65 protein-coding genes and 1 other annotated feature (1 of these 66 cut by a window edge) are annotated in these 56,333 nt (G+C 37.1%); of the genes, 53 read left to right on the forward strand and 12 right to left on the reverse strand.

Going from position 1 to position 56,333, the window contains the following annotated elements; genetic code table 11:
- Both ACQ5H4_RS13285 and ACQ5H4_RS13290 read left to right on the forward strand, forming a co-directional pair.
- Window positions 1–459 carry the 3' portion of a pyridoxamine 5'-phosphate oxidase family protein gene (locus tag ACQ5H4_RS13285; protein WP_430775411.1) on the forward strand. The gene continues 177 nt to the left of window position 1, outside the view, so 459 of the gene's 636 nt are visible here — the last part of the coding sequence; its start codon lies off the left edge, out of view; it ends in the stop codon at window positions 457–459.
- A gap of 108 nt (window positions 460–567) precedes the next feature.
- Window positions 568–1,314, forward strand: coding sequence for a GTP pyrophosphokinase (locus ACQ5H4_RS13290; protein WP_430775412.1), 747 nt, complete (start codon window positions 568–570; stop codon window positions 1,312–1,314).
- 53 nt (window positions 1,315–1,367) lie between these two features.
- On the opposite strand, the gene ACQ5H4_RS13295 is transcribed toward ACQ5H4_RS13290, so the two are convergent.
- The gene (locus tag ACQ5H4_RS13295; protein ID WP_430775413.1) at window positions 1,368–1,958 is read right to left on the reverse strand and encodes a guanylate kinase; all 591 of its coding nucleotides are present in this window, start codon (window positions 1,956–1,958) and stop codon (window positions 1,368–1,370) included.
- A 361-nt stretch (window positions 1,959–2,319) separates the two neighbouring features.
- On the opposite strand from ACQ5H4_RS13295, the gene ACQ5H4_RS13300 reads away from it, so the two are divergent.
- The 8 genes from ACQ5H4_RS13300 to ACQ5H4_RS13335 all read left to right on the forward strand — a co-directional run bounded on the left by ACQ5H4_RS13300 (window position 2,320) and on the right by ACQ5H4_RS13335 (window position 9,523).
- Window positions 2,320–2,883, forward strand: a complete 564-nt coding sequence (locus tag ACQ5H4_RS13300) for an FAD-dependent oxidoreductase (RefSeq protein WP_430775414.1) — start codon at window positions 2,320–2,322, stop codon at window positions 2,881–2,883.
- A 140-nt stretch (window positions 2,884–3,023) separates the two neighbouring features.
- Window positions 3,024–4,073 carry an NAD(P)/FAD-dependent oxidoreductase gene (locus ACQ5H4_RS13305; protein ID WP_430775415.1) on the forward strand — a complete coding sequence of 350 codons (1,050 nt, stop codon included), beginning with the start codon at window positions 3,024–3,026 and terminating at the stop codon, window positions 4,071–4,073.
- 260 nt (window positions 4,074–4,333) lie between these two features.
- Window positions 4,334–5,824, forward strand: coding sequence for a glycoside hydrolase family 32 protein (locus tag ACQ5H4_RS13310; RefSeq protein WP_430775416.1), 1,491 nt, complete (start codon window positions 4,334–4,336; stop codon window positions 5,822–5,824).
- Window positions 5,825–6,003: 179 nt separating this feature from the next.
- Window positions 6,004–6,351 (forward strand): PadR family transcriptional regulator, encoded by a 348-nt coding sequence (locus tag ACQ5H4_RS13315; RefSeq protein WP_430775417.1) that lies wholly within the window; start codon window positions 6,004–6,006, stop codon window positions 6,349–6,351.
- Window positions 6,332–6,967 (forward strand): HAAS signaling domain-containing protein, encoded by a 636-nt coding sequence (locus ACQ5H4_RS13320; protein WP_430775418.1) that lies wholly within the window; start codon window positions 6,332–6,334, stop codon window positions 6,965–6,967. Before ACQ5H4_RS13315 ends, ACQ5H4_RS13320 begins: the two co-directional genes overlap by 20 nt.
- 68 nt (window positions 6,968–7,035) lie before the next feature.
- Entirely contained in the window at window positions 7,036–8,505 is a 1,470-nt protein-coding gene (locus ACQ5H4_RS13325) for a DUF4153 domain-containing protein (protein ID WP_430775419.1), read from the forward strand.
- Window positions 8,506–8,610: 105 nt separating this feature from the next.
- A complete protein-coding gene (locus tag ACQ5H4_RS13330) occupies window positions 8,611–8,757 on the forward strand; it encodes a hypothetical protein (protein ID WP_430775420.1) in 147 nt (48 codons plus the stop codon).
- A 130-nt stretch (window positions 8,758–8,887) separates the two neighbouring features.
- Window positions 8,888–9,523, forward strand: coding sequence for an FMN-dependent NADH-azoreductase (locus ACQ5H4_RS13335; RefSeq protein WP_430775513.1), 636 nt, complete (start codon window positions 8,888–8,890; stop codon window positions 9,521–9,523).
- 46 nt (window positions 9,524–9,569) lie between these two features.
- Here ACQ5H4_RS13335 and ACQ5H4_RS13340 read toward each other — a convergent pair whose 3' ends face one another.
- Window positions 9,570–10,106, reverse strand: a complete 537-nt coding sequence (locus tag ACQ5H4_RS13340; protein WP_430775422.1) for a GNAT family N-acetyltransferase — start codon at window positions 10,104–10,106, stop codon at window positions 9,570–9,572.
- A gap of 204 nt (window positions 10,107–10,310) precedes the next feature.
- Here ACQ5H4_RS13340 and ACQ5H4_RS13345 point away from each other — a divergent pair, with 204 nt between their 5' ends.
- The 5 genes from ACQ5H4_RS13345 (at window position 10,311) to ACQ5H4_RS13365 (ending at window position 15,657) form a co-directional block, all read left to right on the forward strand.
- Window positions 10,311–10,826 (forward strand): GNAT family N-acetyltransferase, encoded by a 516-nt coding sequence (locus ACQ5H4_RS13345; RefSeq protein WP_430775423.1) that lies wholly within the window; start codon window positions 10,311–10,313, stop codon window positions 10,824–10,826.
- Window positions 10,826–11,302, forward strand: coding sequence for a GNAT family N-acetyltransferase (locus tag ACQ5H4_RS13350; protein WP_430775424.1), 477 nt, complete (start codon window positions 10,826–10,828; stop codon window positions 11,300–11,302). The genes ACQ5H4_RS13345 and ACQ5H4_RS13350 overlap by 1 nt, the downstream gene beginning before the upstream one ends.
- Before the next feature lie 501 nt (window positions 11,303–11,803).
- Complete coding sequence (locus ACQ5H4_RS13355) at window positions 11,804–13,555, forward strand: putative bifunctional diguanylate cyclase/phosphodiesterase (protein ID WP_430775425.1); 1,752 nt, start codon at window positions 11,804–11,806, stop codon at window positions 13,553–13,555.
- A 103-nt stretch (window positions 13,556–13,658) separates the two neighbouring features.
- Window positions 13,659–15,278, forward strand: a complete 1,620-nt coding sequence (locus ACQ5H4_RS13360) for an ABC1 kinase family protein (RefSeq protein ID WP_430775426.1) — start codon at window positions 13,659–13,661, stop codon at window positions 15,276–15,278.
- A 46-nt stretch (window positions 15,279–15,324) separates the two neighbouring features.
- Entirely contained in the window at window positions 15,325–15,657 is a 333-nt protein-coding gene (locus ACQ5H4_RS13365; protein ID WP_430775428.1) for a PTS sugar transporter subunit IIB, read from the forward strand.
- Window positions 15,658–15,715: 58 nt separating this feature from the next.
- On the opposite strand, the gene ACQ5H4_RS13370 is transcribed toward ACQ5H4_RS13365, so the two are convergent.
- A complete protein-coding gene (locus ACQ5H4_RS13370) occupies window positions 15,716–16,396 on the reverse strand; it encodes a hypothetical protein (protein WP_430775429.1) in 681 nt (226 codons plus the stop codon).
- Window positions 16,397–16,533: 137 nt separating this feature from the next.
- Here ACQ5H4_RS13370 and ACQ5H4_RS13375 point away from each other — a divergent pair, with 137 nt between their 5' ends.
- From ACQ5H4_RS13375 to ACQ5H4_RS13415, 9 genes are all read left to right on the forward strand, one after another.
- Complete coding sequence (locus ACQ5H4_RS13375; RefSeq protein ID WP_430775431.1) at window positions 16,534–16,740, forward strand: hypothetical protein; 207 nt, start codon at window positions 16,534–16,536, stop codon at window positions 16,738–16,740.
- 112 nt (window positions 16,741–16,852) lie between these two features.
- The gene (locus ACQ5H4_RS13380) at window positions 16,853–17,170 is read left to right on the forward strand and encodes a putative quinol monooxygenase (protein WP_430775433.1); all 318 of its coding nucleotides are present in this window, start codon (window positions 16,853–16,855) and stop codon (window positions 17,168–17,170) included.
- A gap of 219 nt (window positions 17,171–17,389) precedes the next feature.
- The gene (locus ACQ5H4_RS13385; protein WP_430775435.1) at window positions 17,390–18,121 is read left to right on the forward strand and encodes a hypothetical protein; all 732 of its coding nucleotides are present in this window, start codon (window positions 17,390–17,392) and stop codon (window positions 18,119–18,121) included.
- 337 nt (window positions 18,122–18,458) lie between these two features.
- Entirely contained in the window at window positions 18,459–18,773 is a 315-nt protein-coding gene (locus ACQ5H4_RS13390) for an MGMT family protein (protein WP_430775436.1), read from the forward strand.
- Between the two features lie 86 nt (window positions 18,774–18,859).
- On the forward strand, window positions 18,860–19,372 hold the full coding sequence (locus tag ACQ5H4_RS13395; RefSeq protein ID WP_430775515.1) for a MarR family transcriptional regulator: 513 nt from the start codon (window positions 18,860–18,862) through the stop codon (window positions 19,370–19,372).
- A 4-nt stretch (window positions 19,373–19,376) separates the two neighbouring features.
- Window positions 19,377–19,582: a binding site (T-box leader), on the forward strand.
- Window positions 19,583–19,683: 101 nt separating this feature from the next.
- Window positions 19,684–19,881, forward strand: a complete 198-nt coding sequence (locus ACQ5H4_RS13400; protein ID WP_430775437.1) for a hypothetical protein — start codon at window positions 19,684–19,686, stop codon at window positions 19,879–19,881.
- 52 nt (window positions 19,882–19,933) lie between these two features.
- Window positions 19,934–20,065 carry a hypothetical protein gene (locus ACQ5H4_RS13405; RefSeq protein ID WP_430775438.1) on the forward strand — a complete coding sequence of 44 codons (132 nt, stop codon included), beginning with the start codon at window positions 19,934–19,936 and terminating at the stop codon, window positions 20,063–20,065.
- 29 nt (window positions 20,066–20,094) lie between these two features.
- Window positions 20,095–20,913 carry a Cof-type HAD-IIB family hydrolase gene (locus ACQ5H4_RS13410; RefSeq protein ID WP_430775517.1) on the forward strand — a complete coding sequence of 273 codons (819 nt, stop codon included), beginning with the start codon at window positions 20,095–20,097 and terminating at the stop codon, window positions 20,911–20,913.
- Between the two features lie 285 nt (window positions 20,914–21,198).
- Window positions 21,199–22,380, forward strand: a complete 1,182-nt coding sequence (locus ACQ5H4_RS13415; RefSeq protein WP_430775439.1) for an acetyl-CoA C-acetyltransferase — start codon at window positions 21,199–21,201, stop codon at window positions 22,378–22,380.
- A gap of 87 nt (window positions 22,381–22,467) precedes the next feature.
- Here ACQ5H4_RS13415 and ACQ5H4_RS13420 read toward each other — a convergent pair whose 3' ends face one another.
- Window positions 22,468–24,069 carry an ATP-binding protein gene (locus tag ACQ5H4_RS13420; RefSeq protein ID WP_430775440.1) on the reverse strand — a complete coding sequence of 534 codons (1,602 nt, stop codon included), beginning with the start codon at window positions 24,067–24,069 and terminating at the stop codon, window positions 22,468–22,470.
- 205 nt (window positions 24,070–24,274) lie between these two features.
- Here ACQ5H4_RS13420 and ACQ5H4_RS13425 point away from each other — a divergent pair, with 205 nt between their 5' ends.
- The 15 genes from ACQ5H4_RS13425 (at window position 24,275) to ACQ5H4_RS13495 (ending at window position 35,674) form a co-directional block, all read left to right on the forward strand.
- Complete coding sequence (locus ACQ5H4_RS13425) at window positions 24,275–25,441, forward strand: TraB/GumN family protein (protein ID WP_430775441.1); 1,167 nt, start codon at window positions 24,275–24,277, stop codon at window positions 25,439–25,441.
- Window positions 25,442–25,799: 358 nt separating this feature from the next.
- A complete protein-coding gene (locus ACQ5H4_RS13430; protein WP_430775442.1) occupies window positions 25,800–27,080 on the forward strand; it encodes a histidine--tRNA ligase in 1,281 nt (426 codons plus the stop codon).
- Window positions 27,081–27,134: 54 nt separating this feature from the next.
- Window positions 27,135–27,587, forward strand: a complete 453-nt coding sequence (locus tag ACQ5H4_RS13435) for a GNAT family N-acetyltransferase (RefSeq protein ID WP_430775443.1) — start codon at window positions 27,135–27,137, stop codon at window positions 27,585–27,587.
- A 20-nt stretch (window positions 27,588–27,607) separates the two neighbouring features.
- Window positions 27,608–27,901, forward strand: a complete 294-nt coding sequence (locus ACQ5H4_RS13440) for an antibiotic biosynthesis monooxygenase family protein (RefSeq protein ID WP_430775444.1) — start codon at window positions 27,608–27,610, stop codon at window positions 27,899–27,901.
- 139 nt (window positions 27,902–28,040) lie between these two features.
- The gene (locus tag ACQ5H4_RS13445; RefSeq protein ID WP_430775518.1) at window positions 28,041–28,871 is read left to right on the forward strand and encodes a pentapeptide repeat-containing protein; all 831 of its coding nucleotides are present in this window, start codon (window positions 28,041–28,043) and stop codon (window positions 28,869–28,871) included.
- Between the two features lie 105 nt (window positions 28,872–28,976).
- Window positions 28,977–29,519, forward strand: coding sequence for a histidine phosphatase family protein (locus tag ACQ5H4_RS13450; protein ID WP_430775445.1), 543 nt, complete (start codon window positions 28,977–28,979; stop codon window positions 29,517–29,519).
- A 142-nt stretch (window positions 29,520–29,661) separates the two neighbouring features.
- On the forward strand, window positions 29,662–30,012 hold the full coding sequence (locus ACQ5H4_RS13455) for a MerR family transcriptional regulator (protein WP_430775446.1): 351 nt from the start codon (window positions 29,662–29,664) through the stop codon (window positions 30,010–30,012).
- 13 nt (window positions 30,013–30,025) lie between these two features.
- Window positions 30,026–30,340: a thioredoxin gene (trxA, locus tag ACQ5H4_RS13460; RefSeq protein ID WP_430775447.1), complete on the forward strand. Its 315-nt coding sequence runs from the start codon at window positions 30,026–30,028 to the stop codon at window positions 30,338–30,340.
- 188 nt (window positions 30,341–30,528) lie between these two features.
- A complete protein-coding gene (locus tag ACQ5H4_RS13465) occupies window positions 30,529–31,326 on the forward strand; it encodes a helix-turn-helix domain-containing protein (RefSeq protein WP_430775448.1) in 798 nt (265 codons plus the stop codon).
- Window positions 31,327–31,357: 31 nt separating this feature from the next.
- Window positions 31,358–31,798: an SRPBCC family protein gene (locus ACQ5H4_RS13470; protein WP_430775450.1), complete on the forward strand. Its 441-nt coding sequence runs from the start codon at window positions 31,358–31,360 to the stop codon at window positions 31,796–31,798.
- 96 nt (window positions 31,799–31,894) lie between these two features.
- Window positions 31,895–31,972 (forward strand): YjcZ family sporulation protein, encoded by a 78-nt coding sequence (locus ACQ5H4_RS13475; protein WP_430775519.1) that lies wholly within the window; start codon window positions 31,895–31,897, stop codon window positions 31,970–31,972.
- A gap of 156 nt (window positions 31,973–32,128) precedes the next feature.
- Window positions 32,129–33,148 carry an ROK family transcriptional regulator gene (locus ACQ5H4_RS13480; protein WP_430775451.1) on the forward strand — a complete coding sequence of 340 codons (1,020 nt, stop codon included), beginning with the start codon at window positions 32,129–32,131 and terminating at the stop codon, window positions 33,146–33,148.
- A gap of 24 nt (window positions 33,149–33,172) precedes the next feature.
- Entirely contained in the window at window positions 33,173–34,393 is a 1,221-nt protein-coding gene (locus ACQ5H4_RS13485; protein ID WP_430775452.1) for an MFS transporter, read from the forward strand.
- A gap of 24 nt (window positions 34,394–34,417) precedes the next feature.
- Complete coding sequence (locus tag ACQ5H4_RS13490; RefSeq protein ID WP_430775453.1) at window positions 34,418–34,798, forward strand: VOC family protein; 381 nt, start codon at window positions 34,418–34,420, stop codon at window positions 34,796–34,798.
- 189 nt (window positions 34,799–34,987) lie between these two features.
- A complete protein-coding gene (locus tag ACQ5H4_RS13495) occupies window positions 34,988–35,674 on the forward strand; it encodes a hypothetical protein (RefSeq protein ID WP_430775454.1) in 687 nt (228 codons plus the stop codon).
- Window positions 35,675–35,830: 156 nt separating this feature from the next.
- Here the strand turns inward: ACQ5H4_RS13495 and ACQ5H4_RS13500 are convergent, their stop codons facing one another.
- Together ACQ5H4_RS13500 and ACQ5H4_RS13505 are read right to left on the reverse strand one after the other, a co-directional pair.
- Window positions 35,831–36,085 carry a hypothetical protein gene (locus tag ACQ5H4_RS13500; protein WP_430775455.1) on the reverse strand — a complete coding sequence of 85 codons (255 nt, stop codon included), beginning with the start codon at window positions 36,083–36,085 and terminating at the stop codon, window positions 35,831–35,833.
- A gap of 110 nt (window positions 36,086–36,195) precedes the next feature.
- Window positions 36,196–37,617, reverse strand: coding sequence for a sigma-54 interaction domain-containing protein (locus tag ACQ5H4_RS13505; protein WP_430775456.1), 1,422 nt, complete (start codon window positions 37,615–37,617; stop codon window positions 36,196–36,198).
- 211 nt (window positions 37,618–37,828) lie between these two features.
- On the opposite strand from ACQ5H4_RS13505, the gene pruA reads away from it, so the two are divergent.
- From pruA to ACQ5H4_RS13555, 10 genes are all read left to right on the forward strand, one after another.
- Entirely contained in the window at window positions 37,829–39,373 is a 1,545-nt protein-coding gene (gene pruA / locus ACQ5H4_RS13510) for an L-glutamate gamma-semialdehyde dehydrogenase (protein ID WP_430775458.1), read from the forward strand.
- A 17-nt stretch (window positions 39,374–39,390) separates the two neighbouring features.
- On the forward strand, window positions 39,391–40,596 hold the full coding sequence (locus tag ACQ5H4_RS13515) for an ornithine--oxo-acid transaminase (protein ID WP_430775459.1): 1,206 nt from the start codon (window positions 39,391–39,393) through the stop codon (window positions 40,594–40,596).
- 46 nt (window positions 40,597–40,642) lie between these two features.
- A complete protein-coding gene (locus ACQ5H4_RS13520; RefSeq protein ID WP_430775460.1) occupies window positions 40,643–41,935 on the forward strand; it encodes a Glu/Leu/Phe/Val family dehydrogenase in 1,293 nt (430 codons plus the stop codon).
- A gap of 83 nt (window positions 41,936–42,018) precedes the next feature.
- Window positions 42,019–42,276, forward strand: a complete 258-nt coding sequence (locus ACQ5H4_RS13525) for a biotin/lipoyl attachment domain-containing protein (protein ID WP_430775461.1) — start codon at window positions 42,019–42,021, stop codon at window positions 42,274–42,276.
- Between the two features lie 189 nt (window positions 42,277–42,465).
- Window positions 42,466–43,890, forward strand: coding sequence for an amino acid permease (locus ACQ5H4_RS13530; RefSeq protein WP_430775462.1), 1,425 nt, complete (start codon window positions 42,466–42,468; stop codon window positions 43,888–43,890).
- Between the two features lie 61 nt (window positions 43,891–43,951).
- On the forward strand, window positions 43,952–44,251 hold the full coding sequence (locus ACQ5H4_RS13535) for a DUF3949 domain-containing protein (RefSeq protein ID WP_430775463.1): 300 nt from the start codon (window positions 43,952–43,954) through the stop codon (window positions 44,249–44,251).
- A gap of 137 nt (window positions 44,252–44,388) precedes the next feature.
- A complete protein-coding gene (locus ACQ5H4_RS13540) occupies window positions 44,389–46,053 on the forward strand; it encodes an ATP-binding protein (RefSeq protein ID WP_430775464.1) in 1,665 nt (554 codons plus the stop codon).
- Window positions 46,054–46,084: 31 nt separating this feature from the next.
- Entirely contained in the window at window positions 46,085–46,624 is a 540-nt protein-coding gene (locus ACQ5H4_RS13545; RefSeq protein WP_430775465.1) for a DinB family protein, read from the forward strand.
- Between the two features lie 73 nt (window positions 46,625–46,697).
- Entirely contained in the window at window positions 46,698–47,459 is a 762-nt protein-coding gene (locus ACQ5H4_RS13550; protein WP_430775466.1) for a CBO0543 family protein, read from the forward strand.
- Between the two features lie 3 nt (window positions 47,460–47,462).
- Window positions 47,463–48,203, forward strand: a complete 741-nt coding sequence (locus ACQ5H4_RS13555) for a TerC family protein (protein WP_430775467.1) — start codon at window positions 47,463–47,465, stop codon at window positions 48,201–48,203.
- A 50-nt stretch (window positions 48,204–48,253) separates the two neighbouring features.
- Here the strand turns inward: ACQ5H4_RS13555 and ACQ5H4_RS13560 are convergent, their stop codons facing one another.
- Window positions 48,254–48,559, reverse strand: coding sequence for a DUF5634 family protein (locus ACQ5H4_RS13560; RefSeq protein ID WP_430775468.1), 306 nt, complete (start codon window positions 48,557–48,559; stop codon window positions 48,254–48,256).
- A 168-nt stretch (window positions 48,560–48,727) separates the two neighbouring features.
- Here ACQ5H4_RS13560 and ACQ5H4_RS13565 point away from each other — a divergent pair, with 168 nt between their 5' ends.
- Window positions 48,728–49,729, forward strand: a complete 1,002-nt coding sequence (locus tag ACQ5H4_RS13565; RefSeq protein WP_430775469.1) for a DUF3231 family protein — start codon at window positions 48,728–48,730, stop codon at window positions 49,727–49,729.
- Between the two features lie 48 nt (window positions 49,730–49,777).
- Here the strand turns inward: ACQ5H4_RS13565 and ACQ5H4_RS13570 are convergent, their stop codons facing one another.
- From ACQ5H4_RS13570 to ACQ5H4_RS13590, 5 genes are all read right to left on the reverse strand, one after another.
- A complete protein-coding gene (locus ACQ5H4_RS13570) occupies window positions 49,778–50,347 on the reverse strand; it encodes a CBO0543 family protein (protein WP_430775470.1) in 570 nt (189 codons plus the stop codon).
- A gap of 139 nt (window positions 50,348–50,486) precedes the next feature.
- Complete coding sequence (gene chrA, locus ACQ5H4_RS13575) at window positions 50,487–51,662, reverse strand: chromate efflux transporter (RefSeq protein WP_430775471.1); 1,176 nt, start codon at window positions 51,660–51,662, stop codon at window positions 50,487–50,489.
- Between the two features lie 16 nt (window positions 51,663–51,678).
- Window positions 51,679–51,987 carry a PadR family transcriptional regulator gene (locus ACQ5H4_RS13580; protein WP_430775472.1) on the reverse strand — a complete coding sequence of 103 codons (309 nt, stop codon included), beginning with the start codon at window positions 51,985–51,987 and terminating at the stop codon, window positions 51,679–51,681.
- 98 nt (window positions 51,988–52,085) lie between these two features.
- Window positions 52,086–52,988, reverse strand: a complete 903-nt coding sequence (locus ACQ5H4_RS13585; RefSeq protein WP_430775473.1) for an EamA family transporter — start codon at window positions 52,986–52,988, stop codon at window positions 52,086–52,088.
- Window positions 52,989–53,166: 178 nt separating this feature from the next.
- Window positions 53,167–54,135 (reverse strand): NAD(P)-dependent alcohol dehydrogenase, encoded by a 969-nt coding sequence (locus tag ACQ5H4_RS13590; protein ID WP_430775474.1) that lies wholly within the window; start codon window positions 54,133–54,135, stop codon window positions 53,167–53,169.
- A gap of 219 nt (window positions 54,136–54,354) precedes the next feature.
- On the opposite strand from ACQ5H4_RS13590, the gene ACQ5H4_RS13595 reads away from it, so the two are divergent.
- From ACQ5H4_RS13595 to ACQ5H4_RS13605, 3 genes are all read left to right on the forward strand, one after another.
- Window positions 54,355–55,242: a sulfite exporter TauE/SafE family protein gene (locus tag ACQ5H4_RS13595; RefSeq protein ID WP_430775475.1), complete on the forward strand. Its 888-nt coding sequence runs from the start codon at window positions 54,355–54,357 to the stop codon at window positions 55,240–55,242.
- A 163-nt stretch (window positions 55,243–55,405) separates the two neighbouring features.
- Entirely contained in the window at window positions 55,406–55,861 is a 456-nt protein-coding gene (locus ACQ5H4_RS13600) for an RrF2 family transcriptional regulator (protein ID WP_430775477.1), read from the forward strand.
- Between the two features lie 213 nt (window positions 55,862–56,074).
- Complete coding sequence (locus tag ACQ5H4_RS13605; protein ID WP_119707909.1) at window positions 56,075–56,239, forward strand: Fur-regulated basic protein FbpA; 165 nt, start codon at window positions 56,075–56,077, stop codon at window positions 56,237–56,239.
- Window positions 56,240–56,333: the final 94 nt, after the last annotated feature.

The following is a 56,333-nucleotide window of genomic DNA, read 5'->3' on the forward strand; positions in this document are numbered from 1 at the left end:
TGTGATGTGTCACCGAGGGGAGATCTACCTGGATTTGTACACGTGTTAAATGAAAACCAGTTAGTCATCCCTGAAAGACCAGGGAACAAGCGGATGGACTCTATGCGGAATATTTTATCTAACCCACGAGTGGGCTTGATCTTTTTCATCCCTGGTCTGGGCGAAACTTTGCGGGTAAACGGACAGGCTACCCTCATAAAAGATCCGGAAATACTGGAGTGTATGGCGGTAAAGGGGAAGTCGCCGTTAGTAGGAATTGCTGTTGATGTGGAAGAGTGTTTTATTCATTGTGCAAAAGCATTTATTCGATCAGGTTTATGGGATCCTTCTTCATGGCCGGAGAGAGGACTATTGCCTTCAGTAGCTACTATCATATCTGAACATGTGAATTTACCGAATACGACTGCTAAGACGGTAGAAGAAGGACTGAAAGAAAGCTACAAGGAAAGACTTTATTAAGGGTGTGTTTGAAAATTCGTCCTTGTGTTTTAAATTGACAATGTTTTTGAGGAGGTGTACATTTAACTCGGGTTAAATACTTCTTTTTTAAAGGGTGAAATAGTACCGATGAGTTCCAATCAAGCACTAGACTTAAAGCTATTAAAAAAGTTTAAAAACGAACTAACAAGATTTATGATGCTATATCAATTTGGTATTGATGAGTTAAATACGAAAATTGATATTTTAAAGCAGGAATTTCAATATATTCATGATTACAGCCCTATTGAACATGTAAAATCTAGAATCAAATCACCAGAAAGTATTCTTAAAAAAGTACAAAGAAAAAATCTAGATTTATCATTGCCAAGCATAAAGGAAAACATTAAAGATATTGCGGGAATTCGGATTACCTGCTCCTTTATTTCTGATATTTTTGAGATAAGTAGAATGCTGGAGAACCAAAGCGATATCGAAGTAGTAGAAAAGAAGGATTATATTAATTATCCTAAACCAAATGGCTATCAAAGCTTGCATTTAATTGTGAAAATTCCAGTGTTTATGTCAAATGGCATTGAAAATGTTTATGTGGAAGTACAAATCCGTACCATTGGGATGGATTTCTGGGCAAGTCTTGAACATAAGATTTATTATAAATTTGAGAACGAAGTTCCCGCTTATTTATCGAAAGAACTGAAAAACGCTGCAGACACGGTAGCGATGCTAGACAAAAAAATGGAAGTTTTACATGAAGAAATACGTAAGCTGGATAACGAAGATGACATAGAAAATGAGCTGAACCTTTTGAATGCTAGCGGACAAAAACTAAATATACCGATGGCACTTCTAGAGAGCTTGTCTAAGGATAAAGAGTAGCAGAGACAATGAAAGAGGACGATTGAAAATATTTCAATCGTCCTTTCCTTATCTTAATAATCTGTTACAAGGAAGTCTCTATCAAGGAATGCTTCAATTACTTCACTGATGCGGAAAGAAGTTTGTGGTGAATCATAGTTTTCAAATACATGCTCACAGCTATTTTTATATGCCATAGTTTCGTCATAATGAGACATATGGCGGTTAATAACTTCCTCGTTGTCCTGACGTTCCTTTTGACGGGAGACTACCGTATCTCGATCGGCATAAATGAAGAAACGCATAACACGGTCCCCATACATTTCCTTCAATTTTTCAGTACCTTCAGGATTGAGTGTCAAATAAACAAGATTATGGGATTCAAAGGCTTTAACAATATCTTCTTCACGTATACCGTAATGGAAACCATCAATTTCTACACTCTCAAGAAATTCTCCATTGTCCTCCATTTTCTTGAATGTAGTTTCATCAATAAAATGATAATCTTCTCCATTTTGTTCGTAATGACGTGCTGAACGAGTGGTATAAGAAAGAACTGTCTCCATGTCAAAAGCAGTAGCAACCATTTTAGCAATCGTTTTTCTTCCAGACCCATCAGGACCTGTGTAAATAAATAATTTTTGTTTATCTTTAATTTCGTACATAGATTACCTCCTGAAAAATATATTTAAAATGTTTCAAACAAAGTGAAAGGTGAAAACAAATAAATATCTATATCATCCTATTATAGCAGAAAGTGCCATATAAATCTGATAACAAATATTTGCAGAGATACAGTAGAAGGCGAATCTAGGAGGCATTTGGTATCATCATATATAATGATTATGTAAAATATTCTGATAACTTAATATAAGAATGCCAAATTTAAGAGAAAAACGCAAGAAATTAACCTGTTTTTTTGTAAGATAAATTAACAGTATTGATTGAGATGAGCACAGTCTTTGACACATATACCATTATTTAATAAAATTAACTTATAATTTCAAAAATTCCGGAGGTTTTTTTATGTATGATATTGCCATAATTGGTGCAGGTCCAGCAGGAGCGAGTGCCGCCATATTTACAGCAAAGGCTGGAAAAAAAACATTATTACTTGACCATGATAAAAGTATCACGAAGCGTGCTTGGGTTGAAAATCATTATGGTGTGTCTGAAATGACTGGCCCAGACTTAGTGGAAACAGGAAAGAAACAAGCAGCAAAATTTGGAGCTGAAATTATTAATCTTCCTGTAGTCCATATTGAAAAAGGAGAAAATAGATTTACTGTTCAAACAGAAGAACAAACTTTTGAAGCAAAGCATGTCATTTTAGCGACAGGGGTATTAGCCGATTTGGCAGAAAAAATGGGACTAACAACAAAACCAGGAACAGAGCCAAGAATTCCTAAAAATGTGGCAGTGGATGCGAATGGTAAAACTGAAATCGAAGGAGTTTGGGCTGCAGGAACGATTGCTGGAGTAAGTGTTCATACCATTATTACAGCTGGTGACGGAGCCAGAGTAGCCATTAATGTGATTAGCGAAATCAACGGAGAACGCTATGTGGATCACGATGTATTAAAAGCATAATACAAAGAGGGCAGAAAAGTGTGTATTAACACTTTCTGCCCTTTTTTGAATATTTTGATTGTCATAATGTTAAAAAGATCGTATAGTTATAGTTAATGAGAATGATAATCAATAACAATTGGTTATAGGAGAGTGTGACAATGGAGAAAATGGATCTTTTTGATGTAACAATCATCGGAGGCGGGCCGGCAGGGCTGTACTCTACTTTTTATAGTGGTTTAAGAGAAATGAAGACGAAATTAATTGAATTTCAGCCTCAATTAGGTGGAAAGATTCATGTGTATCCAGAAAAAATGATTTGGGATGTTGGAGGGATGACACCAGTTCCTGGAGCAAAACTTATCGAGCAACTGGTTGAACAAGGACTTACCTTTAACCCAACAGTGGCACTTAATGAAAAGGTAGTTTCTATCGCACGAAACGAAGACGGTATTTTTGTTCTTGAAAGTTCCTCAGGTGAATATCATTTTTCAAAAACAGTGATTGTTGCCGTTGGTAGTGGAATTCTGAAGCCGCAAAAACTGAACATTGAAGGAGCCGAACGGTTTGAGGTATCTAATCTGAACTATACCGTGAAATCATTAAAGCAATTTAAGGATAAAACCGTAATCATTTCAGGTGGTGGAAATTCTGCGTTGGATTGGGCAAATGAGCTTGAGCCTGTTGCAAAGAAAGTCTACATTACGTACCGAAAAGACAAAATGTCTGGTCATGAAGCACAAGTGTCACAATTACAAAATAGCTCAGTGACTTGTTTATGTACTTCGTCCATTACGAAGTTAATAGCTACTAATGATCAGGAATTGATTGAAAAGGTAGAGATTACTAATAACGTAACTGGGGAGGCAACTCTGTTATCGGTTGATGAGGTAGTAATTAATCACGGATATGAACAGGATGCAGGTCTTTTGAAAAACAGCGATTTACATATCAATATGCTCGAGGATTTTTATATTGAGGGGAACTCTTATAGTGAAACCTCGGTTCCAGGATTATTTGCGGCCGGTGATATTCTTAAGTTCGATGGGAAATTGAACTTAATTGCGGGAGCTTTCCAAGACGCAGCCAACGCTGTGAATAAAGCAAAGAAATTTATTGAACCAGATGCTCATCAAGCAGCAATGGTTTCATCACATAATGATGTGTTCAAGAAGCGCAATCGGGAGTTAGTGAAACAATTGGTAAAATAGATATCTGTCAAGAAGGTTAACGCAATCGTTAATCTTCTTTTTTTATCCCTATCGATCTGGAAAAGCAATATCTCAAGGTTCAGACATATGTATTTATATACGTTCGAACTCAATTGTTTCGTTTAGCATCGGATGTCTGTTTAAGTTTTTTATTAGTAAAAAAACTGGTGTGTTTTAGTGAAAAATCACGTTGACATAAATTCTTTTGGATGGATACAATGAAGTCTAAGAATACTAAAGCGTTTTCCTAAGGAGGTATGATGGTGACTAAATTACATACTGCAATAGACTCAATTATAAAAGAACAACCAACCGTAAATAAAAATCATTGGAGATTGAATTATCATGTAACCACTCCTGCCTATTGGATGAACGATCCAAATGGGTTTAGTTTTTTTAATGGAGAATATCATTTGTTCTATCAACATCACCCGTATTCACCTGAATGGGGTCCAATGTATTGGGGACATGTAAAAAGTAAAGATCTTGTTCACTGGGAACATTTGCCGATCGCGCTTGCACCAACGGAAGAATATGACCAGGATGGTTGCTTTTCAGGAAGCGCTATTGAAAAAGACGGGAACATGTATGTGATGTATACGGGGAATACATGGACAGGGGATGACCATGATAAAGATTTATTACAAGTGCAATGCCTGGCGGTAAGTGAAGATGGAGTTCATTTTACAAAGCTTAAAGAAAATCCGGTTATAACTGAAGCTCCTATAGGTGATATTCATCCGTATCATATTCGTGATCCAAAAGTGTGGAAACAGGATAATGACTATTATTGTGTGTTAGGTTCAAGAACGAAGGAACATCATGGACAAGTGTTGCTGTATCGTTCTAGTGATTTAGTACATTGGGAATTTATAAGTGTTATGGCTAAAAGTGACGGGAATTTAGGGTTTATGTGGGAGTGCCCTGATGTGTTTCGTTTGGAAGGTCATGATGTACTAATGATGTCACCACAAGGGGTTAAGCCGAAAGGAGATTTGTATCATAATCTCCATCAAGCAGGCTATGTAGTAGGGGAATTAGATTACCATACAGGTGTACTTTCACATGGCGATTTTCATTTATTGGATTATGGATTTGACTTTTATGCTCCGCAAACGATGGAAGATCCGAATGGAAGACGTATTATGATTGCCTGGATGGCGATGTGGGAGAGTCACATGCCTGAGCAAGAATACAATTGGGCAGGAGCTATGACGATTCCTCGACAGCTTGAATGGGTGGATGGAGAAATTTATAGCAAACCTGTTCCAGAGTTACAGGAACTTCGTGGGAATGTGGTTCAGCTTGAACATGTGACGGTAAAAGAAGAGAAGATTGTTCCTGAACTTATGGGGGGAAGTTATGAGCTTGAGGTAACAATTGATGCAAAATCCGCCGAACAGTTTGGTGTGAAGGTTCGAGTGAGTGAGAATGAGGAAACAGTTATCGCTTATAACCGACTAGAAGGAAAGGTGATCTTAGACCGGGAGCGGTCTGGAAAAGGTCCAAAAGGAATACGAAAAGCACCAGTAATACTAAAAGAAAATCTTCTCCATCTGCGCCTATTTGTTGATCACTCTTCGGTAGAAGTATTTATTAACGAGGGAGAAAAAGTCATGTCAGCAAGAGTTTATCCAAGTGAAAACTCTACGGATATCAGCTTTTTCTCTGATGAAGAGATAAGCATTGTTAACATAAGAAAATGGGACTTGAAAAAATCTATTCACCCAATGAGTGATCTTTTTGCCTAATGATATTATCCTGTGAAACCCACGACCTTTCAGGAAGTAAAGGTGTGGGTTTTGTTGTATAAGGGATTAAAACTGATATTGCTTGTAAAATATTTCTTTTTTTTATCAAGAATCCTTTACAGGAAGAAAACTAAGAGGTAGAATTTCTATATACCTAAAAAAACTAGGTAGGTGAGAAGATGTTTAATCGTGAATTGGTTAAAGGTAGTACTTCGCTTTTGTTACTTCAGCTATTAGAAGAGCGGGATATGTATGGTTACGAGCTTGTAAAAGAACTTGAAAACAGAAGCGGAAATGAGTTTTCGGTGAAAGAGGGCACTTTATATCCGGCACTACATAAGCTTGAAAAGCAGGAATATATTGAGTGCTACTGGAAAGAGCAGGAGAAAGGTCCAGCTCGTAAATATTACAAAATTACAGAAGCGGGAAAAGCGATGCTGCTGGAAAAAACACGTGAGTGGAATGATTTTGTTTCGGTAATGAACAGGATGATGGGGAGAAAGAAACATGGAACGGCTGAAGAGTGAATTTTTAGAAAGCCTGAAAGAAAGCCTCGGAAACCACAAAGAAAAGGAATCCATACTAGCTGAATATGAAATGCATCTGGATGAACTTTTATTAAGTTTATACAAAATGGAGTATGACGAAATTCGGGAAGAAGTGTACTCAAGATTTGGTACACCAGAAGAGATAGCTGCGATATGGAAAGAAGAGCTTTCCTTTTCACCGAGCAATATGAAGTGGTTGTTTATTGCTGTGAATATTCTTTTCTTTACTGGTGGGGCCGTACTCACACTTGCTCATAATCTTCTTGACTGGGAGTGGCTGACAAATTTATGGTCTAATCTTACGTCCTTTCCTATCATCATTGCTTTCATTTATATGTTTTTTTGGGCACTTCTAGGATATGAGATTGGGAGGGGCTTTGGTCATAAAGGGAAAAGGGTTATGAAAAAGACCTTTATTTTAGCTTTAATACCGAATGTAACTTTAATGGTATTAACAGTCTTCCATCTTATTCCGCGTGAATGGTTTCATCCACTATTAACTGAAACCTTTATCGGTGTCTGTATTTTTTTAACACTTCTACTTTATCCAGTTTGCATCATCAGCTATCGCTGGGGGAAAAAAGCGTCAATCTGAGCTTTTTTTTGTCATAGTACATAGTAAAACTATGTATATAGAAAAACGATATAAAAGGAGGAACTATGATGAATGAAAAACTGTTGAAAAACGATTGGATCTTTATGGCTCTATGTTTCATTTTAGGAATTGTTGGGGAAGAGGCATTTTTTAAGGATCAAATTGGAATATCCTATTTTGTTTTTATCATTTTGTTTTATACGGTATTTTTCTGGAGATTTCGTAAGTTTCCGTTTTCACACCAAAGGGTTGGATATTTCGTATTAATCTGTATTTGGTTATTAACTGCCGGATACTATCTCTATGACACACAGCTTTTTTATGCGTTAAATATAGTTGTCATCCCAGCTCTTGTGATCTTGCAGTTGTCGCTAGTAACATCCTCTAAAAATAGAGTTTGGCATAATTTCTATTTCTTCTTTTACACGCTTCTACGTGTAATTGACGGCTTGCGCTATCATGTGTTCTTTACCAAATACATTACAAACCAATCAAAGAAGGGGAACCAAAGGAATTTTGCAGTATGGAAAAAAATAATACTGGGTATGACCCTATCCGTTCCCGTTTTGTTCATTGTTTTAAATCTTCTGATCTCTGCAGATGCCCAGTTTGAACGATTGATTATGGAGATTCCGTATATATTTAGCATTAATGTGGAGTTACTTATTAGAACCATCATTGTACTTATTTATACATTTGGCTTCTTCGGGTATATGCAATCACTATTTATTAAGAACCATAAAATCATACAAAAAGAAGGACCAATAAAGCCCCTATCGATGGACGGAGTCGTTACACTGACCGTATTACTTTTGTTAGATTTTGTGTATATCGCTTTTGTGGCGGTTCAATTTACGTATTTTTTTAGTGGCTCATTGGAGGATGGATATACGTATGCCGAATATGCACGGCGCGGCTTTTTTGAATTGCTCTTTGTAACCATGATCAACCTATCTGTTACAACAGGCTCTATTCAACTCTCGCGAACAGTATACGGTAACATAAAGAAGTTCATTCGTATAGCTTTGTCTGTTTTAGTTCTTTCAAGTGTTATTCTTCTGATCTCGGCGTTTATGCGTATGATGATGTACGAAGAGGCGTATGGCTTTACTTTTACAAGAGTACTTGCTCATTCGTTTATGATTTTTTTAACGGTAATATTTGCTTATACACTGGTGAAAATTTGGCTTGAGAAACTATCTTTGTTTCATTTTTACTTCATTGCGGCCCTCGTCTATTATGTTGGTATCAATGTTGCAAATATTGATCAATTTGTTGTCGAACAAAATATTAAGAGGTACGAAATAACTGGGAAAATTGACATTTATTATTTAAATAATCTTTCAGACACAGGAACACTTGGGCTTATTGATCTTTATCAAAGTGGAGCCAATATACCCGGATTAGAAGAGTTGCTCAAGCAAAGGAAAGCAGAACGGTTTTATTTAAAAAATACCTCTTGGCAGTCCTACAACTTAACGCGAACGAAGACAGATAAAGAGCTAGGAAAGTTAAATTTTTTAGAGGAAAATAAATAATCACATTAGTACAAAAATAGTTAGAATATTTTAAATAATATGTCTTCGATTTGAAATAAATAGTAAGATGTTGTATATACTATCTTTTGATGGAGGTGAATACATATGGATGGAAAACCGATGCACTACGATGGAAGTTTGCATGGAGCCCCAGCAGAAGGGGAAGTGAAAGAGCAAGAGCAAGAGCCTTTTAAGCTCACTGATGTAATGAGAGCAAACATTAGTGGAAATCCTTTTACAACTGAGAACTAAAATATGGAAGGAAAGGGGCATTCAAAGGAGCGTCCCTTTTTCATGTGTAAAAATTTCAGTTAGATGCATACAAAAGTCATTTTCTCACAAACTAGAATGCACAACAATGAAAGAAGGGAAAGATGAGAATATGACAAAAGTTTTATACATTACTGCTCATCCACACGATGACACACAGTCTTATAGTATGGCTGTAGGTAAAGCATTTATTGACTCGTACAAACAAAAGAATTCAGATCATGAAGTTTTACACTTAGATCTCTACAAAGAGGATATACCTCAAATTGATGTAGACGTGTTCAGTGGCTGGGGGAAATTACAGTCAGGAAAAGGTTTTGACGAGCTTTCTTCAGAGGAAAAGGCGAAGGTGGCGCGCCTTGGAGAACTATGTGATCAATTTATCTCTTTTGACAAGTATGTATTTGTTACTCCGCTTTGGAATTTCTCATTTCCTCCTGTGATGAAGGCGTATCTTGATGCCGTTTCTGTTGCTGGGAAAACATTTAGATACACTGCCGAAGGCCCAGTAGGATTATTAACAGATAAAAAAGCGCTACATATTCAAGCGCGTGGTGGGATTTACTCCGAGGGACCTGCTGCAGACCTCGAAATGGGACACCGTTATTTAAGTGTTATAATGCAATTTTATGGAGTACCTTCGTTTGAAGGATTATTTGTTGAAGGTCATAATGCTATGCCAGATAAAGCACAAGAAATCAAAGAAAATGCAATTGCAAGAGCCAAGGATTTAGCCCATACATTTTAAGCAAAAGAGCCAACGAAAAACTCGTTGGCTCTTTTGATCTATTGCTTTAGAATTGTTGTTCCCATTCTGTTCTTAAAATCCCCATCATAATACGATCGGAATAACGCCCGTCACGATAAATAGCGGAACGAAGTCTTCCTTCTTCAATAAAACCTGCTTTTTCATATGCGCGGATCGCCCGACTGTTATAGCCAATGACGTCCAAACCAACTCGATGTAGATTTAACTCATGAAATGCATAACGAAGAATTAATTGTAATGCTTCACTACCATAGCCTTTATTTTGATAGTTTGTATCTCCTATTCCAATGGCTAAAGAACCGACCCGATTATTCCATTCAATAGAGTGGATGACAACAAAACCGATTAAAGTGTCATCCTCTATCGTTCGTAAACGAAAATACGCTGAATTATGGCTTCGTTCTTTATCCTCTTCAAGTTCCGTAATCGAATGCGGGTAGGCGATATCCGTATCAAGATTACGTAAATAGTCTGAGTTTTCCTCCCAAGATGCCATAATGGCTGCGTCCTCTGCTCGGACAGTAGTAAGTTTTATTAATTTCCCCTTAAATAAATTCGTCATATTGTTCTCCCTTTTTTTGTATTTATATGAAGGAATCACATCATGCTACGCAATAAAATCTTGCCTCCTAAAATCTAGATAACTTAATCTTAATGTTCTTTTTTCCATTCAGCAATCTAATATTTTAGAAAGAAGGAAATATTTCCATCTATATCGAATGTTTAGTCTAGGAGATTTACATTCTGTTTTATAGGAGTGGCAACGATGTTTATAGAAACAGAACGGTTAATTATCAGAGGTTTTGATAAAAACGACTACCATGCAGTTTACGAATATACATCAAATGCTGATGTGATGAGATACATTCCAGAAGGGGTTTTCACTATGGAAGATGCTAAGCAGTTTATAGTGAAAAATATGGGGGAGAAGGTTGAGAAATACCCGGTTATTTTAAAAGAAAGTAATACTATTATTGGACATATTGTCTTTCACCGTTACTTTGGAGAACATACTTATGAAATTGGGTGGGTGTTCCATCCGGATTATTATAATAAAGGTTTTGCCTCCGAGGCCGCAAAAACAGTTTTGCAGTATGGATTTGAGGAATTAAAGTTACATCGAATCATCGCTACATGTCAGCCTGAAAATATTGGTTCCTTCCGTGTAATGGAAAAAATCGGGATGAGACGGGAAGGATATTTTAAAAAATGTATTCCTACTGATGATGGATGGTGGGATGAGTATTACTATGCCATCCTTGAGGAAGAGTGGAGAAAATAATGAGCCAAACAAAAAATATTAGTCTAGATCTATTCCAACTAAAATATAAGGAGAGTTTACTTACATTTGAACTTCCTAGCGATCAAGTGAAGTTTACTGCCTTGCCTAGACATGTGCTCGAAGTGCAAGAGGGACAATTTCCGATTGTGATTGTAGAAGATGACGTTCCTGTTGGTTTTTTTATTTTGCATTCGACTTCACGTGTGAAGGAATATTCCACTAACCCAAATGCTATGCTTTTAACGGCATTCTCCATTGATTATTCAAAACAGGGGAAGGGTTATGCAAAACTCGGATTACTGTTGCTCAAGAAATATATACAAAATCAGTTTCCAAGCTGTGACGAAATCGTTCTAGGGGTTAATCATCAAAATGTCCCAGCGCAAAATCTGTATGTACGAGTAGGATTTCAAGATACGGGAAGAAGAGTGATTGGTTCGCTTGGGGAACAGTTTGTTATGACTCTACGTATATAAGTTTTCCTTACCTAGAGCTGCTGATTGGGTAGCTCTATTTTATATGGAGGGGATTTTTCTGTTTTATTACTTAATAAATTGGGTGGTCAACCGATATTAAGAGTATTAGTAAGGTAGTGAAAGTAGGAAAATAGTATGACCTCCCTAGAATTAGACTTTAATATCCATATACTATTGTTTCTTTTTGCGTACTTACTAGCTATTTTGACAGTGGTACTACTTTCAAGGAAACTAGTAAAAAGAAAATTGTCTGAACCTCCTAAGCAGTTTGGGGAAGTTCCCACCATATTATTTGTGTTATTTTCATTAGGCCCTTTTGATTTTCGGATATGTACTTGATAGTACGTTACGGGAAAAAGAGTATAAAGAGTACTATGATATGGCAAAAAATATGGGAACTATTTTTAGTCGTGATCTAAGAAATGAAGGTCATGCTACTCTGTATCAATCAGATACAGATAGAAGTAAGGAATATACGCGTATCCATAAAAAAATGACAGAATGGCAAAATCATACAGAGAAATACAATCAGTCTATACGATGAGAATGAATGAAAATGGCCAAATATACTTTGTCCTGGCACCCGCGACCGATTCAAATGGGGACGGTTGGATTCGTGGCGAAGTCGAAGAACGTATACGTATGGGTACTATATACACGAAAGATCTTCCAGAATTACAACGTGCTTTTGATGGGGAATTTTCAATGGAGAAAGAACCCTCAACCGATGAATGGGGTTACAGTTTGGGTGCCTTTATTCCTGTTTTTAATGGGAGAGGTGAAGTGGAATCTGTTCTAGGAATTGATTTTGATGGATATCAATTTATGGAACGGAAAGCAAATGAAATATGGAAGGTTTTAAGTCTTGTTGTTTTAATTTTCATTGTTTTTGTATTAATTTTTGTACTCACTCTATTATCATTAGCAGAAAGAATTCTTACGAATAAGCATAAAAACGAGCTTCGTAAAATGGCTTATTACGATGAACTTACGGGATTACCTAATCGAAATTATCTAAACAATATTATTCCTTTAGTTGAGTGGGGGGAAGAGAAAGCAGTTGCAGTGTTACTCTTCGGGTTTGAAGGATTGGATGCCATAGATGATCTACTTGGGAATTCAAAATGCGATAATGTGTATGTAGCTTCAATAAGAAGAATCCAAGCTAGTTTAAAAGACCATATGATGCTAGTTAGATGGAGTGAAAGGGAGCATTTAATTATTGTAAAGGACTACGTTTCTGAAGAGGAGATTCTAAGTCTTGCAGAATCGACGGTCAAACAATTTTTAACCCCTGTTCATGCGGGAAGTAGAGATTTTTATATCTCTCCGAAGTTTGGAATTTGCTTTTATCCAAATGATGGGTCCGATTGGAACGCACTTGTGAAAAATGCAAATTTAGCCAAAATACATGTTCCTCCTGAAGATGACAAAAGAGTCATGGTATATAATAGCCAACTTCTTACAGAATCCAATGAAAAGAGAGACATTGAGCTGGAGCTTCATCACGCTGTAATTGCAGAGCAATTCGAGGTGTTTTATCAACCTCAGCTGTCCTTAATTTCTGGGAAACCTATTGGAATGGAAGCTCTCATTCGATGGAATCACCCAACGAAAGGGATTATTTCTCCATTGAAGTTTATACAGCTTGCGGAGGAATTACATTTAATTAATCAAATTGGGTTATGGGTATTGAAAAAGGCTTGTACGCAAACGGTAGAGATAAATGAGTTGTTTGGCCTTGATTTACGGGTGTCTGTGAACTTATCCTCGGTACAACTTCAGCATCCTCGACTTTTGCAGGATATTAAAGAAATACTTAAAGAAACGGGATTGGAACCGAGGTTATTAGACTTAGAAATCACGGAAGGAAGCCTGTTTAATTTTGAAAAATCAAGTCAGATACTTGAAGAAATTAAAAATTTAGGGATTCATATTAGCTTAGATGATTTCGGAGCGGGATATAGCTCACTAAGTTATCTAAAGAAATTAAGTATTCATCGACTAAAAATCGATCGGATATTTCTATTAAATATACCGAAAGAAGAAGATACCCTCATGACATCGATCGTTACCCTGGGTCATAACCTGAACCTAAAGGTACTGGCAGAGGGGGCCGAAACGATAGAACAAGTGAATTTTCTTAAGGCAATTGAGTGTGATGAAGTGCAAGGCTATTATTTTGCAAAGCCTTTACCTTATCATGAGTTTATTGCTTATCTTGATAAACAATATAGACTAACACGCGATTAAAAAGGAAAATCGCGTGTTTTTTTGATTAGAAAAAATGAAACCAGTGTAGCAGTTGTTCCGTATTACATGTACCACAAGTAAAAGGGAAACGAGAGGATTCGGAATGAAAGTTCAAAGTAAGTTCATTCGTATGACAAAGGTCTTGTATCTAGCCTTTACTATTTTTCTGCAAATCTACTGGTACAAGTTACGAAGAAAGCCTGAGTCAGAGTGGGAAAAGCTGTGGGGGAAGATCGGTGAGAGATTTCGGAAAACTTTGTTCGAATTAGAAGGGTTATTGATTAAAATTGGTCAAATATTAAGCATTCGTTCAGATCTACTTCCACATGCTTTTATCAAACAGATGGAGGACCTGACTGATCATGTGCCGCCTTCAAAATGGGAGGAAATAGTGCACATTCTTGAAAGAGAATGGGGAGGCTCTATTTACCAGCATATAGAATATATAGAAAAAGAGGCAATCGCATCTGCCTCTATTGGTGAAGTGTACCAAGCTTTATTAAAAAATGGAACAAAAGTAGCTGTAAAAGTTCAGCGTCCAAACATTCAATCTATTGTTCAGATAGATTTTCGGACACTAGGAATCATCATTTGGTTTGCTGACCATTTTGTCCCAGTACCAAAAGGATTTATTAATTTTCAGATGTTATATAAGGAATTAAAAGAAGTGATTGAAAGGGAACTAGACTTTGCAAAAGAGTTGGAGGCCCTGCAATCATTTAATAGTCGATTTAAGGGTCGTGATATTGTTAAAATACCTAATGCTTTTCCAGAGCTTTGTACGAACAAGGTGCTTGTCATGGAATGGGTAGAAGGAATAAAGCTAACAGATGTCGAAGGATTAGAACAAGTAGAAATCAGTCGAAAAGATATCGCTCAAGAACTTGTTGAACTCTTCCTGCCCCAATGGCTAGAACCAGGTTATTTTCATGCCGATCCCCATCCAGGAAATGTCATGGTTAGTCAAGAAGGAAGAATTATTTTATTAGATTTTGGAATGGTAGGACAAATCAGTAAAAAAGATGCCTCCTATTTTCAATCACTTATTGAGGCTTTCTTAGCCAAGAATTACAAAAAGGCAGTAGAGTGTTTGGCGCAATTAGGGTTCCTGCTTCCAGATGCGGATCCTCGAACAATGGAGAGACTTTTATCTGAGCTCTTGTCTTTTCAAAAAGGCGAATTGAAAAATATGGACCTGCTTGCTTTAAAATTAGAAATGAACGACATGATTCAAGCGCTTCCTATACAGGTACCAACCAGATTCGTGTTTTTAGGACGGTCTGTTGGGACGATAGAGGGGATTCTACGAAACGTGGCTCCAGAAGAAGAACCACTCGATCTTGGGAAACCTGTGTTCATGGAATGGCTCGGAAACCAAAGCAATAAATGGACATTGATCTGGCAGTGGCTTCAATCACAACCGATCTTTAAAGTGCTTCACTCAGCCAACGAATTTCTTCAAGCACCGCAAAAGCTCGAGCAACTAAAGGAAACCGAACAAAGACGAGAGTTCCTTTTTATCACACAAGAAAATCATAAAAAACATATGTTTCAGCTTTTGTTAGTTGGATTAATGGGTGTTGGGTTTGGTTTGTATGAAATGAACCCTTTCATTTGGAAAATAGGAGTGGGATTATCGGCAGCTTCCTTTCTAGGCTATTGGGTGGCGAGTTATAAGCAGAAAAAATGGATGAAGTACATGCCAGAGAGGAAGCGGGGATGAGTATATTCTCACTTAATATTATTAATAGAAAAGAGGCTTATTAACAATGAAACATATCCTTCTATGCTGTGGTGGGGGATTTTCCTCAAGTTTATTAGTAACAAAAATGCAGGAAGTAGCGAAGCAACATGGAGAGGATGCCTATCATATTTGGGCAATTGGTGTTGGGGAGGTTGAGCGGCATTTAGAACATTTACGAAAAGCAGATGTGTTACTCGTAGCTCCACAGGTTCGTTATTTACTTCCTGACTTTCAAAAATTAGCAAAAAAAGAGGGGTTTCAGCTTCCGATAGATATGATTCAACCTTTGCACTACGGAACTTGTAATGGGGAAGCCGTTTTAACATTTGCAGATGAATTAATAAATAAAAAATTATAAGAAAAAACCGGATGAGCTGAAAAAATAGATCACTCAAATCGAGTGATCTAGCTGCTGATTACCGGTCATAGTTAAAGTCGCTTAAAGAATCCATATGGCTTGCAATCATGGCAATAATCGTACTCGCTTCCTCTTTAGAGAAGATAAAATTGGTTTCATCTTTAATTAAATCGTCGTCATCTGTCCAAATTCGGTTCACTCTGCGAAGAACTCCGTCTCCTGTTTCTTGGACAATACCGAATTGGTAGGAAACTTCAATTTCATCTTCGTACATAAAGGCCGTCACTTCTGGCGTTTCCCACTCGACATCAACTTGTTCTAGTATATCATCGCTTTCATCCTCATCGTCCATGAGAACATAATCAACTTCAACATCGTCATCTTCGTCGTCGTCCACTTCGTAGTAATCTTCATCATCGAAATCCTCATCATTCATAAAGTTATGCAAACTTTCATGAACCGCATCAATTATGTCCTCAATATCAGCAAGGATTGTTTTTGACGTTTGCCCCAGCTCTACATCAATGGAATCAATATAGAACTCTTCGTTATGTGGGTCGAAATAAAGGGTACAAAAATACTCCCGATCATCATCCTCAGTTTCTACGTAAAACTCCATTCGTGGATGTTTTGCCCCACGATCTACAGACATATGCCCCACTTGATCATACTTATCACAGATAGACTCTAGATGATCTTGCAATTCGCCACTTACTCGGTCAAACCATTCTAAAGACATAGAAAATCCCTCCCTTTCAAGGTTATCGTTCATATTATTTCCTGCTTTTTCATTAAGGTACGTACCATAAAAAACCAATATTAAATGTACATAGTTCTGATTCTTTAAAGCATCCTATCACTAGGAGGTGTTTGAACGTGGAACCAAGAAAACCTGGAAGCGATAGACTACCTGATTTTGAACAATTAGATGATCGTGTAATCGCCAAACATACAGAAGCTCCCATGTTAGTCATTAAAACCAATTTAGATCCAGAGGATTCAACAGTAGATAATCCTTATTATAAAAATAAAGACCTAACAGATACGAAGGAATTTAAAGACTACTTTGAAGAGAAAAAGTAATGTACACCAACACTTCTTCCAAATAGGGAGAAGTGTTTTTTCCTATAAAGAAGGACAATTACAAGCCTTTCAAGAATGTATTATATGGATTTCCTAAAAAGGAGCTGGTTTTGTGAGTAAGTATGGTTTGTTTGGCAAGTTTACGGTCAAAGAAGGGGAACGTGACTCAATGGTAAGAATTTTGCTAGAAGCAGCTCAGTCAATGAATGAGTTAGAGGAATGTGAGGTGTACTTAGTAAGTACATCTGAAACAGAGCCAAACTCAATTTTTGTATACGAAGAATGGAAAAATGAAGATGCTCACCAAGCCTCTTTAGCGCTTGAATCAACACAATCCTTAATCAAACAAGCGAAGCCAATTATTACGGGTATGGAAAGAATAAGTACATTAATGCCTATGGGTGGAAAATCCTCTCAAATGAAGTCGTAAAATATCTCATTCAGAACTAAATATTTAATCAAAAGATCTTCTATTTAGCAAGGTCTTTTTTATTGTAATATAAAAACAAATCTATATATTGTGTTTTTGTAAAAAATATGTAACATTAACAAAAAAACCCCGTCTACTCTAATAGTGAAAACAGAAACAGCAAACAACATAGCATTGGATAAACCACCCATTTATTGTTAGGAAAGGGTGCAAGGCGGAATGTTAAAAACTAGATTATTTTTACTTATTGGGATCGGACTCTTTATGGTGTTGCTTTTTCTAACACCAAGTTTCTTACCTGCAAAAGCTGTCCCGGTATTGGATCTATCTGCAAAGGCAAAAGAAGTAAAAGAAAAAAAGAAAATTACAAGTGTTGAATGGAATGGAAATATATATCGAGACCTTGAAACACATTATTATCTTTTTTCTACGACTAAAAAAGGCACGATAAATGTAATTTGGGGACCGAATACAGTAGGTTCGGATTTTATCATTACTGATCAAAATTGGGGAGCTATGTATGGTAATGGAGATGTATTACCAGCAGGTGACTATATGTTTGTTGTCACTTCCAATCCTGCCGAATTACCGGAAGACCTCTCACTTCTTACTTACGAATTTACGCTTAAAGGTCTTTCGTTCAAAGAAGTACCAAATACTACTCTTCCTAAATTAACAATTGAGAATCCTGTTGATTTGGTAACACATCTACCTGTAGGGGATCATACCATCACTTTTAAAGGTCGTTCAGATACTGATTTCTTACTATTTGGTGCTTCTGGATTTGGGGAGGAAGTGACGGAGACCTTCACTAGTTCATTTGAAAAGACCCTTGTATTCAAAGAGAATAGTCCAGCCTATAATTTTTATAGAATATCTGCTACCAATGATTATGGGAATGCTGTTAATCGTTATTTTGAAGTATTGTATGAGGGTGGCATAAGAGAATAACATGGTCCGCACTTATCGGTTGGGGGATAAGGGTAAGCACTCGACTTGATAGACGGAGAAATTCCGCTTAACTAATAATTATAATTAAAAATAGCTTACAATAGACGGAGAAATTCCTCCTATTGGCTCGGAAATTTCGAAAAGGCGAGATTTTGCTTTCAATAAGTGGAAATTCTCTCCTTATCCACCCCGAAACGAGCTCCATTCTGCAACTAACGGAAAAATCTCCCCTTATTCGGTACGTATTTTAAGTAAAGCACCTCAAAATGGAATCCTTTAGTAAGTTCGCCTTAAGCTTTTATTATTTGAGAATAGATGGAAAGAAAGGATCTATCACATGCAGCCTTTTACAAAGCAAATAGTAATGATTATAAAAAATATCCCCGAAGGAAAAGTAATGACGTATGGTCAAATTGCCAGACTTGCCGGTAGTCCAAGAGCTGCTCGCCAAGTTGTTCGCATTCTTCACTCGATGAGTGAAAAGCATCGTTTACCTTGGCATCGTGTAATAAACGATAAAGGGCAAATCTCTATTCAGGAGGATTCTTCTTATCATGATCAAGTCTTATCCTTGCAGAACGAAGGAGTGAAAGTAAGCGAAAAGGGGATGGTTTGTTTAGATAAATATCAGTGGCAGCCAGAAGGGATATAGATTAGCAACTAGTTGTTGCTAATTCTCTCTTTTTTTGATAATATCGTTTCATAGCTAACGATTATGAAAATTAAGAGGTGAGAAATATTCACTCATTTAACGAAAAAGGTAGTTTACTTCCAGAAGAGATTGATACTATTAATCTTCTTACAAAATTGCCAATCGATTCACTAAACTTAGAAGCAATTGCAGTAGTGACTAATATATATCGTATGGCACAGGGCTTAAGAAATAAGATGGAACGAGAGGTCTTATCTGATTATGGATTATCGTGGACATCGTTTTCGATTCTTTATGATTTGTGGATATGGGAATCTGTAGAGACAAAGAAACTAGCTGAGTCTGCTGGAGTATCGAAGGCAACGATTAGCAATATTACGAATACGCTAGAAAGAAAAGAGCTCTGCTACCGTAAAGTCGATAAAAGAGACCGTAGAATTACGTACGTTGTTCTAACCCAAAAGGGAAAAAAAGTAATGGAAGAGCTTTATCCACGATTTCATGTTGGAGAAGTAGATATAGTCTCAAGTTTATCTGAAGCTGAGCAACAAAGTATTTCTTCTCTATTGAGAAGAGTTATAAAGGAAAATAAATTTTAATATCGTAAAAGTGATGACGGGAAACCAAGTAGTAGTTATCTCCCTGTAACAGAGAGTCGGTGGTTGGTGTGAATCGACACAAAGATAACATGAAATACATTCCTTGAGCTATCTTTGCCAAGCAAAGAACGGGCGATCCGTTAATCGTTAAGTGGAAGAACAGGTTTCTTCAATAAGGGTGGTACCGCGTGCAAGAACTACGTCCCTTTTTTAGGGATGTGGTTTTCTTATTTTATAAGGAGGAATTAGAGATGAAAAAGGTTTTACAAGAACTAATTTCTTGTACTCCTTGAGTAGAACAGGTTCAAGTCATGAAAGAGGAAATAAATAATGGAGATTTACATCCTAGAGATGTAAAAATGTTACTAGCCAAAACCATAGTACGGATGTACCATGGAATAGAACACGCCGAACTAGCAGAACAGAATTTTATTTCTGTTTTTCAAAAAGGCTCAATACCAAATGATATCCCAACCGTGAATTGGGAAGGGGAAACGAGACAAGCTTGATTGAGCTTTTGTTAGCACAATAATGCTAGATTCGAAGAGTGAAGCAAGACGAATGATAGAGAACAAGGGTGTTAGAGTAAATGGAGAGAAGGTAGAAGATATCCATTTTCATTTAACCATTTCTGAAGGTTTAATTATTCAAGTCGGTAAACGTAAATTCATCCAAATACAATTAAACAAGTAAAGGTGATCAAATTGAAAAAAGTAATCTTCATGGATATTGATGGAACACTGGTAAATGAACACGGAGTAGTTCCTGTATCAGCAAAAAATGCTATCCAACAGGCGAGAAAAAATGGACATCAAGTATTTATATGTACCGGCCGCTCAAAGGCAGAGTTATTTCATGATATCATGGAAATTGGATTTGATGGGATAATTGGTGCTGCTGGGGGTTACATTGAAGTAGATGAAAAGGTCTTGGTTCATGAGAGAGTTTCTACGGAAGATGTTATACATTTGGTTGATTTTTTTAATAAGCATCAAATAGATTTTTATCTTGAATCAAATGGAGGCTTATTTGCGAGTAGGAATTGTAAGAAGCATATACAAGGGATTATTAATAATTTCTTAACAGAAAATCCACATGCTGAAGAAGAGGTCAAAAAGGGAATTCAGCCTTTTCATGATTGTTTAATCGACGGAGAGGATTTAATTCGTGATGATATTAATAAAATTTCTTTTTTAGGCTCTAACGTTTCCATTGAAAAAATCAAGCAGGAATTCTCTTCAAAATTCACTGTAATTCCAAGCACAGTTCCGCTATTTGGAGAGAATAGTGGAGAATTATCTGTACCAGGAATTCATAAAGCGGTCGCAATTGAGAAATTACTTGAGCATTTACAAGTGGACCGGGAGCACACATACGCGTATGGTGATGGGATGAACGATTTAGAGATGCTGAAGTTTGTAAAATTTGGAATTGCAATGGGTAATGCGAAAGAAGCATTAAAAGAAGCAGCCGATGATATCACAGATACGCATGATAACGACGGGATTTATAATAGTTTAAAAAAATATCAATTAATATAAAACATTGTCAGCTACCGTACTGGTATCTTTATTCATGCGGATTCAAGAAAAAAGTGTGTAACGGAAGTAGTGGAAGCTACTTCCGTTTTTTTTGTGATTGTTTGGGTTGATATAGTAGATAGACCTTTGGTACAGTAATTATGTAATGAATATTCAGAATACTCCACTGATGCAAGAAATAAGATAGTGTAAAAAAAGAATATAAGTTGTAAGCGTTTACTATAAATTGGTGACATTAGTACAAATAAAAAGGGAACATGAAAATAAGGGAGGGTAAAAACAAATATGACAGATGTATATATCGTAGATGGTGCACGTACGGCTTTTACGAAATTTGGTGGTGTGTTTTCACAAATGGGTGCTACGGAGCTAGGGACAGCGAGTGCCATTGAAGCACTTCGCCGTTCGAAGGTGGAGCCAGTTCAGATAGATCATGTAATTTATGGAAATGTGATTCATACTGGTAAAAATGCATCCTATTTATCAAGACATATTGGATTGTACAGTGGAATTCCACAAGAGGTTCCAGCTCTCACCTTAAATCGATTATGTGGTTCGGGACTTCAATCCGTTGTAACGGCTGCACAGCATATTTTAGTAGGTGATGCAAACATCGTTCTTGCAGGAGGAGCAGAAAATATGTCGCAATCCCCCTACTCTAATTTCTCACAGCGGTTTAGCGGATCTAAAATGGGGAATCTCCAATTTGACGACATGCTGCTAGAAACATTGACCGACCAATATACAGGAAGTGGAATGGGAATAACTGCTGAAAAACTAGCACAAATGTATGAGATTACGAGAAAAGAGCAGGATCAATTTGCCGTAGAATCACATCAGCGAGCGGCCAAATCTGCCAGTAAGGGAATCTTAGATGATGAAATTGTACCTGTTGAGGTGAAAACAAGAAAGGGTATTCTGATTGTTAAGACAGATGAACATATTAAGCCTGATGCAAATATAGAGGCACTTCAAGTTCTTAAATCTGCTTTTAAAATAGATGGAACCGTTACAGCTGGAAATGCATCAGGAATTAATGACGGTGCAGTATCTCTTGTTATTGCTAGTAAAAAATTCATTCAAGAAAATCATCTAAAACCTGTTGCAAGAATAGTAGCCTGGGCTGTGGCAGGAGTAGATCCAACGATTATGGGCATTGGTCCTGTGCCCGCAATTACTCAAGCACTTCAACGAGCCAACCTTACTCTTGATGACATGGATCTAATCGAAGTGAACGAAGCATTTGCGGCTCAGTATTTAGCTGTGGAAAAAGCACTGCAAATAAACCGAGAGAAAACAAATGTGAATGGAGGAGCGATTGCGCTAGGTCATCCTGTCGGAGCAAGTGGAGCAAGAGTTTTACTTTCTGCCGCTTATGAACTAAGAAGGAGAAATGGCCAGTTTGCTGTTGTTAGCTTGTGTATTGGAGGGGGCCAAGGAATTGCAATGGTAATAGAGCATGGATAATGAAAGAAGGCAGTAGGGCTTCAAAATTATAGCGTGTAATAATAAAATAAACAGCAGCTTCCGTGAATAGTGGAAGCTGCTATTTTATTATGTTTCCTTATGAAGAGGGAGTTCTATTATAAAGGTAGTACCTGAATTTTCCTTGCTTTTGGCAGACATTTGACCATTGTGATTCTCAATTATTTTTAGCGAGACTGATAGGCCTAATCCTGTCCCGATATCCTTTGTTGAAAAGAACGGTTCGAAAATATTCGCCACAATGGAGGTTGGAATACCTTTCCCATTATCACTGAACATAATTTGGATATATTGATCTTTTATATCGGTACAGATTCTTACGGCTAATGGAGTGTCGCCTTCTGCCTGTAAAGAATTTTGAAATAGATTAATAAATACCTGAAGCAACTCTTCGCGATTACATAAGATGAAAAGATTCTCTGTATGTGGTGTGATATAAAAATCCAGATTTACATTGTGCAGCAAAGCTTCACTTTTAAGAAAATTCCATAAGTAGCTTGTAAAGAAATGCTTAACCTGCATGCTTTCAAACATTCTTTCTGAAGGCTTTGCAATACTTAGAAAATCTGTAATAATTTTATTCGCTCGATCGATTTCTGGAATGAGTAGATTGGAAAATAATTGACCGGTATCACTCGCCACCTCTTTTTCAAGAAATTGAAGATACCCGCGTACAGTTGTTAGAGGATTCCTTATTTCATGCGCGATACCAGCCGCAATTCGTCCTGCAAGTACTTGTTTTTCAGTCGTCTTTATCTTTTCCTCCATAAAAAAGCGATCTGTCATATCTCGTAATTGTCCATAGGCACCAATGACCTTGTCTCCTTCATAAATCGGTTGTGCATCAAAAAGACAAATAATGGGGTCTGCTAAAGTACTATAAAAAATGACTTCTTTACTATCATAAATTTCCTTCATTGTAAGGACATTATTAAAGTAGTCTCCTATAATTGGAAGTTCATAAATACTTGTAAATGGATGTTGAAAGATCTCCTTAGCAAAGTCAGTAAACTCTAAAATCATCCCTTCTGCATTGGTGATAATGATTCCATTTCTAGCTCCATTTAGCAATACTTGATTAAAGATATTAAGCTTACGATTTTGTTTTCTTAAAAGCAATTCTCGCTCAATGGAATCCACTAATTGGGTTAGCATTGGCATAAATAAGGGATTGTGAAATGCAACAGGGACCATGATACTTACACTACCTAATAGATGGTTCTCATCCGTGTAATGAAAAGGAGCGCCATAACAAGCCATTTCATGAAGAAAGGTGTGGTAATGGTCCTTTCCTACTAACTGAACGGGATGCTGATGTTCTAATGCCAAACTAACTACACTCGTACCTGTATCTTCTTGTCTAAATAAACTTCCCAATTTAATTCCGAATTGATCAATAGTAGACTTAATGAGTTCGTCACCTGCCAAGTCTAATAGGTAACCTTCTGAATCCGAAATAGTGATGAAAATTGGCGTTTCTTTTAATGTAAGTATTAGTTTTTCTGAAAAAAAACGAACTACAGACAGTATTTCTCTGTATTCTCCTTGTCTCTTTTGAACTTCTAATTTAGATAAATTTACTCTAGGACGAACGATCTCATTTGGATTCATCCCGGTTTCTTTACACTTCCGCTTTGAAAGTGTGATATAACTTGGTTCCTTTTCGCTCATGGTATAGCACCTCAAAAATAATAAATGCAAATTGTATTATAACATGAATGATGTATCTTTGGTCCCATGGATAGGTTCGTAGATAAAGATAGCTAGAGTAAAAGGCACAATTGGTGGTGCTTTCATGTTATAATGGACAAAAAACATGGACATCATTATTAGGTTAGTAGACAAATCACGTGATGGTTATTAAAGGAAGGTATCTATGGTAGAAGATAACATTACAAGAATTCATCTAGACGGAAAAGAATACATACTTATTGGGACCGCCCATGTGTCAAAGCATAGTGCAGAGCAGGTGAAGGAGGTTATTGAAGCTGAGAAACCTGATGCTGTCTGTGTAGAGTTGGATAAGCAAAGATACCAATCGATTACGGATGGAAACAAGTGGAAGGAAATGGATATCATACAAGTGATTAAGGAAAAGAAAGCTTCTTTATTATTAATGAATTTAGCCATTTCTTCCTTTCAAAATCGGATGGCCAATCAATTTGGCATAAAAGCAGGGCAGGAAATGATACAAGGAATTGAATCAGCGAAAGAAACAGGTGCTACACTTGTACTCGCCGATCGGAATATTCAAATCACCTTTGCGAGAATTTGGGGTGGAATTGGCCTTAAAGGAAAAGCGCTTCTTTTAAGCCAAGTGATCGCAGGTATTTTTAGCAAGGAAAGTATTACGGAAGAAGAATTGGAAAAAATGAAAAGTCAGGATACTCTTCAAGCGATTCTTAATGAATTTACGGAAACTTTTCCACGATTAAAGAAACCTCTCATTGATGAAAGAGATCAATATCTTGCACAAAAAATAAAAGAGGCTCCAGGGCAGAAAATTATTGCCGTACTGGGTGCAGCACATGTTCCAGGAATCAAGGAAGAAATTAAAAAAGAACAGGACTTAACAAAGCTAACATCGGTCCCTACAAAATCAAAATGGCCAAAAATCATTGGCTGGAGTATCCCAGTGATGATCTTAGCAATAATTGCGTATACGTTTGTTGCGAACCCACAAGCAGGGTTATCCCAAACATTCAGTTGGATTTTGTGGCATGGTGGGTTATCGGCTTTAGGTGCAGCAATTGCACTCGGGCATCCATTGACGGTGTTAACAGCGTTTTTGGCAGCACCGATTACATCTTTAAACCCAGTTCTCGCATCAGGCTGGTTTGCCGGACTAGCCCAAGCTTATGTCAGACGCCCAAGTGTTAAGGATTTTGAAACGTTATCCGAAGATGTGTTTAGTGTAAAAGGATTCTGGAAAAACAAAGTTAGCCGAATCTTGCTAATTGTAGTATTATCAAATCTTGGAAGTACACTAGGAACAGTGATTGGCGGAGCAGACGTCATCCGAGTATTTTTCGAGAATTTATAATGTAGGAAGATGAAGATCCAAAGAGGGTCTTCATCTTTTTATTATTTTGGGCGGAGCTATTGAAGGGTTTGGTTCCTTGGATATCCAGAAATTAGTGGAATGTATAAACATATTTCATATTCAAAACTATTGAATTTCCCTAATCAAATATGATACATTATATGGAAATTAGAGGTGACGAAAAATGCAGTATATAACTACCTATACATCACAATTTCATCATCATAATTAGTAGTCTTGCTAGTCGATTAAAAAATCGTACATAGGGAGGCTATTTCTCATGAACCGTATTTGCTTAAGTTTCTAACTTAACGAGTGCGGTTTTTTTATTTAACTAAAAGTAGGAGGCTGACAGAACATGAAGAAAATGGATTATCAAAATGTAAGAGGAACGCAGGACTTTTTACCGGAGGCCGAGGCGGTGAGAAGAAGAGTTAGAAGAACATTGGAAGATGTTTTTATTCAATATGGTTGTAAACCTCTAGAGACACCAATCTTAAACTACACAGAGTTGCTCGCATCTAAATATGGGGGTGGAGCTGAGATTCTTGAAGAAATGTATACACTTTCTGATCGGGGAAAAAGAGAATTAGCCTTGCGCTACGATTTGACCATTCCGTTTGCTAAAGTCATAGCCATGAACCCAACCGTTAGAATGCCCTTTAAAAGATACGAAATTGGTAAAGTGTTTCGTGATGGTCCTATAAAAACAGGAAGGTTTCGAGAGTTTACTCAGTGTGATGTGGATATAGTAGGTGTGGATTCACAAATAGCTGAAGCGGAATTAATGATGATGGCACTGGATGTGTTCAGAAAACTTGAATTAGAAATAACCATTCAATATAACAATAGAAAACTTTTAACAGGGTTACTAGAGGTCTTTCAAACTCCGCGCGAAAAAATGAATAAAGTAGTGTTAATCCTTGATAAGCTTGAAAAAATAGGGACGGTTGGAGTTGTTAATGCACTAACTGAGCTTGGGTTAGATTCAACAGTTATTAATAACATCAAACAATTTCTAAACTCAAATAACAATACAGAATATAGTTATTTTGAGTCTTTTACCAATCAAAACGCTCTTGTCCAAAAGGGATTAGATGAACTAATGGAGCTAGAAGGCTATTTGGAGGGGCTTGGTATGAAAACAGAATGTACTTTTAATCCATTTTTAGCGAGAGGGTTAGAAATCTATACGGGTAGTATTTACGAGATTTTTTTAAAAGATGAGTCTATTAAATCTAGCATTGGTAGTGGTGGAAGATACGATAACGCAATTGGTGGACTGATTGGCACAGATCAGAAGTTTTCAACCGTAGGAATTTCTTTTGGTTTGGATGTAATTTATACGGCGATTAGCTCAAACAAGAAGATGAACCAGGAGGAATCTAGGATAGATTATTATATTATTCCGATTAACACGGAAAAAGAGACTTTAAAAGTGGCGAGGCAGCTTAGGGAAAGGGGTTATAACGTAGAAATGGAACTAGGAAAAAAGAAACTTGGGAAGTTGATGGAAAAAGCCAACAAAGAAGGTTTTCCAAATGTCATTATCATAGGAGAAGAGGAAGTAAAATTGAATAAAATAAAAATAAAAGAGATGAAATCGGGACAGGAAAGAACAGAATTCTTTCCATTTTAACAAATAAAAATGGTGTATAATGGAAAGTGTCATGACAGTAGGTGAGAATTATATATGAAAATACGAAAGATTAATACAGGGGACTCAGTTCCATTTGATTTGTTGCTTGAAGCTGATCCGTCTCGAAAAATAGTAGAAGAGTATATCAGAAGGGGAGATTGCTATATAGCTGAAGACTCAAACATAGTAGTTGGTGTTTACGTTCTACTCACTACTAGACCTGGAACCGTTGAGCTAGTGAATCTTTCCGTTTTAGAGAGTGAACAAGAGAAAGGGCTTGGCAAAAAGCTTGTTTTGCACGCTATCCAGATAGCTATAGATCGTGGATTTCACCGAATTGAAATAGGTACGGGTAATTCCAGTATTGGACAGCTGGCTCTTTATCAAAAATGTGGATTTCGAATTGTGGGTGTAGACATCGACTTTTTTAGCAAGAATTACCCAGAGGAAATCTACGAAAATGGTATCCATTGTAGAGATATGATTCGACTAGCAAGAGATTTGTAAGAAGACAGGGGGAGTTTTTTATGATTTTAGAAGCGGTAATGCTTCAGGTTAGAGAGGGGCTTGAAGAGGAATACGAGGAGGCATTTCGACAAGCATCCAGAATTATTTCTAGTATGAGAGGCTATCAGTCACATGAGTTACAGCGCTGTTTGGAAGTGAAGGGAAAGTATTTGTTACTTGTGAAGTGGGACACATTAGAGGATCACTCTATTGGATTTCGTGGGTCAGCAGAATACCAGGAGTGGAAACTTTTATTACACCATTTCTATGACCCATTTCCGACAGTAGAGCATTTTAGTAAGGTTGTAAATTAACTAATTCAGGTGCAAGTTTACTTCTCATTTTAGTTCCCTTTTTAACATGAAAAGGTCCGTTACACGATAAGGGGGATGTATAGAAATATGGTATTTGTTTATATTTGGAAGAGGAGTGTACAGGTTGTTTCATCAAACTATGACAAATAAAGTACCTTTTATAAACTATAAAGCTGATTGTGAAAAGTGTTTTGGCTTGTGCTGTGTCGCTTTGCCTTTTATCAAATCAGCTGATTTTGCTGAGGATAAAGATGGAGGGGTACCATGTAAAAACCTTCAGGATGATTATCATTGGGGAATTCATGAGGGTTTACGGGCGAAGGGATATAAAGGCTGTACCGTGTATGAATGCTTTGGAGCTGGACAAAAAGTTTCTCAATTTACTTATAAAGGTAGAGACTGGCGGGAAGACAAGAATGCAGCAAAGGAAATGTTTCATGTTTTTCCAATCATGCAGCAGCTTCACGAGATGTTGTATTACTTACAGGAAGCACTTATTCTAGCAGAAACTCGTTCCATTCATATTGAGATACAAAAGGTACTAGAGGAGACGGAAGCCCTTACGAAACTTAATCCGAATTCATTAATGGATCTTAATGTATCAAATCATCGTGAGGTCGTAAATGAATACCTTATAAAATCAAGTGAGCTTGTTCGTCATAAGGTGAAAAAAGACAAAAATCATCTGAAAAAAGTTGGCAAAGGCATGGATTTAATTGGTGCCAAGTTAAAAGGTGCAAACTTAAAAGGTATGAGTTGGAGGGGCGCATTTCTAATTGCTGCGGACCTTCGGGAAAGTGATTTACGTTATTGTGACTTTATTGGTTCCGATTTGAGAGATGCCAATTTACATGGCGCAAATTTACAAGGCAGTATCTTTCTTACACAAGCACAAGTAAATGCCGCGGAAGGCGACAAAAATACTAAATTACCATCTCATTTAAAAGTACCGGAACATTGGTTAACGTAGGTTAAGATATATCACAGGAGAATTTACAAATGATTCAGATCAGGGTGGGCGGTGTAAATTTCATTTACATTGCTTTTTATTTATTTTTCAGTGGGAGATATTTTTATGGAGATTTCTTTAATAAGACATGGAAGATCAAAATGGGAACAGAATGATTGGATTACATTTAAACAATTTGAAGACTGGGTAACTAGGTACGATGATCATGGGGTTTTTAAAGAAGAAACTTACCCGAAGGAAACGAAAAATAAATTGGCAATAGCCAGCATGATCTATACAAGTGATTTATATAGGTCTAGGGAGTCTGCAAAATTATTAATTCCCACAGTGGACCTTGTTTCCGATTCTTTGTTCAGAGAAACAGAGTTGCCAACAATATCAGGATTTTTCTCGAAGGTAAAATTGCAGCCAAGCGGATGGGCAGTCTTGATGAGGTGTTTGTGGGTTGCGGGTTACTCTAGAAAATGTGAATCCTTTGCGGATGCAAAAAATCGAGCCAAACAAGCTGCAGAGGAACTAATCCGTTCGGCTGAAAAATCCCAATCTGTGGTATTGGTCGGACATGGGTTTTTTAATATCCTAATAGCGAAAGAACTTTTACAAATGGGATGGACAGGTGCAAAAAGACCTGCCGCGAAGCATTGGTAGATTACTACATATACTAAATGAATTTTATTGAAGGAGTTAATCAAACAGGTTGACTCTTTTTATTTTTCAAAAAAATATTGACCCTCACATTAGTGTTACGGTTTAGAATGGAAGTATCAAGCGTATGAAAGGAGTCTCCTCAATGAAAATCGGTGAGTTATCTAAATTAACGGGGGTGAGTATCCGTTCCCTAAGGTATTATGAGGAGCAAGGGATTTTAAGTGCGACGAGATTATCGAATGGCTATCGCATATACAATGAAACAGCCATTGACCAAGTCCATACGATCAAGTTTTATTTGGATTTAGGACTCTCCATAGATCAGATTTCTGGGTTTTTACACTGTGTTCTTAAAAATAAAGAAACCTTTTGTAAAGAAGTACTGCCGATTTACGAGGAAAAACTGGAGGAAATTGAAAAGCAGATTGAGACGCTTCAAATGATTCGATTAAATTTAATGGAACGTGTGGCAGCGATTAAAGATGACCGATAAGGAGGAACAAATAATGTTGGAACTAGGTCAAGAAACATTTCATAAACAAGTAGAAAAAAAGGGAGTTGTATTAGTGGATTTTGGCGCTCCATGGTGCCCTCCGTGCCGTGTGCAAGAACCAATTTTAGACGAACTTGAAGTGGAATACGGAAGTCGAGTGGTGATTGCGAAGGTTGATGCGGATGAAGAACCTGAACTAGCATCGCGATTCGGGATTATGGGGTTACCAACGCTATTAGTATTCAAGGATGGGGAACTGATCAATACGATGCGTGGTCTGCATAGTAGAGAACAAATTAGTACAATCATTGATCGTTGCATAATATAACAAATATGATAAAAGGATATTTATATAATGGTTACCTTCAAGGGGAATATAATTAAATAAAGGATCAGCCGATTTGATATGAAGCTCTTCCTTTTTTTTATTCAACATGTTACTATATAGTCACATACAATAAGTGACTAAAAGGTAACATGTTATATTTAAAACCAATCTGGAAAGGATCATTGTGAATGGAAGATGAACTTTCAACTCTTTTTAAAGCACTGGGCCACCCGACCCGAAGACGCATTCTTGACTTATTGAAGGAATCCCCCAAAACGACGGGAGAACTAAATGATTTTTTTCCCGAAGTCTCAAGATATGCGATTATGAAGCATTTATCAGCTTTGCAAGAAGGCAATCTTGTTATTGTTCGACGCGAGGGGAAATACAGGTTTAATTATTTAAATGTCATACCTTTAGAGGAAATGAACGAAAGATGGGTAGGGAAATATATGAAGAAGGATGCCCGATCACTTCTGAATTTAAAATCATTAGCTGAACAAACAGGAGGGGAATTAGAAATGGAACATTCAAAACAAGCAAAAGTATTTCGAATTGAGCAAGAAGTAGTCATTAACGCACCACGTAAAGAGGTTTTTAAAGCTTTGACAGAGAAGGCAGAAGACTGGTGGGAGTTTCGCTTAGCTCCAAAAGGTGTGCCATCAACCTTTTTTTTTGATGCAGTACCAGGAGGACAATTTATTGAAAAATGGGGAGAAAATGATGGAGCGGTATGGGGAAATGTGTATTATGTAAATGCTCCAGAGGAAATTCGACTACATGGTCATTTAGGCATGCAAGGGGCAGTTAATAGTGCATATACCTATCGATTGATTGAAAAAGATGGTGTTACAACTCTTCGATTATCCCATACAGCTTCAGGCGTTATTGAAGAAGAATGGGAGGAATCACATACTCATGGATGGAAACAACTTCTTGGCACGTTATTAAAAAAATATGTTGAAGAAAATAATAAAGAGCAATAGATGATCCAATCTCAACTGGAGGAACATAATCATGGTAGACGTGTTTACTGAAATCATCATAAACCATCCGTTAGAAAAAGTATCAACGTACGCATCCAATCCGGAAAATGCTCCAGAATGGTATGTGAATATACAGTCGGTGGAATGGAAAACTGAAAAAACTGTACAGAAAGGATCTCAAATTGCATTTAAGGCGAATTTTCTTGGAAGAGAACTTGCTTATGTATACGAGATTACTGAATTCCAACCAGGGGAGAAGTTAGTCATGAAGACTTCTTCAGGTCCGTTTCCAATGGAGACCATCTATACATGGGAGTTAATTGAAAGGGATGTTACTCGTATGACTCTACGAAATAGGGGAATTCCCACTGGCTTCTCTAAACTTTTCTCTCCTTTTATGTCCACAATGATGAAGAAAGCAAATATAAAGGATTTGAAAAAGATAAAAACCATCCTGGAGGACCAAAGATAGGTAATGTTTTCCAATATTAATGAGTAGGCATTCGCCCTTCCGATTTCTTTCTATCAGCATAGGATAGTATTGTAACGCTGAGGGAGGTGTTAATGAATGTATAACAATAGTTTTGCGTTAATCGTTGTACTATTCATCTTGTTAATTATTGTTGGTGCTGCATTTGTTGCCTAAATGGCATAGTGAATATGTATAAGAGTCAGCCTTAACTGGTTGACTCTTTTTGACTTTCATAAAATTTTGTTATTGTGTGCACGATTTTAGTGTGCTATTGTATTTTTGTAACTTATTAAAGATGTTTAATAAGTGTCTTGAAACGGTGGTGAATTGATGAGTGATTTAATTGCAACTCCGAAATCAATGAAAAACGTCATCTTAAAGGGTATTCGAACTGTTTTACTTGAACTTGGGAGTGCAACAAAAGTTGAATTAAGTAATAAATTAGGAATTAGTTTTCCTACGATTAGTAAATTTCTCATGCAAATGGAAAAGGATGGAGAACTGTTGGTCGTTGGCCTTGATGATTCGAGTGGAGGAAGAAGGGCTAAACGCTACTCATACAATCCCGAGTATATGCTGGGCTTGGCAATATTTTTAGAAAGTAATGAAACTCACTATACCGTTTTTAATTGTTTGGGAGAGGTAAAGAAGCAAGGGAACACATCAAGCGTATTAAAGAATAACGATTTAAGTCTGTTAACAAAATGTATTCAGGACATCATTACGGAGTATCCAGGAATATCTTCCATTGCGATTGGCGTACCTGGGTCTGTCGATAATGGTCGTATATTTTACATACCTGATTATGACCATTTGCAGAATTTTGATTTAAAAGGGTATTATGAAAATCTTTTCTCTATCCCTGTCGTAATCGAAAACGATATGAATGCAGCGGTACTTGGCTATTTTAAATCGCTCGGGAATACGGACAATCAGTCTCTCGTATACTTGTATTTTGGCCATAATGGTCCAGGTGCTGGTGTTTTGATTAATGGAGATGTGGTGCGTGGACGTTCCTTTTTCTCAGGTGAGGTATCCTTTGTTCCTCAGTACGAAAAACAAAACTTTTTTCAAGCCTTGGAAAACCGAACGGTATTTCTTGATGATCATACATTGGATGCGGTGAGTAGATTAGTAGCTACATTTGTTGCAATAATAAACCCTCATATGGTTATTTTTTGTCATGGTGAAGTGAATGAAAAGGTTCTTGAACAGATAAAAAAACAAAGTTCGATCTATGTTCCGAGTGAGCATCTTCCTGAACTAACCGAAAGTAACTGGAAGCAAGACTATTTGTTAGGATTACAGAATTTAGGGTTGGAGCTCATGATCACGAAAACAAATATATAAATAGACAATAGAGGAGTACTGCTAATGGCAACATTTTTCTTATTGATCATTTATTTGGCTTTTATTAGCTTAGGTTTACCAGATTCTTTATTAGGGGTTACATGGCCATTAATGCGATCAGAATACGAGGCACCAATGGAAATGGCTGGCTGGTTATTTATGATGATTGCAGGTGCCACGATTGTTTCAAGTCTATTTACAGGGAAAGTTCTTAATAGGTTCGGTACTGGTAAGGTGACTTTTATCAGCTGTCTCTTGACGGCTGTAGCCATTCTTGGATTTAATTTTGCACCTTCAATCATTTGGTTGTTTATTTGTGCAATCCCACTTGGATTAGGAGCAGGTTGCGTGGATGCTGCTTTAAACAATTATGTGGCTGCCCACTATAAGGCACACCACATGAGTTGGCTTCACTGTTTTTGGGGAGTGGGGGCTACGCTTGGGCCAATTATTATGTCTTCGTTTCTTACGGGAGATCAATCGTGGAGAAATGGATATTTTACTATAGCTGGTCTTCAATTTGGATTAGTCATTATTCTTTTCTTAACCTTGCCGTTATGGGAAAAGGTAGCTAGTAAATCGAACAACAAACTAAACACAGAAATAGATGCTTCTAACAGTCAGTCTACAAAAAATGAAAAGCCTCTTCAAATTAAGGGAGTAAAGTTAGCCATGGCTACTTTTTTATTTTATTGTGGTGCTGAAGCGGGAATAGGTCTTTGGGGAAGTAGTTATTTGGTAAACGTAAAGGATTTGTCAGTTGGAGTTGCTGCTCAGTGGGTTTCTTTGTATTATGGAGGCATTACGATAGGCAGGTTCTTGACCGGATTTATTACGCTAAGGGTGGATAACAAAACGTTAATTCGCTCAGGTCAGCTTACAGCACTTGCTGGTACGATCCTTTTGCTATTACCTCTACCTACGATCTTTTCCCTTGTAGGTTTAATATTAATTGGCTTAGGTTTGGCACCCATTTTTCCATGCATGTTACATGAAACTCCAACACGCTTTGGAAAAGAACATTCTCAGACAATCATGGGTTATCAAATGGCGCTTGCCTATACGGGAAGTACCTTTTTACCACCATTACTAGGATTGGTTGCTGCTCAAACAACGATTGGTATTTTCCCCTATGTGATCGTACTCTTTGCAATTGGGATGTTTTTGGCTTCTGAAAGGTTAAATAGAATCATAGTCGAAAGGAAGATCTTATTGAAAAGAAATACTGAATCAACTGCTATGTAACCCAAAAGGGAGGAGTAGAGAGATTTGAAAATTGAGCATATAGCCATCTGGGTGAAAGATTTAGAAAAGATGAAAGCTTTTTATGAAAGTTACTTTAACGGAAAATCAAATGAAAAGTATCATAATGTGAAAAAAGGCTTTGAATCATATTTTATTCAATTCGAGAGTGGAGCGCGGTTAGAGATTATGCGCAAAGTAGGTGTAGATAGAGAAGATACAGCTAACAGAATCGGTTGGGCACATGTCGCGTTTTCACTTGGCAGTAGAGAAAAGGTTAATGAACTTACGGCAAAGTTTCAAGCAGATGGGTATGTTCTCGTAGATGGACCGCGTCTGACGGGTGATGGCTATTATGAAAGTGTAATAGAGGACCCTGAAAGGAATCTTATTGAATTAACAGTATAAAACTTACTAAAATATGGCTGCCTTTTAGGGTGGCTTTTTTTGTTTTATTATGTTGGCCTAGCTATCCTCTACCAATGATAATAAAAGATCATTAGGACCTAGCTTTTATTGGGGCATTTTTTTTATTTAGGCATATGATGAAATGCATGATTAATTATAAATAGATTACATGAGTAGGAGGTTGTATCTATGTACAACTACGGCAACCCATATTACTATGCTTACAATTATCAACCCGTCCAACCGTATTATTATTATGAAGATCCATCTGTTTCTACAGTAAGACAACCAGTCGATTTAGGTACAAGATGGGAAGTGGAAGAAGGTGGCTGGAGAGCCGTTTGGACAAGACGAGGAAACAGCAATGTGTTTGATGGCAGATGGACGAGAGCTGGACAAACGCCAATTACCGCAGTATTGAGAATGACTGTGGACGGCAATTTCGTCTGTATTGCAAGAAGAAATAGTAGCGATGGAAACAATTGTCAGTACGTAGGTAGAATTGAAGGAAACAGAGTAGTAGGTAGTAATGTGTGTAACAGAGGTGGCGGGTCTTGGAGCGGTACGATCTTAAGAGGACCTGCAGAACCAGATTTAGGAAGAAGATGGGAAGTAGAAGAAGGTGGTTGGAGAGGAATTTGGACACGACGAGGAAATAGTAATGTATTTGATGGTAGATGGACTAGACAAGGTGCAACGCCAATTACAGCTGTCTTACGAATGCAACAACAAGGAAACCAGGTTCGAATCGAACGTCGAAATAGCAGCGATGGAAACAACTGTACCTACACAGGTAGAATCGAAGGGCGAAGAGCAACCGGAAATGTTACATGTGACCAAGGTGGAGGAAATTGGAGTGCTAGAATCACTGGATAATGAAATTGAGAAGGGCTACTAATTAGTAGTCCTTTTATTGTATAAATTGATGTTCCTATACTCGCTAAAAAATTTCATGTGCAGATTGAAAGGTGCAAGGTAGGAGCTGGCTGAACTGTCATGAATACAGTGGAGAGGGAAAATCTCCACTATATTTTATTCTGAAAAAGAGATAGGTGACCCCGTTGATGTGTGTTGATTCATCCAATCTAGAGTGACTTTTGATACCGTTTGCCAATCAGGGATTTCTGATTTGTGCTGCTCGACCCAACTCATGCAGAATTGTGAGTCAATGCCGTTTTCTTCGCATTGTTGTAAAAAGGTTTGGATAGTGGATTCTGTACAATTTTCGAATGAACCGCAAGTGTTTAAGAATATCTTTTTCATTCGAATTGAATTTTCCTCAACCATAATAAATTCCTCCCATCAATATTAGTTAGCAACTTAAGTATCTCCAAGTACCTATAAAATATTTCTAAAATATAAAAAATCGGAACCATCTCAAGATTCCGATTCACTAATCAATTAGATTCTATATTTAACTTTTTCATACGGTACTGTAGACTTTGTCGACTGAGTCCAAGTAAGTTGGCTGACTTAGAAATGTTAAAGTCATTTTTCTTTAGGATATGTTCAATATATGATCGTTCAAACAACTCCATTTGATCCTTTAGCGGGACGGTGACATCATTGCTCTCTTTAATAAAATGGTCCACTGTTGATAAAGGGATCATCATTTCTTTCATTTGCATTTTGCTTCGATATTGGAATGGTAAATGAGAGTATTGAATCTCTTCTTCATCCATAATAATGTTCATGGCAGCCTCAATGATATGTTCAAGTTCTCGAACATTTCCGAGCCAATCATATTCCATAAAGGATCTGGTCACTTCTTCAGATAAACCTTTCACATTCATTTGAAAACGTTCATTATACTTTTCAATAAAATGTTGAACAAGTAGGGGGATATCTTCCTTTCGATCCCTTAACGGTGGAACAAAGAGAGTGACAACTCCCAGTCGATAATACAAGTCTTTTCGTAAATGATCATTGGCAATCGCATCAATTGGGTCCTCATTAATATTGGCAATGACTCTTACATCTACTGCTGTATCCTTTGTGTCACCTACACGACGAATCATTTTTTCTTGTAGAACTCTTAATAATTTGGCTTGAAGATTAAGATTTAAGGAGTTGATTTCATCCAGTAATAATGTACCGCCATTTGCTTGTTCAAATAACCCTGGTGAGTCAACAGCACCTGTAAATGCTCCACGTTTTGTTCCAAATAATAGACTTTCTATTAAATTATCTGGTAGGGCTGCACAGTTTTGTGAAATAAAAGGAGCCGAAAACCGGCTGCTAGCATTATGAATACTCTGCGCAAACAGCTCCTTTCCCGTTCCGGTTTCACCAACAATTAACACATACGAAGAGGTTCTTGCAGCACGTTTTGCAAATTCAATTACTTCTTTAATCGCAGGGCTATTGCCGATTATATGATCAAATGTAAACCGAGTTGTCCCTTTTGTATTCATATTTCCTTTGATAAGGCGTTCTAGTTTGGTGACATCATTAGCAATTTCAACGGCTCCTTGAATTTCACCATCTTTAAAAATAGGGAAGGTATTGTTGATCGTTGTAATTTCTCGACCTTTATTGTTGAAGTACGTTTGTTTGACATTCGTGGTCTCTTTGCCTTCTTGAAGTGCTTGTACAAGAGTACTAGATTGATCGTCTTTAAACATAAACACATCTAGTAGATTTTTATCAATTACATCGTGTAAATCCATTGATTCCATCTGCATCATTTTTTTGTTATAGATAATGGTTTTTCCGGTTTCATCCACGGCATGAACGCCAACCTCTACCTCGTCTAAAATTCTCTCATATAATTTATTTACATATTGAAGATACGATAATGATTTCTTTGAATTCTCCATGAACGTTCTCCCTTGATTTAGTCTCATTACCAACTATTTAATCAAAACAAACTTCATAACGCAAAATATTTTTTGTATTTGTGACAAAAAATCGAAAATAGTGCAAAAAATTATTGCGTCTATTTAAAGAGAAACATTAATGTGACGCAGAAATAAGAGTTGGCACGAAACTTGCATTAAACATGTGGAAGAATCAAAAGGGGGAAAAATAATGAAACCTTATACACATGAACCATTTACTAATTTTTCGATTGAAAAGAATAAACAAGACTTTCAAGAAGCACTAATTTATGTTCAAACACAATTAGGAAAAGATTACCCAGTGATCATTGGAAATGAAGAAATTACAACAGAAGAGAAAATTGTTTCAATTAATCCAGCGAATAAGGAAGAGATGATTGGAACCGTATCTATGGCCAATCAAGAACTAGCGGAGAAGGCAATGCAGGCTGCATTGACAGCATTTGAAAGCTGGAAAAAGTGGAAACCTGAGCATCGTGCAAACATATTATTCCGTGCTGCTGCCATCATGCGCCGACGTAAACATGAATTTTCTAGTTATCTAGTAAAAGAAGCAGGTAAACCATGGAACGAAGCGGATGCGGACACAGCAGAAGCAATAGATTTTCTTGAGTATTACGCTCGTCAAATGCTGAAGCTGAAAAACGGCATGGATGTGCAAAGTCGTGACGGTGAGTACAATCAATTTCATTATATTCCACTTGGAGTAGGAGTCATTATTTCACCATTTAATTTTCCGCTTGCAATTATGGCGGGAACAACGGTTGCAGCGATTGTTACAGGAAATACGGTGTTATTAAAACCAGCCAATTCAACACCAGTCATTGCTGCAAAATTTGTAGAGTTAATGTATGAGGCGGGATTGCCTAAGGGAGTATTGAATTACGTACCTGGTAGTGGTGCGCAAATCGGAGATTATCTTGTTGATCATCCGAAAACTCGCTTTGTGTCGTTCACGGGTTCTCGTGAAGTAGGGTGCCGGATCAACGAGCGTGCAGCCAAAGTTCATCCTGGACAAATTTGGATCAAGCGAGTGATCGCTGAAATGGGTGGGAAAGACACGGTAGTCGTTGATAACGAGGCGGATTTAGATCTTGCTGCTGCTTCGATTGTTTACTCCGCATTTGGTTTTTCAGGACAAAAATGCTCTGCAGGATCACGAGCAGTAGTCCACCAAGATGTGTATGAGGAAGTGCTAGAAAAAGCGGTTGCCTTAACAGGTCTGCTGACGGTAGGAAGTCCAGAATTAAAAGAAACCTATATGGGACCTGTTATTGATGAAAAAGCATACAAAAAAATCATGGAGTATATTGAAATCGGCAAACAAGAGGGCATGTTAATGGCTGGTGGTGAAGGAGATGATTCTAAAGGTTTCTTCATTAAGCCAACCATATTTGCCGATGTAGATGAAAAAGCCCGCTTAATGCAAGAAGAAATCTTTGGTCCCGTTCTAGCATTCTGTAAAGCTCGTGACTTTGACCATATGATGGAGATCGCAAATAACACGGATTACGGACTAACTGGTGCCCTCATTTCCAACAACAGAGAGCATATCGAAAGAGCTAGAGAAGAATTTCATGTTGGAAATCTTTACTTCAACCGTACGTGTACAGGTGCTATTGTTGGCTATCAACCGTTTGGAGGTTTTAATATGTCAGGAACCGACTCTAAAGCTGGTGGCCCTGATTATTTACTATTGCATATGCAAGCAAAAACAACTTCAGAAACTCTATAAAATAAGGAGGTAACACAATGAATCAAACAACTTCAAAAACTACTAACATTATTGCACAAACTCAAAAATTTGGAGCAAACAACTATCATCCGCTACCAATCGTTATTGAAAAGGCAGAAGGTGTATGGGTGGAAAATCCGGAAGGCGATCGTTATATGGATATGCTGAGTGCTTATTCAGCAGTGAATCAAGGTCATCGTCATCCGAAAATCATTCAAGCTCTAAAGGATCAAGCAGATAAAGTTACACTAACGTCACGTGCCTTTCATAATGATCAGTTAGGTCCTTGGTACGAAAAGATTTGTAAGATAACCAAAAAAGACATGTCACTTCCAATGAACACAGGGGCAGAGGCGGTGGAAACAGCTCTAAAAGCAGCACGTCGTTGGGGGTACGATGTAAAAGGGATTGTAGAGAATCAAGCAGAAATCATCGCTTGTACAGGCAACTTTCATGGAAGAACTCTTGGGGCAGTGTCCTTATCATCAGATCCTGAATACAAGCGTGGCTTCGGTCCGCTTTTACCAGGGATTAAGTTAATTCCTTACGGGGATTTAGAAGCTCTAAAGGGAGCCATCACTCCAAACACTGCTGCATTCTTAATGGAACCAATTCAAGGAGAAGCGGGAATTCTTTTACCACCAGAAGGATTCTTAAAGGCTGCATCAGATTTATGTAAAGAACAGAATGTATTGTTTATTGCAGACGAAATTCAAGTAGGATTAGCGCGTACAGGGAAAATGTTTGCATGTGATTGGGAGGAAGTAGATCCAGATATTCTTATTTTAGGAAAAGCACTTGGCGGCGGAGTATTCCCAATCTCTTGTGTGGTCGCGAACTCTGATGTACTAGGAGTATTCAACCCAGGTTCACACGGATCTACATTTGGAGGAAATCCTCTAGCTTGTGCTGTGTCGCTTGCTTCTCTTGAAGTAATTGAGGAAGAAAAACTAGCTGAACGTTCCCTAAAGTTAGGAGAGTATTTCCTGAATCAACTAAAAACAATCAACAATTCGAAGATAAAAGAAATTAGAGGAAAAGGATTGTTTATCGGTTTAGAACTTACTGAGGCTGCTAGACCATACTGTGAGCAACTAAAAGAAGCTGGTTTATTGTGTAAAGAAACGCATGAAACGGTGATTCGTTTTGCACCACCATTAATTATAACAAAGGAAGAAATCGATTGGGCGTTTGAAAAAATTCAAAACGTGTTAGGTTCTTAATTGTTAATCGGTAACTAAAATTATTAATTCGACGAGGGGTAGAATGATGCCTAATAATACTGTGGTAAATGCGATCGAAAAGGATCATCAAAAGGAACAAGAATCTCTTAACTTGTTTTACTCAACGCAAACGGTTATCCAAAAAGCCTTAAATAAGCTAGGCTATACACATGAAATGTATGAATTGTTAAAAGATCCAATCAGAATGCTAACAGTTCGTATTCCAGTCCGTATGGATGATGGGACGGTGCAAATTTTTACAGGATACCGTTCACAGCACAATGATGCCGTAGGACCGACAAAAGGTGGAGTTCGTTTTCATCCGGAAGTAGATGAGGAAGAGGTAAAAGCATTATCCATCTGGATGAGTTTGAAATGTGGGATCACGGATCTTCCTTATGGAGGCGGAAAAGGTGGAATTATTTGTGATCCACGAAAGATGTCCTTCAGAGAACTTGAGAGATTAAGTCGTGGGTATGTCCGTGCTATCAGCCAAATTGTTGGACCAACAAAGGATATTCCAGCACCAGATGTGTACACGAATTCTCAAATAATGGCGTGGATGATGGATGAGTATAGCCGTTTGCGTGAGTTTGATTCTCCCGGTTTTATCACAGGAAAACCAATCGTATTAGGCGGATCAAAGGGTAGAGAAACAGCTACTGCCCGAGGAGTAACGATTTGCGTCGAAGAAGCGGTAAAGAAAAAAGGCTTTGAATTACAAGGAGCAAGAGTGGTTATACAAGGGTTTGGAAATGCAGGAAGCTATTTAGCGAAATTTATGCACGATGCTGGGGCAAAGGTGGTCGCCGTTTCAGATGTATATGGGGGAGTTCACGATCCAAATGGGCTCGATATCGATTATCTTCTCGATCGTCGCGATAGTTTTGGAACCTTTTCTAAAATCTTTGAAAACACGATAAGTAATTCTGAGTTATTAGAACTTGACTGTGATATTTTAGTACCTGCAGCTATTTCAAATCAAATTACCGCTCAAAATGCAGCCAATATTAAAGCGGAAATTGTGGTTGAAGCAGCTAATGGCCCAACCACTCTTGAAGCAACAACCATCTTAACAGAACGTGGAATATTGTTAGTGCCAGATATATTGGCAAGTGCAGGAGGAGTTACGGTTTCTTACTTTGAATGGGTGCAAAATAATCAAGGTTATTATTGGTCAGAAGAAGAGGTCGATGAAAAACTATCTAAGGTGATGATCCATTCCTTTGAAAATATATATCAAACAGCTGAGCTCCATCGTGTAGATATGCGCTTAGCAGCATATATGGTAGGGATTAAAAAGATGGCAGAAGCGGCTAGATTCCGTGGATGGGTATAAGGTGAGCAGTTATAAATAAGGTTACTGAACCTTTATTAGGCAGCCCTGTAAGTAAAAAAGATTTGTAAAAGGAGTGAACCTAGTTGCTAGGTAAAGTATGTGAATTTATTTATAGTCCTTGTTCCGGTACGATAGAGAAGGTTCTTACAGGGGAAAGTAACCATGTGTATGAATGGGAAAAGTTATTTGTTATTAAAAAGAATAACGGCTGTACAGAAGAAATAACAATTGGAATTAGTGGCCATATCACTTCTTTACATGTGAAAGAAGGCGAAGTTGTGGATCCTTTGACTGTACTAGCTACCATTCAGGATGACCTAATAATTACCGGATCTGATTAGAATTCAAAACTCTTTCCGATCAAACGGAAAGAGTTTTTTTGCATCCCTAATGCAAAATTCAATTTTTATGCAAAAATACTTGGCATAACAAGTTCGAAAAAAGTTCACAATTAAAGCTTTTCCATTTTGGCATAAAATTTGCATTGTATAGATGTAAACGCATACTTACAAGGGGAAAAGGGGGATATAATGCATTTGTCGGAAAACAACACTTCTCATGAATTAAAAAGAACAATGAAGACTCGCCACTTATTTATGATCTCACTAGGAGGGGTAATAGGATCAGGATTGTTCTTAGGGTCTGGCTACACGATTAGTGAAGCGGGTCCAATGGGAGCAATACTATCTTATCTAGTGGGTGGATTTATTATGTTTTTAACGATGCTGTGCCTTGGAGAATTATCTGTCGCCATGCCAGTATCAGGCTCCTTTCAAACATACACGACCAAGTTTATCGGACCAGGAACGGGATTTGCCCTTGGTTGGTTATATTGGCTCGGGTGGTCTGTAACGATTGCGTTAGAGTTTCTAGCAGCAGGGCAGTTAATGGAGAGGTGGTTCCCAGATGTTCCGGTTTGGATATGGAGTGGGATCTTTGCTGTCGTCTTGTTCTCCTTGAATGCATTGTCAGCTAGAGTTTTTGCGGAAGCAGAATTCTGGTTTTCTAGTATTAAAATATTAGCCATTTTACTTTTCGTTGTGTTAGGTGGAGCAGCCTTGTTCGGATTCATCGATTTAAAAGGTGGACAAGAAGCACCGTTTTTATCTAATTTCACAGCTCATGGCTTGCTTCCGAACGGATTTTCCGCGTTAATTATAACGATGATCGCTGTGAACTTTTCTTTTCAAGGTACAGAATTAATTGGGATTGCTGCTGGGGAAAGTGAAAACCCAGAGAAAACCATTCCTAGATCGATCAAGCAAACGGTATGGAGAACTCTTGTATTCTTTGTCCTGGCAATTTTTGTGGTTGCTGGATTAATTCCGATGGAAAAAGCGGGAGTGATTGAGAGTCCGTTTGTTGTCGTCTTTGATAGCATCGGGATTCCATATGCGGCAGATATTATGAATTTTGTTATTCTAACAGCCTTACTGTCAGTTGGAAATTCAGGTTTGTATGCGGCTACTCGTATGTTATATGCGATGTCAAAAGAAAAAATGGCAAGTCCAGTTTTAACAAAAGTAAACAAAAAGGGTGTACCGATGAATGCATTGATTTTAACAATGGGAATTTCTCTATTGTCACTTCTTTCAGGATTTTTCGCAGCAGAGACGGTGTTTGTATGGCTGCTTTCCATTGCTGGACTAGGTGCACAAGTTGGTTGGATTTCAATTACTGCTTCTCAAATTGCTTTCCGTAGAAAATATATACGAGACGGAGGTAAGCTAGAGGATCTAAAATTTAAAACACCGTTTTTCCCAGTACTTCCAATCATCGCACTAACATTAAATATTATTGTACTGGCTAGTTTAGCATTTGACTCAGAGCAACGATTAGCCCTATATCTAGGCGTTCCGTTTGTCATTTCATGCTACTTGATTTATCACTTCAAGATAAAAGATCAACATGAAAATAAGGAAGAAGCAAATTACCAAGTACGAAAAGTACAGTAATCATAAAAAAACAAGAAACCTTTATAATCCCTACACCGTATTTAATTGTAAGGAGCCAAAAATGCCGAGTCTTACAATGAAAGGGGAAAGTGTGATGGGTGTATACGTAGCTGTAGGGATTATAGGGACTTATATTGTATTATCATTATTACTAGTACCGGTGCAGTATAAGTATATAAAACAATTAAAAGAGACTCAGAAAAGAAACAAGGAAAGAGGAGTTTCTGTAGAAGACCACTATGATCAAATGAGCTTTGAAACACAGCAGTTACATTTTAATGCGCAAGGAAATCTCTTGTTCATAGGAGCTAATCTGTTAGCAACCCTTGTTTACAATTTGAAGTCTAAAGGAAAGAAGTAAAACAGCTTCATCACAGTGGATTATGTGCTGCCATTTTTGGCAGTTTTTTTAATTAGTTTGTACTATTCATAATATTAGAAATGAAAAAATACATTTTTTGCATTATACTTAACTTACTACGTATTGGTGAGGTATTTATGGAAAGTAAAATTGTACCTTTAACGAATTTGATAGACTTAAAAAATCATGCACATATATTGTATACATACAATAAGGTTGATAATTATATTGAAAATGCCATCTCATTTATCGTATCGGGGATTGACCAAGGTCATCACATCATTATGATTGAAAGCAAAGATACATATGAACATATGAAGGTAATATTAAAAGGGATGTTGACACAGGATGCTCTTGACTGTATCCATTTTCTTGATAATTATGAGTTTTATCGCCTATATGATGATTTTCATTGTGACTTAATCGTGAGTCATTTTTCAGATGTCATTACTCATTTTCAAGAAAAACATATGACCGTAAGAACGTGGGCAAATGTTTGCTGGAATAATGAAAGGGAAATTGAGTTGAAACTTGAGAGCTTTGAAAGAACCGCTGATCAATGTGTTCGACATTCCAATCTAATATCGGTCTGCGCGTATAACGGGAACAAAATAACCGCCTCTCTCCAAAACAGCATGCTAAAATCCCACGAGTACATTATGACCGATCAAGAATTAGTAAAATCTTATTTTTATAAAAATAATTCTGTTCCATTACCTTCTTTAACTATCGCAAAAGAAACCCAGCTAGAAGAAAAATTAATTGCTACAAAGCATCAATTGCAATCTTTTATCTTTCAAAATTTAGATCCAGTGGTCATCATGGATAAGAGGGACAAAGTCATTACAGTAAATGCTGCTTTTCAGACAACCTTTGGTTTCACTGCAAATGAAGTGTTAGGTCTAGACGCTAGTGAACTTCCTATCCTACCCGATGATAGAAAATTCGAAGTGATACTTAATAGAAGTTTTACTGTTCTCGGCGAAAAGGTAAAAGGGTATGAAACGATAAGAAAAACAAAAGATGGCAAAGTGCTTCAGGTTCAGTTGTCTTGTTTCCCCTTGCTTGATGAAAGGAATGAGTTGGATGGCTGGGCTGTAATCATACGGGATATTACCGAAAGAAAGCAAGCTCATGAGTTATTAATTAAGTCAGAAAAATTGTCCATTGCTGGAGAGCTAGCTGCTGGCATTGCACATGAGATTAGGAATCCAATTACTTCAATTAAAGGATTCCTTCAGTTGATGGAATCAAGTAACTTTGAAAAGCAGATTTATTATGACATTATGTCCTCTGAAATAACCCGGATAGAGCAAATTCTTAGTGAACTTCTTATGTTAGCAAAACCACAAGCCGTTCATTTTGCGCGCAAGGATGTTATGGTACTAATCAAAGATGTGGTTACGTTATTAGGACCTCAAGCAACGCTCAATAATGTTCAAATCATCATTGATATCAAAACAAAAGTAGCACAGATTATGTGTGAGGAAAATCAGATCAAACAGGTTTGGATCAATTTTATCAAAAATGCAATAGATGCGATGCCGGACGGAGGAAACTTAATCATACAACTGATTTCTAGTACAAAGCAGGAGTTAATTATTCGTTTTATAGATGAAGGAAACGGAATTCCTGATGAACTGATTTCAAAGCTTGGTCAACCATTCTATACGACAAAGGAAAAAGGGACAGGTCTTGGTTTTATGGTGAGTAAAAGGATTGTAGAGAATCATCTAGGTACTGTCACCATATGTAGTGAAGTAGGGAAAGGGACTACCATTGAAGTGAAATTGCCAATTTAACTAACATGTAACAATGAAAGGGGAATGAAAAATGAAACAAATGCTGGAGTCGACTGAATATGCAGCTTATTATTCCACGTATATAGACTTGGTACCTGAAGGAGATATGATAAGCATCTTAATGCATCAAATGGATGAAACATTAGACATTCTTAAGGACTTAACAGAACAGCAAGCTCATTTTTCTTATGAAGAAGGAAAGTGGAGTATCAAAGAAGTGATCGGGCATATTGCGGATACTGAACGAATCATGGGATATAGGCTATTATCTTTTGCTAGGGGTGAAAAAGCAGAGCTTCCAGGTTATGATGATAATAAATATGTAAAAAATGCTTCATTTAATTCGCAACCCTTACGAGAATTGCTTGAAAACTTTAAAATCATTCGGAAATCTACCTTGCAGTTAATAAGAAGTTTACCGAGTGAAGCGTTTTCACGTAGGGGTAACGCTAATGGCTCAGAGGTTAGCGTTCGGGCTTTAATATACATTATTGCTGGGCATGAACTACATCATCGAAAACTTATTATTGAGCGCTATTTGAGTTCTGAAGCGTACCCTAATACCCTCTAAGTTATTGCAAGGCATATTTTCGAACACAATGGGTAACGATACAGTTATTATTGTATTTTAAAGGATGATTCAATTGTCTAATGCCCGCCTTGAACAATTTGATAAAGCTGTACAACTCAGAGGAGAGTCAATTGATTTATTTATTAAAATTTGGAAAGAGTATCATTTGTATTCTACTTTGGAGTTCTGGATAATGGTGTCGGTACTTGTCGTTCCATTATTTATATTATTTTTTAAAATTGATAAAAGTAAAATCTTTTTAATTGGATTTTATGGGTATAGTGTTCATGTAATTCTTGCTTATGGTGATATTTATGGTATGAATTCAGGTTATTGGCACTATCCATTTCAATTAGTACCTGCCTTGCCAAGTATATCAGTAGATGCCAGTATTGTCCCGGTAGTTTGTATGCTTATGTATCAATGGACGTTAAATAATAATAAGAACTACTATTTATATGCTATTTTAACTGCAGGTGCTTTTGCTCTTGTATTCAAACCATTACTTGTTGGCCTTGGATTATTTAAACTTTATGGAAAGGCTAATTATATCTATTTGTTTGTAGGGTACGTTTTAATCTTTACTTACAGCAAAATTCATAACCAATGTATTTTTGTGGACCCAAAAAAAATATGGACCTCCAACCAAATAATATTGACCATACCTTTACAAAAAGTAAAGGTTTTTTTTATGGGAAAGTGTGTAAAAGAAGGAATAATATACATCCCTGTAGAATTAGTTAAACTTGTGTTTCTGCAAACAATAAAAGAAGAGGAAAGGGAAGTTTATCATCCACTAGATAAAGTAGTGGAACTGTTAAATAGGGGGATTTAATAAATGGAAGTATCATTATTGTTACAATATGGTTGGGTTTTGCTTATCTTGATTGTTCTAGAAGGATTATTATCTGCTGATAATGCCCTAGTCTTAGCGATTATGGCAAAGCATTTACCTGAAGAACAACAGAAAAAAGCGATAAATATTGGATTGCTTTTAGCATTTGTGTTTAGAATAGGGGCCATTTTCATCATTTCGTACCTGTTTCATGTGTGGCAAGTACAAGCAATTGGAGCAGCGTACTTAATTTATATTGCTTTAAAACATTTGTTCACGAAACACGAGCGTGAAAAAGATGCGAAAGGGAAAAGTTATCGTGCAACTGTAGCTTCCATTGCTTTAGCCGATATTGCATTTGCAGTGGATTCGATTTTGGCTGCCGTTGCTCTTGTTCTTGCGCTTCCAGACACGCCACTTGGAGATATTGGTGGAATGGACGCAGCTCAATTCATTGTAATCTTAATAGGTGCGATTGCTGGTTTAATTGTTATTCGATTTGCTGCAGCATTCTTTGTTAAGATCTTAACGGAACGTCCAAGTCTAGAGCGTGCTGCCATGCTACTAGTTGGTTGGGTAGGGATAAAACTCCTTATGCACACTCTTGCCCATCCATCGGTCCATATCATTTCACATGATTTTGTTGAAGGTCCGATTTGGAATACCATCTTTTGGTCTGTCATGTTAATAATCGCTCTTGGTGGTTGGTTCATGTCGGGCAAACAAAAAGCAGTTGGTCACTAAAATAAAGAGGTGCATGAATCCTTATTGGATTTGTGCACCTTTTACATGTATTAATGCAAGTGTTGAAAAGCTTCTTCTATGCTTACATATCCTTTTTTATCTTCGTAATTTGGTTCATCTGTTTCAATGGTCCATTCTTTAGTGATGAGTGCAAATTGCCCATCAGAATTCATCTTATATGTTTGATGAAGCATGTATGTCCCACCATTTTGATTAATGGTATAGCCCATATAATATTCTCCATTAGAACCTTGCTCTTCAAAAAGACCAATATCTTCTAACTGATATGTATTCATTAACGAGTGAAAAGATTGTTGTAATGTGTTCATGATTTCCTCACGTGTACCATATTCCAAATTAATCATCCTTTCGTGGTGTATGTAAAATAAATCCTCTATCAGTAGTAATATCCTACAAAGTTCAATTTATTAGGAAAAAAGTGAAATAACGAACCTTACCTTATAAATGCAATAGATATATGGAAAGATAAAATAACTACTCAAACATAAAGGGTGTTATATGTAATGGATGACAAGACGAAAATCCGGTTAACTGCAGCAGAAATGGCAATGTTATGGACTCAATTCATCAACGATACAGCTTCCATTTGTGTAATTAGTTATTTTTTAGAAAAAGTAGAAGATCCGGAAGTTAAGCCTGTCATAGAATTTGCTTTAAACGGTTCAAAACATAATATCTCTTTATTAAAGGAGCTGTTTACAAAAGAAAGTTTTCCGATCCCGATCGGTTTTACTGAAAGAGATGTACACGTAAGCGCACCGAGACTCTTCTCAGATACGTATTTTTTAATGTATTTAAGAAATATGTCTGTCCTTGGTATGGCTGCGGGAGCCGTGTCTCTTGGTATTGCCACAAGACCAGAGGTTGTAAAATTTTCCAAAAGTGTTTTGAAAACGGCAGTAGGATTACAGGACTTAACACGAGATTTAATGCTAAAGCAGGGTACGTATGTCCGACCACCCTTTATCTCCACACCTGATAAAGTAGATTTTGTTGAAAGGCAGAGCTTTTTAACTGGATTTTTAGGAGAAAAAAGATCACTTGTAGCACCAGAAATTACGATGTTATTTAATAATATCCAAACAAATGCGATTGGAAAAACATTAATTACAGGTTTTGCTCAGACAGCTCAATCAAGAGTGGTAAAAGACTACTTTATTAGAGGTAAACGAATTGCTCAAAAGCATATCGATATATTTAGTCTAAAAAAGGAAGATTTACCTGCTCCGATGACTTGGGATACAGCTCTTTCGGATTCGACCATACCTGTTTTTTCAGAAAAGCTAATGATGTTCCATGTATCTGGGATGATTGCGGCTGGTATTGGAAATTATGGTGCTTCTATGTCAGGGAGCCCTCGAAGAGATTTAGGTTTAAAATATGCATCTCTTATTCCTGAGATCGCCCTGTATGCAGAGGATGGAGCAAATATCATGATTAAGCATGGCTGGTTAGAGGAACCGCCTCAGTCGGACAATCGAGAGAAACTAATAAATGGGGAATAAAAAAGACCAAATGTAGGACCATACATTTGGTCTTTTGGTAGTTGTAGATTATTTACTACTTTTTTCAAAGTGAAAAAAGATATTTGTGACCCATTTGGATAATATCCCACCACTAATATACCAAAGGAACAAATGAAAGTAAGTAGCACCTTTTGATAGCTGAAATAAATCAAAATAAGATAAAATCGGTTTAAATATAAATGCAAATAGAGCGGCAACAATCAATACAGCAATATAATAATTTTTTTTTCGATTTAATGTCCATTGATAAACAAGCATGATTACAACGGGGATTAAAGATGTATCCAGCCCCATATTTATTGGTAATAAAGGAATAATTTTATAAGGATACTCCCAGTGTCCAAATCTTGTTGAGTAACCATCGATATATGTAGACAATATATGAGCGCTGTTTCCGAAAAAACCGATATGAAAGGCCTTTGAGCGATCGAGTTTAAAATAGAGAACGATTAAAGGAATAATTAAAAAGGCAATATTTAGCCAAAATTGCCATGTATCAAAACTAGAATACTCCTTCCAATAATCGACCCAATCGTGAGCTAACTTACTAGACGAACTTTTTAGATTTTCCAAACTTTTGGACTGTTCTTCATTCATGTAGATCCCTCATTATAGATATATAATTACCATTAAGTATAGTTTGTTAATAAATGTAAAATAAAATACTAAAAATGAAAAAAGAAGTCACGTGATTTGAATATAAAAAAGGACCAGCCACTGGCATAGTCCTTTGATATTATATAAGTGTCATGAGTGCTCCACCGATTACACCCGTCACAACAATGATCCATGGAGGTAACTTCCAGTAAACAAGCATACTGAATAAAATAGCCGCAAATGCAAAATCAATTGGAGTTAAAATGGAACTCGTCCAAATAGGTTGATAGAAGGCAGAAATTAGAATTCCTACCACGGCTGCATTTACCCCCATTAATGCTCCTTTTATTTTAGGGTTACGACGTAAGGAGTCCCAAAATGGTAAAGCTCCCAGCACTAGAAGAAAGGCAGGTAAGAAGATGGCGAAAGTGGCTAATAATCCACCTTGCGGGCCGCTAATAACCGTTCCTAAATAAGCAGCAAAGGTAAAGAGAGGACCAGGTACTGCTTGTGTAGCACCATAACCCGCTAAAAATGCCTCTTCCGTTAACATTCCAGTCGGAACAAATTCGCGTTCTAGTAGTGGTAACACCACATGTCCACCACCAAATACTAAAGAACCTGATCGATAAAAACTATCAAACAAAGCAACCCAATGAAGTGATGTGGCCTCTCTTAAAATTGGGAGCAATAGTAAAAGACTAAAAAATACTAGTAAGGTAAGAGCTCCAAAACGACGACTAATTGGAAATGCCATCTTTTGTTCATGTGTATCTGTTTGTTGTCTGTAAAGCAAAAAACCAAGAATTCCTGCAATGAAGATTACTCCAACCTGAGTAAAGGCTGTTTGCCAAAGGAGAGTTACAACAAGAGCAAATATTGCTAGTGCTTTTCTTTTTAAATCAGGAGTTAAATTGTTTGCCATACCTACTATCGCATGTGCAACGACTGCAACAGCAACAATTTTTAATCCATGTATCCAGCCTGCTTCACCCACTTCAAATTCACGAAGTAAAAGTGCAAATACCATAAGGGCTACAACCGAGGGAAGAGTAAAACCGATAAATGATACAATTCCTCCAAGAACTCCAGCCCTCATGACACCAATCCCAATACCAACTTGGCTACTTGCTGGACCTGGTAGGAATTGACATAGTGCGACTAAATCAGCATAACTTTTTTCATCTAGCCACTTTCTTTTGCGAATATATTCATTGTGGAAATAACCTAAATGGGCGATTGGCCCCCCAAAGGATGTTAATCCTAATTTGGTAGAAACAATTAGGATTTCCAATAATGATTTTAGTTGATTCATTATCTCACCTCTAAATTTAATCTTTGATTTCTTTGAATAATTCATAAGCCTTTTTTCTAGCTTCGTCTAAAATTTGTACGCCTTTCTCGGTTGTTGAATAATACTTTCGTATTTTCCCTTCAACGTTTTTCTCTTCTTTTGATAGTAATCCATACTCTTCCATGGAATGAAGAATAGGGTAGAGAGTACCAGAGCTAATATTGTAGCCATGTTCCTTTAGCTCCTCTAGCATCCACACACCAAAGATAGGTTTTTCTTTGGCATGATGCAAAATATGAATGTGAATAAATCCAAGAAATAGTTTCCTTAATACTTTGTCTTCCAAAGGTTCACCTCCAAATTATCAATATAGGAAACCGATATTGACTTTCGATATCGATTATAACAGTAAGCCCTAGTATTTCTTTTCATTACAAATAATATTTACAAAATCTTAACATTGTTAGGGTGCTTGCTAGCTTGATAAGTTATTATTTGCGGATAGGCAATGCCACACAAAATAACCAGAACACCTGACCATTGTATCCATGTCACTTGTTCTTGAAGTACCCAAACAGAAGCCATTACCGCTACAGGGAGTTCTCCTGCACTAAGAATACTAGTAAGTGTGGGGCTAATCTTAGGTGCTCCTAAAGAGAAAAGTAGGATTGGAATAACTGTTCCGAAGGCACCTAAAAGGAAACTGTAATACCCTATATCATCACCGAATGAAGATAATAATATTTTAGGTGTGAAAATGGTTAATAGGACTAATAAACCACCAGTAGATATGTAGAAGCTTCGTGTAATTAAAGGGAGTTGAGTTTCAACTTTTCCACTTAATAATATAAATAAGGTCATCATTACAGCAGCAAGTAAACCAAAAAATATTCCTAGCATATTTATTTCATCAATATTACCTCCAACAATTCCACCTGCTAAAAAAGTGCCGGCTAATAATAATACGATAGATAAAAGGGTGGATTTGGACGGCCATTTTTTTGTGGCTATGGAATGAATCACTATTCCCATCCATGTGAATTGAAAAAGTAAAATAATTGCTATTGAGGCTGCAATCGTTTGTAGAGAATAGTAGTAAAAAACTCCAGTCAATGCCGTACATGCTCCAACTGCAGCCAGACGAATAAACTGTTTCAAACTGATTTTTTGCCTGGAGAAAATAATCATTAAGATAAGCATAATTGCCCACCCAAAACCATATTGGCCGGTTGTTACTTCACGAAAAGTAAACCCTTCTTTATAAGCCAATTTCACAATCGTTGATAATATACCGAAGGAACATGCTCCTAGAAAAACATAAACAGAATTCAGGACCAAACGTAACAAGTTAGAACCCCTCCTAAAAAAATATAAAGAACCCATCTTTATTGTTTTAGTTTCCAGAAAACAATAAAAATGGGTTCTTTGAGTTAACAAAATTATACTTTTTATATAGGGATTGTGACAAGGAATATACTTCTATTTTTATAGATTATGAGGAGGAAACAAGCTTTTATCATTCATATCAAACGGTGATCACTACTTTACCTTGTGCATGACCTTCAGAAAAATAATTAAAAGCATCAGTAATCTCACTTAACTTATATGTTCTATCGATAACTGGCTTCACGCTACCTGCTTCCAGTAATTTTTTCATATAGATTAAGTCGTTTTTATTGGCTCTCTGAAGCATATTTCCAACTTTCTTCTTTCCTATGATTGATGTCCAAGGTGCTTGTAGCATGGTTTGAAATAACTGTTCTCCAGAACCTCCGACATGAAGAAAGAAGCCTTGTGGATTCAATGCTCTCTTATATACAGATAAGGGTTGACCTCCATTCACACCTAATATCAAATCATACTTTTCCTGAGATTGGGAGAAATTCTCTTTCTGATAATCGATGACATGATCAGCGCCTATCAACCGTAGAATTTCCACATTTCTTGAGCTACATACTCCGGTAACCTCTGCGCCAAGAGATTTTGCTAATTGCACAGCAAATGTTCCGACACCACCAGATGCACCGTAAATCAACACTTTTTGTCCGGGTTGAATTTTCCCTTTATTACGTAGAGCTTGCAAAGCAGTAACTCCAGCCATAGGAACTGCTGCTGCTTCCTCAAAGGTCATATTTTTCGGTTTTAACACAAGAGCTCCTTCAGGAACGCATACATATTCAGCAAAGCCACCCCAGCCGTAGGCAGATAGATCACCGAACACCTCATCACCAGGTTGAAATTGTTTTACTCCAGTGCCTATTGATTCAACTTCACCTGCAATGTCACCTCCAGGTATGGAGTATTTCGGTTTGAATAAACCAAAAGCTAATCGAGCCAAATACGGTTCGCCTTTTAGAAGAACTAGGTTTCCATAATTTACGGAAGAGGCATGTATTTTCACTAACACTTCCTCGTCCTTAGGAACAGGTTTATGTACCTCTTTTAATAAAAGTACATCAGAGTTACCATATTTTGTACAAACAACTGCCTGCATGTGAATACCTCCAAACTCAATCGATCTAAATAAAAATTCACCTAGTCAATAGATATTCCATCAAGCAGGACTTAAAAACCGATTAGGTTCTTTTTAACAAACAATAAGATTGTTTTTTTGAAATTTTTTATTATTTTTTAAATTCCTAGTTTACAGGTAGGGATAATGTGAATTATAGTATAGAAACAAAGTTACTTAAGGAAGATTGGAGGTTATGAAATGAAAAAGTTAATTGTATTTGCGTTTATTGGTTTATTTGCACAGCTAATAGACGGCGCATTAGGAATGGCGTACGGGGTGACGTCTTCATCCATGTTACTTGCCTTTGGAATTGCACCAGCAGTTGCATCCGCATCGGTTCATTTAGCAGAAGTGGTAACAACGGCTGCATCTGGAGCTTCTCACATTAAATTTGGGAATGTTGATAAACAAACTGTAGTCAGACTTGTCATACCTGGATCGATGGGAGCATTTTTAGGTGCTACATTTTTGAGTAATATTCCTGGTGACCTTGCAAAACCCTATATTTCTATTTTTTTACTTGCCCTAGGGGTATATGTTTTAGCTAGATTTCTATTTATGTTTAAAGTTGGAGAACAGCAAAATAATATTGGATTATCAAGGAAAAAATCCATTCCACTTGGACTGATCGCAGGTTTTGCTGATGCAACTGGTGGAGGAGGCTGGGGTCCCATTGCAACGCCTGTTTTACTATCTCAAAAAGGAATCAGTGCACGTAAAGTGGTTGGTACAGTTGATACAAGTGAATTTGCCATAGCCGTATCTGCTACAATTGGATTTTTAATCTCGCTTGGTTGGGAACAAGTAAACTGGTTGTGGGTAGGAGCCTTAATGATTGGTGGATTAATTGCTGCACCAATTGCTGCCTGGTTAGTACAAAAAATCCATGCTCAATTAATGGGTGTCCTTGTAGGAGGATTTATTATTCTTGTTAACTCAAGAACTCTTGTAACAACATGGATTGATCAGCCAAATGTGTATCCTTTTGTTTATGTAAGTATTGCTGGTATTTGGATAGCCTCGATTGTATATATCGTAATAAAAATCAAAAATACAAATACGAATGCAAGTGAAGTATTAAATTAAGTTTTCCTCCCCCCTAAAGATTACAAAGTAATTCATTTCATACGCAAAAGTCGACTGATTTACTCAACAATTATATGTTTATGGTAAAATGTTGACTAGAATACTCGACTTTCCGATCAAGTCTTGAATGATTGAATGAGGGAAAAAATAGGGGGAAAACGAAATGAAGGTTTCAAGTAAGGGAGAATATGCGCTAAGAGCATTACTTGTTCTTGGGGAACATCATGGAAAAATAGTATCGATTCAAGAAATTTCAGATAAAACATTGGTTACAGTAAGTTATTTAGAACAAATTTTATTAAAGTTAAAAAAATTAGGGTACCTGGATAGTAAAAGAGGTACAAATGGCGGATATATCCTAAAACGGGAAACAAGGGACATAAACATTGGTGAAGTCATTCGGGTGTTAGAAGGGCCACTTTCTCCTATGGGATGTGCATCCATTACGAAATACGAACCATGTCAATTAGAACCTGCATGTCAACTAAAACCGCTCTGGTCGCTTGTAAGAGACACCATCGCGTACGTGTTAGATCAAACAACTTTAGAGGATTTATTGGAGAATCGATTAACTTTGAACAAAGAGGATGATTTTCTTGCGTTCAAAAGGACAATTTGATGAGCAAGTACTAGAAAAAGTGAAGATTTTACTCGAGAACCTATAAATACATGCCGATCGGACAACCGAAGGCTCCTGTTAGTTAACTGTTCATGAAGATGGACGTTTCTAAGGGGCTTTTTATTTTATTCATAAAAACTTCAGTTTAGTTTTCTAAAAGTACAGTAGTAAGACTTGTTGGTAAATGAATAAACTAAACTGGAGGTATGGAGGATGTCAAAACAATTAAGATTAGCAGTAGAAAAAAGAAAGAATTATTTAATTAATTACTTAATCAAAGCAGGAATCTACAAAAAGAACGAGCAACATTTATTTGAACTAACACTTACAGACTTGGAGTTAGAGTATAAAAAGTGGAACCGAAACCGTAAGGAATAAGTATGGACCTTCTAATCGAAGGTCTATATTTTTTGAGTTAACTCATTAGTGAATGATCAAGGGTAACACGCCTATAGGAATTGAATATTATTTA

The sequence above is a fragment of the Bacillus coreaensis genome, assembly GCF_050586445.1.
GTDB classification, from domain to species: domain Bacteria; phylum Bacillota; class Bacilli; order Bacillales; family Cytobacillaceae; genus Robertmurraya_A; species Robertmurraya_A coreaensis.

Excerpts from the sequence above, each read along its gene's own strand:
- ACQ5H4_RS13290 (WP_430775412.1), top strand. The coding sequence starts at position 568 with ATGAGTTCCAATCAAGCACTAGACTTAAAGCTATTAAAAAAGTTTAAA.
- ACQ5H4_RS13295 (WP_430775413.1), bottom strand. The coding sequence starts at position 1,958 with ATGTACGAAATTAAAGATAAACAAAAATTATTTATTTACACAGGTCCT.
- ACQ5H4_RS13300 (WP_430775414.1), top strand. The coding sequence starts at position 2,320 with ATGTATGATATTGCCATAATTGGTGCAGGTCCAGCAGGAGCGAGTGCC.
- ACQ5H4_RS13305 (WP_430775415.1), top strand. The coding sequence starts at position 3,024 with ATGGAGAAAATGGATCTTTTTGATGTAACAATCATCGGAGGCGGGCCG.
- ACQ5H4_RS13310 (WP_430775416.1), top strand. The coding sequence starts at position 4,334 with ATGGTGACTAAATTACATACTGCAATAGACTCAATTATAAAAGAACAA.
- ACQ5H4_RS13315 (WP_430775417.1), top strand. The coding sequence starts at position 6,004 with ATGTTTAATCGTGAATTGGTTAAAGGTAGTACTTCGCTTTTGTTACTT.
- ACQ5H4_RS13320 (WP_430775418.1), top strand. The coding sequence starts at position 6,332 with ATGGAACGGCTGAAGAGTGAATTTTTAGAAAGCCTGAAAGAAAGCCTC.
- ACQ5H4_RS13325 (WP_430775419.1), top strand. The coding sequence starts at position 7,036 with ATGAATGAAAAACTGTTGAAAAACGATTGGATCTTTATGGCTCTATGT.
- ACQ5H4_RS13330 (WP_430775420.1), top strand. The coding sequence starts at position 8,611 with ATGGATGGAAAACCGATGCACTACGATGGAAGTTTGCATGGAGCCCCA.
- ACQ5H4_RS13335 (WP_430775513.1), top strand. The coding sequence starts at position 8,888 with ATGACAAAAGTTTTATACATTACTGCTCATCCACACGATGACACACAG.
- ACQ5H4_RS13340 (WP_430775422.1), bottom strand. The coding sequence starts at position 10,106 with ATGACGAATTTATTTAAGGGGAAATTAATAAAACTTACTACTGTCCGA.
- ACQ5H4_RS13345 (WP_430775423.1), top strand. The coding sequence starts at position 10,311 with ATGTTTATAGAAACAGAACGGTTAATTATCAGAGGTTTTGATAAAAAC.
- ACQ5H4_RS13350 (WP_430775424.1), top strand. The coding sequence starts at position 10,826 with ATGAGCCAAACAAAAAATATTAGTCTAGATCTATTCCAACTAAAATAT.
- ACQ5H4_RS13355 (WP_430775425.1), top strand. The coding sequence starts at position 11,804 with ATGGCAAAATCATACAGAGAAATACAATCAGTCTATACGATGAGAATG.
- ACQ5H4_RS13360 (WP_430775426.1), top strand. The coding sequence starts at position 13,659 with ATGAAAGTTCAAAGTAAGTTCATTCGTATGACAAAGGTCTTGTATCTA.
- ACQ5H4_RS13365 (WP_430775428.1), top strand. The coding sequence starts at position 15,325 with ATGAAACATATCCTTCTATGCTGTGGTGGGGGATTTTCCTCAAGTTTA.
- ACQ5H4_RS13370 (WP_430775429.1), bottom strand. The coding sequence starts at position 16,396 with ATGTCTTTAGAATGGTTTGACCGAGTAAGTGGCGAATTGCAAGATCAT.
- ACQ5H4_RS13385 (WP_430775435.1), top strand. The coding sequence starts at position 17,390 with ATGTTAAAAACTAGATTATTTTTACTTATTGGGATCGGACTCTTTATG.
- ACQ5H4_RS13390 (WP_430775436.1), top strand. The coding sequence starts at position 18,459 with ATGCAGCCTTTTACAAAGCAAATAGTAATGATTATAAAAAATATCCCC.
- ACQ5H4_RS13400 (WP_430775437.1), top strand. The coding sequence starts at position 19,684 with ATGAAAGAGGAAATAAATAATGGAGATTTACATCCTAGAGATGTAAAA.
- ACQ5H4_RS13405 (WP_430775438.1), top strand. The coding sequence starts at position 19,934 with ATGATAGAGAACAAGGGTGTTAGAGTAAATGGAGAGAAGGTAGAAGAT.
- ACQ5H4_RS13410 (WP_430775517.1), top strand. The coding sequence starts at position 20,095 with ATGGATATTGATGGAACACTGGTAAATGAACACGGAGTAGTTCCTGTA.
- ACQ5H4_RS13415 (WP_430775439.1), top strand. The coding sequence starts at position 21,199 with ATGACAGATGTATATATCGTAGATGGTGCACGTACGGCTTTTACGAAA.
- ACQ5H4_RS13420 (WP_430775440.1), bottom strand. The coding sequence starts at position 24,069 with ATGAGCGAAAAGGAACCAAGTTATATCACACTTTCAAAGCGGAAGTGT.
- ACQ5H4_RS13425 (WP_430775441.1), top strand. The coding sequence starts at position 24,275 with ATGGTAGAAGATAACATTACAAGAATTCATCTAGACGGAAAAGAATAC.
- ACQ5H4_RS13430 (WP_430775442.1), top strand. The coding sequence starts at position 25,800 with ATGAAGAAAATGGATTATCAAAATGTAAGAGGAACGCAGGACTTTTTA.
- ACQ5H4_RS13435 (WP_430775443.1), top strand. The coding sequence starts at position 27,135 with ATGAAAATACGAAAGATTAATACAGGGGACTCAGTTCCATTTGATTTG.
- ACQ5H4_RS13440 (WP_430775444.1), top strand. The coding sequence starts at position 27,608 with ATGATTTTAGAAGCGGTAATGCTTCAGGTTAGAGAGGGGCTTGAAGAG.
- ACQ5H4_RS13445 (WP_430775518.1), top strand. The coding sequence starts at position 28,041 with ATGACAAATAAAGTACCTTTTATAAACTATAAAGCTGATTGTGAAAAG.
- ACQ5H4_RS13450 (WP_430775445.1), top strand. The coding sequence starts at position 28,977 with ATGGAGATTTCTTTAATAAGACATGGAAGATCAAAATGGGAACAGAAT.
- ACQ5H4_RS13455 (WP_430775446.1), top strand. The coding sequence starts at position 29,662 with ATGAAAATCGGTGAGTTATCTAAATTAACGGGGGTGAGTATCCGTTCC.
- trxA (WP_430775447.1), top strand. The coding sequence starts at position 30,026 with ATGTTGGAACTAGGTCAAGAAACATTTCATAAACAAGTAGAAAAAAAG.
- ACQ5H4_RS13465 (WP_430775448.1), top strand. The coding sequence starts at position 30,529 with ATGGAAGATGAACTTTCAACTCTTTTTAAAGCACTGGGCCACCCGACC.
- ACQ5H4_RS13470 (WP_430775450.1), top strand. The coding sequence starts at position 31,358 with ATGGTAGACGTGTTTACTGAAATCATCATAAACCATCCGTTAGAAAAA.
- ACQ5H4_RS13475 (WP_430775519.1), top strand. The coding sequence starts at position 31,895 with ATGTATAACAATAGTTTTGCGTTAATCGTTGTACTATTCATCTTGTTA.
- ACQ5H4_RS13480 (WP_430775451.1), top strand. The coding sequence starts at position 32,129 with ATGAGTGATTTAATTGCAACTCCGAAATCAATGAAAAACGTCATCTTA.
- ACQ5H4_RS13485 (WP_430775452.1), top strand. The coding sequence starts at position 33,173 with ATGGCAACATTTTTCTTATTGATCATTTATTTGGCTTTTATTAGCTTA.
- ACQ5H4_RS13495 (WP_430775454.1), top strand. The coding sequence starts at position 34,988 with ATGTACAACTACGGCAACCCATATTACTATGCTTACAATTATCAACCC.
- ACQ5H4_RS13500 (WP_430775455.1), bottom strand. The coding sequence starts at position 36,085 with ATGGTTGAGGAAAATTCAATTCGAATGAAAAAGATATTCTTAAACACT.
- ACQ5H4_RS13505 (WP_430775456.1), bottom strand. The coding sequence starts at position 37,617 with ATGGAGAATTCAAAGAAATCATTATCGTATCTTCAATATGTAAATAAA.
- pruA (WP_430775458.1), top strand. The coding sequence starts at position 37,829 with ATGAAACCTTATACACATGAACCATTTACTAATTTTTCGATTGAAAAG.
- ACQ5H4_RS13515 (WP_430775459.1), top strand. The coding sequence starts at position 39,391 with ATGAATCAAACAACTTCAAAAACTACTAACATTATTGCACAAACTCAA.
- ACQ5H4_RS13520 (WP_430775460.1), top strand. The coding sequence starts at position 40,643 with ATGCCTAATAATACTGTGGTAAATGCGATCGAAAAGGATCATCAAAAG.
- ACQ5H4_RS13530 (WP_430775462.1), top strand. The coding sequence starts at position 42,466 with ATGCATTTGTCGGAAAACAACACTTCTCATGAATTAAAAAGAACAATG.
- ACQ5H4_RS13535 (WP_430775463.1), top strand. The coding sequence starts at position 43,952 with ATGCCGAGTCTTACAATGAAAGGGGAAAGTGTGATGGGTGTATACGTA.
- ACQ5H4_RS13540 (WP_430775464.1), top strand. The coding sequence starts at position 44,389 with ATGGAAAGTAAAATTGTACCTTTAACGAATTTGATAGACTTAAAAAAT.
- ACQ5H4_RS13545 (WP_430775465.1), top strand. The coding sequence starts at position 46,085 with ATGAAACAAATGCTGGAGTCGACTGAATATGCAGCTTATTATTCCACG.
- ACQ5H4_RS13555 (WP_430775467.1), top strand. The coding sequence starts at position 47,463 with ATGGAAGTATCATTATTGTTACAATATGGTTGGGTTTTGCTTATCTTG.
- ACQ5H4_RS13565 (WP_430775469.1), top strand. The coding sequence starts at position 48,728 with ATGGATGACAAGACGAAAATCCGGTTAACTGCAGCAGAAATGGCAATG.
- ACQ5H4_RS13570 (WP_430775470.1), bottom strand. The coding sequence starts at position 50,347 with ATGAATGAAGAACAGTCCAAAAGTTTGGAAAATCTAAAAAGTTCGTCT.
- chrA (WP_430775471.1), bottom strand. The coding sequence starts at position 51,662 with ATGAATCAACTAAAATCATTATTGGAAATCCTAATTGTTTCTACCAAA.
- ACQ5H4_RS13590 (WP_430775474.1), bottom strand. The coding sequence starts at position 54,135 with ATGCAGGCAGTTGTTTGTACAAAATATGGTAACTCTGATGTACTTTTA.
- ACQ5H4_RS13595 (WP_430775475.1), top strand. The coding sequence starts at position 54,355 with ATGAAAAAGTTAATTGTATTTGCGTTTATTGGTTTATTTGCACAGCTA.
- ACQ5H4_RS13600 (WP_430775477.1), top strand. The coding sequence starts at position 55,406 with ATGAAGGTTTCAAGTAAGGGAGAATATGCGCTAAGAGCATTACTTGTT.
- ACQ5H4_RS13605 (WP_119707909.1), top strand. The coding sequence starts at position 56,075 with ATGTCAAAACAATTAAGATTAGCAGTAGAAAAAAGAAAGAATTATTTA.